This is a genomic window from Mycobacterium timonense (assembly GCF_025821985.1).
Lineage (GTDB): Bacteria > Actinomycetota > Actinomycetes > Mycobacteriales > Mycobacteriaceae > Mycobacterium > Mycobacterium avium.
This window is the reverse complement of the sequence record NZ_JACKSY010000010.1, coordinates 1-48,260: the sequence shown is the minus strand read 5'-3', so window position 1 is coordinate 48,260 and position 48,260 is coordinate 1. Positions and strand designations below refer to the sequence as shown.

The following is a 48,260-nucleotide window of genomic DNA, read 5'->3' as shown; positions in this document are numbered from 1 at the left end:
CCCCCCCCCCGCGGCTTCGCCGCAGCGGAGACCGCCGGCGCAAGCGCCGACGACGCACGCCGGCCTCCGGCCGGCTACCACCGTTGCGGGTCAATTGTGTTGTGCGCGTTGTGTTTTCGATGTGGTGAGTGGTTGCGGTCTCGGCTTCGCCGTGACCGGGTTATGTGGCTGTGTGTTGTTGTGTTGCTTGGGGTTTCGTGTGGCTCATTCGTCGGCTTCGCCTCCTTGTCGAATATTGTTGCGTTATCGGTTGTTTCATGTCAGCTCGCGGCTTCGCCGCTTACTCCATTGTATCCCAATGCTTTTCGTACTATCAGCGCATTTCGACTATGGCGCATGGTCTTTCCTCTTTTCCGGCGCGGCACTACGGGACAGCTGACGCTGCCCCTCATACTTTCCACGCTTGCCGGCCCTCCCCTACCCCGGCCCTTTGCCGCCACCGGCCCCACCACAACCCACGCTCAGCGCGTGTCGCTACACCAACCCCCAACAGCCCAGCTGCCACCCTTTAAAACCAGGGCCACAACCAAGCGCCGGGGCGCGCTCACGCTACACACCCCGTCGCAGGTTCGACTCCTGCGACGGGGTCACTGCGACGGGCACGCCTCCAACAATCCCGTTGGGCCACAAAGTGATTGGAGTGCAACAATGAAACAAATTGATTGACGTCACCATTCGGACAACCGAGATCAACACTTACCGCGTCGAGGTTGACGATGACTTTGACGTCGAGAGCGCATGGGAACTCGAAGGTATCGAAGAATGGCCGCAGGTCGACAGCGATGTTAAGGACTGGTCGGTAATCGGTGCCCAAGAGGTCAAAACATCAGCGCCGAACCCGCGTAACTAGGCACACAGGAGGTCGAAACCTCCGGGCGCACATCAGGATCAGCCGCGAGTTCGCCCGCCGAGATACAGCGGGCCAGCCCACGTTCATGCCTGTGCAGCCGAACCCGCGGACGACGCTGCAGCGCGAATCAGCTCGGCGACCTTCGCTGCGCCGAAGCAGCGGATTTTGGTCACCTGGTCACCGGTGCGGATGGCGATGATCTTGGTGACGAAGCCCGGTAGCAGTTCGACCGAATCGATCGAGCGGAGGTCGACGATGATGTCCAGCTGTCCCGATTGGATCGAGCGGTTGATGGCGTTGGCGTGGAACTGAACATCGGCAGTTGTAACGGTGACCCGGCCACCGACCCACAGTCCACCGTAGCGGCGGCGGTAACGGCCCAGGACTCGTCCAGCGGCCGACGTCATCGGTACGCCGACGTCGACGTTAGCGATCAGCGCGTTGGCAACACGGGAGATGATCACCGTCACCGATTGCCTACCATCATCATTTCGTCTCACTTTCACTTGGACCCGTAGGTGGCGCCCGGTGTGCGCTGGCCTCGCCGCTTACGGGCCTTCTGCCGGTGGTCAAGAAGGAACGCCAGCAGCCTCTTTACCAGTTTTCAGCGCGACAATACTGGGCAGCTGACGCTGCCCCTCATACTTTCAACGCTTGGCCAGGTCTACCCTCCCCCACCCATTTGCCCCAAGCGTGCCCGCTCGCTCGGTCTGAGGGAACACAATCACCGCGATCGGCCGACTGGCCGGCAACCGATATTGATCCGGGCGCGTGTGCTCAACTCGGTGTACCTCTCAGCCAACACCTGAGACCTGCGACGGGGCGCACGCACCGGCATCATGCGCCTCGAGCTCGCCGGACCGACAGGCCGGCCCTGCCTCTTCCACGCCCCACGCGCACCAGCGCTGCCGTAGGCCCCCCGCGTGTGTCGCTCCACTATTCAGCACGTGCCGGGATGCCACCCTTACACCAGGGCCACAGCGCGCTACCGGCCGATGATGCGCCCTGCTGACCCGCCGGCGGCCTTAGCAGTCGAGGGTAACCATACATTTGCGAGGGGGAAACATTGAGAGTCGAACTGTTCCACGACCGCAGCCCCGACTACGAATGCGGCATGCAACTGTTCATCGACGGCGCCCAGGTCACGTTCACCGAATACAGCATCGACCCCGGCGCCGGCCATTACTGGCACGACTGGATCGCCTCCCGCGCCTACGACATCGTCCACGCCAGTCCCGCAGTAGCCGCGCTCATCCGCCAGGAAGCGTTACTCGACAGCCCCTACATCGACGGCATGCCCCACGACATGACTCAGCGCGAGCGAGACCTCGCCGACGCCATCGAACATCAGCGCGCACAGACCTGCCCGTGAGTTCGATGAGCACCCACAATGGCCTGTTACGCGCCGGGCCGGACAACACACGGGCGGAGGTAAAACCAAATGAGAGCTGACGAGGTTGCCTGCGATGACGTGGTCGTGGACTGCGAGGGTGCAGTCTGGGTGCACGGGCACGACCGTCGCGGCTGGCGATACTTCGCCGTCACAGGCGAAGCGCAGCCCGCGCTGAGTTTCGATGAATTCACCACATTGCCCGCCAACTACGAGCCATACACAGTGCTCGACACAGCGGCATCACACGCTATTCGGCGCTCACTGAGCCACTTGGACGACTAGGAAGTGGACCGTAATTGATTGTGGGTCTTGAGATTCCAGAGTCCGGCAATGATTTCCGAGCTGTGGTTGATGGCCGGTCCGCGCCGTCCGCATTGCCGCAGGATCTTGCGCCACCCTCATCGCCGGCAACGGCGACCGCTGCTAAACCGCGCCAGGCACAACAGAAGACGAAACAAGGAACAAAGCAACAATGACGACACAGCAAGCCACTGCCCAACAGGCCGAACAGGTAGCCGACGCGCTCATGGAGGCATTCAACGCGCAGCGGTTCGGATTCGAGCGGCCCACGGTCAAAGTTGACGATTGGGAACAGGGCCGCACCGTGTTGATCTGGACCGACGGACCCTACGGCTGGAGCTATACCTTCCCATTCGGCGGTTATGTCGGCAACTACAACGTCCCGAGCGTCCAACTGCCCACCGGCGTATGGACCGAAGCGTACAACGACTCCGTCATGTCGGTTTGGTACGACGACGACCATTGAACCACAGGCAAATCCACGACGAGGCCATGTAGTGCGTGGAGCTATCCGATGGAGCACAGACGCAACACTCGTCAGCGTCACCGGTCGCCGCCCGCCACCTAGTCGCCCCCAACCGGGGCGGCCGCGGTCACCAAACCAATCGCAAACAGGACAGGACACCAAATCATGGCACAACCCGATCCCAACCGTGTCATCGAATTCCTACACGCCTACGGGCAAGCAAAATTCGGCGACGAATGGTGGCCCGGAACCGCCGACGCACACATGACCGAAGGCCAACTAGCCCAATTCGACGACGTCTGGCCATACCTCAAAGCCTGACGCCGCCTGCCTATCGCGTACCGCACCGATTGCCCGTGTTGTGGTTGGGCAGGCCGGGGGCCGGACGAGGACCGGGGAAAACCACGCAGTACGGCCCCGGGGGAGGCTGGCGGATGAGCGCTACGCCTCCCCCGGGGAGCGGTTGACCACGCGAGATCAAGCCCGCGACACTGGTCGGTGCAGCAACCTCGGGATGATTCAACCCGTTGAGTGCACCGAGGGTATTCGGGCCAAACCTGCCGCTGTCACGACGGTAATCGACCACGTTGAGCCGGTTACCGGATGGCCGAAACGCAACCGACCCCACGCACTCCCCCCGCTCATCGTAAGCGTGAATCGCAGTCTCGGAGCACAGGCCGAAAGGACCGAGCACCCGCAGCCGGTACTGCGGAAAATGCGGACGCAGCAGCGCCGCAACCTGCTCAACCATCACCGTCGGCGCCAGGTGCTTGTAGCAGCGCTCAACGCTGCGCTCAGCCACCTCACGCCGCCGGCGGGCCCGCTGCAATCGCTGCTCCCACTTGTCGTATTCGGCGTAAATCTCCGCCAGGCTGGCCAGCGTTTTCATACCTCTCACCGCCCCTTCCCGGGCTCACGCCCCGGCTACCCGCCGGAGCTCATCGGCGCCGAGCTACGCGCCCGACACATCAGAGGATATCGTCACACACCGACATCGCCAGGCGACGGGTACTGCGTGCACACTCACCGCCAAACCAGCCGGTGCGACCCGAACCTGCTGCGGTACACACGAATTCACCTGTTCACCATCCAAACCAATCAGCCGACCACCACCCGGCCACTGCGGGGCACCTGCTCATCAAGTTGCTGACGCGCCAGCGACAGACATCGACGTCGCGCCCATGACTCTCGCCTCGCCTGCCGGCGCGGCTTGCCCGTGACACAGCCGCGCCGGCAGGCGATCACGCGATGACCTATGTGCCTAAACCTCAAACATGGAACGCGATCTCGTAGCCGACTGGGATCATCGCGAGATACGCCGCCATCCCGATCGGGATGCCGATCAGCGGCGTTCGGCGGAAACGCGCGCAGACCGCGGCGCCCACAATGGCCGCGGCTAGGCCGGCGCCCAGACACATCCACGGAATCATGACGAGCAGGTTCTGACCGGACGCCGAAAGCGTGCACACCCTGTCGGTGCTGCCGTCATCATGGCAGTTGTCAGTGGCCATGGCCAGCGGCAACATCAGCACGACGGCCACCCCGAGACCCACCAGCGCCAAGCCCGCGAGCACACCGACGAACCATGCCCAGTGCGTCCCGTGCCGCCGAGGATTCGGGTCATCGACTCTTCCGCGGTGCGGGTTGAGGTAATCGGGGCGGTCATTGCGCTCAGCGTTAGCATCCAAGGCGCCACCGCGTGGGCGATAACGGTGCAAAGATACGATCGGATTTCCCGCGCCGCACAATCAGCGCGATGGCGCACACACTGCGCGGACCGATGAGCTGTCCTCGACTCGTTGGCGGTTGCGGTGCCGGCGGCGCCTCCAGCTCACTGATCATTGTGCAACCCTAAAACCTGGGCGACGGATGTCATGGCGGCGTTACGTGGTGCGGAAAGCAGACCGCGGCCACCGCGTTGTCTTCGTCGACGAGGGCCTGCATGGTGGTTCCAAAGGCCTTCTGCTGATCTCGGTGGTCGGCTGGTGTCGTGGCATGGGCGTCGCGGGCCTGCACGACTTGTGCGACCGCTTGATCGGATAGGTCGGCGATGCGGTGCAGACGCGGTGCGATACGAGGCTCCGACACGTTAGCGGCGTAATTCCGCAATTGTTGTGACCAGGCCCGATAGGCGGCGATGTCCGGCTCGCTTCGGGTGATGTTTTGCGGATCCGCCAGCTGCCGTTTGTCGTAGATCAGTTTCACCGCAGCATGCACGATGCGGCAATCCGGGCTTGTTCGATCCACGACATGGATCAGCGCCATGAACGCCGCCACCGGGATCGCGACCGCCGCCACGAGCTGCCAGTACCGGCGCGCCGGCACTACTGCGATCCCAGCCTCGTGATCGTAAGGCGAAGCAATCGCCGCCGAGTCGGCCGCGGCGCGCAGCACCTCGAGGTTCTCCCGTGTGCGCCGCCGCCGGCGCGCCCTAGTCATCGACTGAATCACCGATAGGAAGGCGACACCGATGAGCATCCCGCCCAGGAGGGGAACAGATGCGAGGAACTCCACCACCGCGGCCACGATGACCACAACCGGTATCCACCACTGAGCCGCACGCTGCGCGCGGGATGTCCCCCGCTGGTAGGCCTGCGCCAGGGTGCCAGTCCGGATGGCTGCAGCCAGCACGTCCGGATCGGCGGGCACCACACCGGTGCGCAACGCCTCGAGCGCTGCCAGGCTCTCCTGGCGGTCAAGTCCTTGCAGCGCATCGAGATAGCGCTGGCGGATCGGCCGCTGGATATATGTGGTGGCCACGGAGGTGATCGCGCACAACGCGATAACGGCCAGCCCAGCCCACAACCACCCGATCTGGTACACGAACATCGGAAATATCCAGACGACCACGGCACCGACAAGGACCGCCGATGCCGCGGTGCGCACCAGCCAGCGCACCCACAGCGACGACAGAAAAAACCGATCGGAGATCACGCGCGGGCCGTGGCTCTGGCGGCGCGGCGCGTCTTGGTTTTGCTTTTCGTGAAGACGAGAGCTGGTCTGCCAGGACCGGTTTCGCGTTTGCGGCTGTGGTCCGGGTCCACCTCATACATGCCGCAACGGCGAAGCCGCGAGCCGATCGTGCTCTCGCTGGCGCTCGGGTCGCACCCCCGGGCGAGCGCCATGACGTCGGTGAAGGTGGTGGCCTCCCCGAGTAGTGCGTAGGTCAGGGCGGGGTCGGTGAACAGCCCGGTGCTGATCTTGTCCAGCGCCGTGCGGACCATCGCGGAATGCCCGAAGGGCATGTCGTTGGGAAGGTCGTCGATGGGCACGGTGCCCGGGGTGCCGGCGGGGATCCGGACTCCGACGACGATGGAGACGGTGTGTCCCCGTTCGTCGCGGCCGGGGTCACTGACCACATCGAGGACGGCTACACCGCCGACAGCCTCGACGCCGGCCTTTTCTCGGATGATGCGTCGCGCGGCCTGTTCGACCGTCTCCTGGTTCCAGGCGGCCAGCAGCCCTCCGGGCAGTGTGGTCGCACCCCGGTGGGGCTGGGTTTTGCGGGTGATGAGCGCGACGCGGACGGTGTCGACGTCTTCGGTCAGGGCCACCACGTCCACCGATAGCCAGGTCCCGTGGATGGAGTGCTCCCCGTCTTTGTAGGCGAGGTTGGTTTCCCGTAGCGATGTCATCACACCTCCTTGGCAGACATCGAGCGCTTGGTGCGGCGCAGATACAGCCCGGTCTCGTAGCGCAAGCGGTCACGCACGTCGGCAAATGAGCTCTGCCGCAGCAGTTTTCCGTCCTCGTACACCAGCTGCAGTTCTTGGTTGGCTTCCTGGTCGGCGTCCGCGTGCTCAATCAGGTACGGCCGGCTGTCCATCATGCGGCGCACAGCCAGCCGACCGGTCGCGGATTTCTTTGTCCCGTCGTCGGTAACAGGATCCTTTAAGATGTCGTAGCCCTGGCCGTTAACCTCAACCCACGTCGCCTTCATCGCCATCTTGAACGTGTCGCGGGTCTGGTACTGGTAGGTGTAGCTGCCGTAGCCGAACACCACTGCGGTGGAGGCGAACCCCTGCCGCATCAGGTTCGCGGTGATCGCGTCGGCGCGTTCGTAGGTGATCGAGTCACCATAGATAGCGCCCACGTGCGGATCGAGGTCCCGATATCCCTTGTCATTGAGCACCGTTCCGAACTCATCGGCCAGCAGGCCCACCACACCCCGGCGCGCCGGGCTGCCGGGCGGGGCGTCGGGGTCCCCGCACAGGATCAGCTCGGGGTCACCGCTGTCCGGCCGGATGACCAGCTTGCCTTCCCGCGCCAGGATCATGTCCTTGAGACGGGGCAAAAAATCGGTGAACACCCGCCACAGATCCCAGGTATCGGAGACGATCGACAGGATGCCGGCCGGGTAGAGCGCCAGCAGCCGCCGAAACGTCTCCAGCTCGGTGTCGCGGCCGCCGGCGCACATCACGCTGTGCTCGGTGGCCGCGCACGAAGCCGCCACGATCCCGTTGTCGCCCGGGTAGTAGCGATCGATGAACTGCACCGCCGGCAAGGTGTCGGTGCCGCGGAAGCTGAGCAGGTGACCGGCCCCGCTGGCCGCAGCGGCGTGCATTCCCGCCATACCGCGGCAGGAGAAGTCGTGGCCCTGATAGTCGACGGCGGCGGGGTCACCAGACTTCTCGGCGCGCTCGTCGAGCAGCACCCGGTTGCGCCAGGCGATTGTGGCGCTGGTGATCGGCTGCCACAGCTCGGCGCACAGCTCGGTCTCCAGGTAGTTGGTCAGCCAGCATACCTGGGGGTCGATGTTTTCGATCGTGAAGTACGGGACCCGTAGCGGGACCAGGGCGCCTTCGCGGAATGCTTTGACGCGCAACGGAAGGTGCCCGATTTCATGCAGGACGCGGAAGTGGTCGGTGCCGACGTCACCCGTTCCCAGCAGTGCTGTGACTACGCTGTCGTACTTCGCGAGCGCCTGGTCCAGGGTTGCGTCGTCGAGGCCGAAGAACTCATCCCAGCGCTGCGTGAGCCGGGTCAGGAAGGCTTGCAGGCCGAAGAAGACCGTCACATCCACCCCGGGAATGCGGCTGCCCCGGGCGGTCAGGTTGGAGAACACCACCTCAGTGCCCGGCGGGTATTGCCGGCGGTGATCGAGTTTGTAGGCGTCGGTGGCCAGCAGGGTGTCCACCACGCGATCCACAACCGCGTCGGCCACGGCAGCATCCCTTCCGGGTCGGTGCTCGGTGGACGTCGTCGGGGCGCTCATCGCTGCTCCCCCGCCCCCGCTAACTCACCCAGCTGCACCGCGGCGGTGATCCACGGCCGCAGGGCCGTCACCTGGATCTGGCTGTCCGCCAAACCGGCGGCCACCGCGGAGCTCAGCGAATCGGTGGTGTAGATGCGCCGGTAACGCGCGCGGGCCGCGGCGGAGAAGTCCGGCTTGGTGAACCCGCCGTGGGTCACCCACAAGTCGAGCACCACCCCGTCCGGCACGGCGCCAGCGAGCAGTGCGAACGTGCCGCCACCGTCGAAGATGTCGTCAACCACCAGATAGGCGCCCGGCGCCAGGTCGGCGTCCAGCGTGTAGTCGGTCAGCCGCCCGGTCTGCGGGTCACGGTTCTTACTGGCCACATAGACCGGCACGCCCAGCAGCGCGGCCGCCTCGCCGGCCCGCGCCACCGCGCCCTTGTCGGGGCTGATCACCCCCAGGTGCCCCGACGCGCCTGCGTCGGCTGTCAGCGCACGGTGCACGATGTCGCCGAGCGGCAGCAGGTGCTGGCGAATCGCTGGGTTGGTGGCCCGCAGCGCGGCCAGCCAGACACCGCTGTGCGGGTCGATGGTGACGATGTCGGTGATGCCGGACCCGGCGGCCAACGTGGCGTTGACCAGCGCTGGATTGGGAACATCCTTGTCGCCCCGTGCGCTGGGCAGGTAGGCAAGGGCCAACACCCGGGGTTGTCCGGGAAACAGATGCTCTACAAGTGCGGCCCATTGCTGGACGAGTGTCCAGTCAACAGCGGTGCGGTGAACCGCCATCATCTGGATGGTTCCCTGGACAAGATCGGTATCCGGGATGCGACGCACGGTGATGTCCCCCATCGGGTAGGAGAACACCTCCAACGTCTGGGCCTCGAACAACCCGCCGTGGCCGAGTACGTGGAATTGGTATCCGGGATTGGTCATGCCGACACAGTACAGGGTATTTCTCGCAAATCAAAAACAATTCTTCGTACGGCGCGCCGCGGCCGACGTTCACCGCGCCCGCGCCACTGATGCCGTCCGCCCCCTTGAGGCCACTCAGCAGCCGACCACCCGCGTACTAACCGCCGCCGCCGACAAGGCACCATCCGGGGCGTCCAGCAGCTTCATCAGCCAACTGCCCCGGTCGGTGCCGGATTACCGGGACACAAGGTACGCGGCGGCGAAGAGGACCAGGGACGAAACCACCCTTTTACCGATGCTGGGTATTCATCCGGCAGCTCCACTCCCGGTGCGCACAGCAGACCACCCATCCGGCACCGCGAACCACGTGGGCTCTGCATATGTGAACTCCGCCAACGCATCTGCGACACAGCCGGCCTCGACAGCGTCGACCAGATCCCCGTCCTCGTCATAGACCCACCAATACATCCATCCCCCTACTTGGTCACCCGGCACACGAATGATCACTCAGGCTCGAGCTCACTGATCTTTGAGTGCCAGTCGCGTCCGACGATGCGCCCACGCTGTTCATCGTCGTAACGAATGTGGGCGAGTCCCTCATCGGTGTACACCTGCAGAACGGTTCCGGCGAATCCGTAGATATTGCGGATGCGGTCGCCAGGCTTGATATCCATGCTGACTCTCCGTGTGTCGGTTGCAATTTGAGCCGGTAACGTCGTAGAGCCAGCGCTCCGACACCCGGACGCCGGCTCGAGCGCGCGTTTAGTTGTCGTATGCGTGCTGCATTTCATAGCCGTCAATGTCGCTGATCTCGTCGTCATAGTTCGACGGGTTGCCCCGCCAATCATCGCGTAGCCGCTGGCCGAATGCGTTGTAGCGCGCGCCGCAGCCGTCACAGTCGGTGTCATATCCACCATGGGAGACCACAGTGCAACCGCAGTCACCACACGGCCAAGACCGCTTGCGGTGAACCTCGGCGGAAATATCGTTGTCACGCAGTTCATCACACAGCTTGTAGGCTGCGCCCTGATCGGTTGTGGACAGGCGCATTTCGCCCATGCCATCCCAAACCTCGAACGTCGTGGCAATGTCAGTCAATCTCCTGTGTCGGTGATGATTAGACGGTTACGCCGATCGCGGTCATTGCGGCGCGCTTTGTGACCAACCGTCGTTGAATTCGTACACGCCGTTGCGCTCGCAGTACCCAGCTGCGAATTTCTTCGCTCCAAAGCGAGCCCCTTAGTTTTGCGGCGGTCAGCCCGCTGCGCAGCCGGGACGAGCGGCTTGCCGACATCTGGTCACTCCACACAATGCCTGTCGTCGCCGCTGTGCGGCGAGACATGCTCTTGGACAGCGTTATTCACTCCATCGCGCCAGCGCTGCCGCGTTTGGGCGCAGGCCTCGCAGTGCACCCCCTGGACCACAAAATCAAAGTTTGCAAATACAAAGGCCGGCGCTTGCGGTTCATGCCCCTTCTCCCGCAACTGCTCGAATCGAACCCAATGCGGGGCGGTCAGGCTGTCAGCCATCTTGGCTGTTCCCGCACATTTGGTCTGCATTCCCTGCGCCGGGGGTCGCGGGGTCAATGCGGATGCGGATGAACCAACCGTTCAGCAGGGGAAGATCACGGCGTGCTACGAACGCATTGTGCATATATTCGCTGGCGTATGCCCAGGAGTCGCTGACAATTTCGTCGCCGTATACGGCGGCCGCCTCGGCCCGCTCCGCTGTTCCCAACGGGAGCCACTTTGCGCGTTCTCGCCCGTCGAGGCCCTCGCTCTCGCGCGAGGCAATTAGGGTGGCGAGCTGATCGATCAGCCCGCCGGGCGGTGCCTTCGCGTCGGCGTCGGTGAACGCGCCGCCCGCTGCAACGGACCCATCGGGTGCTACAAGCTCATAGCGCATGCCGTTACTTTCTTTGGCGGGCAGCATAATTCGGTTCCTTCCGTCACCGCTGTCGCTAATCAGCGACGACGGCGAGCGTGCGCAACAGTTGCTGGTAAGCGTCCCCGCCGTCTGCAATGGCAAGGTTGACGATCGCCCATATGTCCTCAGTCATGGCGGGCACATGGTCGGTCTCGGTGTAGTCGCCACCGCGGTAGATGACTCGATAGGTACTCAACGCATCCTCTTCAATTCATCTCGCTCGGGCTGGATAGTTCTTCCAAATCTCAGCGCCCATCGAGGTTTTTCCGGCTCTTCAGCGGAGCGCTTCGCTGAGGTCGCGCCTAAGCACCCGTTTGCCATGTGCCCTGCCGCACGAGCAAGCGGCGATGCAGCCGGCCCACACGATTTGTCCACCGACGATCACTGGCCGAAACCACGGAATCGCCGACCGCAGCAATTGCAGAACGGACCATCAACGCTTACCCCCTCCCCTGAACTGAACGTAGCCGAGCACGCGGGCCCGCCGCGGCTGCAACACGACGCAACCCGTCGTTAGTTCGGCGGCCCATCGTGGACGAGCGCTGCCGGCGGCGCCGTCGTCGCCGCCGGCTTTCGCCGCGACCTATGTTTAACGGGGTGGCCAGTCCTCTGGGGCGTCATCGATGTACTGGTCGCCGGGCGGATCGTCGTAGGCTGCGGCAATGCGTGCTGCGGCCGCAGGCGAGGCAGCTGCCACCGCACGGTCGCGGGCATCGATCCAGTCGCTGTACGTGTAGCCGCGCCCAGCGTCGATCTGGTATTCGTCGTACTCTGCCCCGAATACCAGCTCGCGGCCATCCATGAACAATGTGCAGTCGGTGTCGCCGTCTGGGTCGCGGACGATCACCAACTCAAGCTGCGGGCGCGCCCGCTTGTCACCTTCCGTTCCGGGGTGGAAGGATCCGATCATCTCTGTCGCGGTCCGCCATGTATCCAAGGGAACGTCGTAGATGTGCAGCGCGCCGCGGTGACTCGACTGCCAGTACCACACCGAAAAGAACGTCATGTCGATCTCGGACACGACTTCTTCGTTTCCGCTCCACCCACCAGTCGCCAGCCGAACCCGCATCACCGGATGCCCGTCCTCGTTGACCGCTTCTGCCACGTCGATCAACGACGGCGTCCACCACAGTCTGCGGATCATGTCGACGAATCCGGCTGGGCTGCCGGTAAACCCGCGTAGTTGGGCGATCCCCCATTCGGTCGGATACCCGTGCTCGTCGACGAATTCACCGCTGCGCTCATTGCCCATGTCGATCACGCCCCGATCACGTAATCGACGTACAGGTCGTGGGCGTGATCTTCAGCAGCCTCGACGGTGACCTGGGCCGCCCGCTCCGATTCCAGCCACGCGATCTGCCCCTGAAGCTCATAGACGTCAAGCTTCAACGCCTGCCGGTGCGCCCAGTTGTACGCCAACGGAAGCTCAACCTCGGTGCGCGCCAACAGATACCGCGCCTGCTCCAACGTCAGATCCTCGACAAAAACCGGAACGTCGTCCTCGATATAGAAGAACATCAACCTCGCCCCTTCCCGGGCTCACGTCCCGGCTACCGGCCAGGACTCTGTTCAATGGTTGCCGCTCAAACATTCCCGTTCAAACCGACACCCTCATACTATGACCGCCCACCGACAAAAATCGTCGGGATGGATTAGCGGATGGGGTAGACGATCCGCCCGCCGGGTAGCCCGTCGACGGCCGGGCGCCGCGGTGGACAGGCGTTAGTCGTTCGGTGTTTCGGGATAGTCGATCACCTCGGCGCCGGCGCCGGATTCGGTAGACTGCGCTACCGCGCCGCCATGTCTCTGTCCACCGAGGTCTTGATGGTGGTAGTAGCGGGCCTCCGCATCATGGCGGCTAGGGTGGGCCGGCTGCGATGTCCCGAAGGCGTAGGCGGCGACGTAAGCCAGCAACGGCACCTCGTATAACGGGATGCAGACCGCGACCAACAGTACCGCCTGCAGATATTGGCGGCGCACGATCGGAAAGCGGCGCCGGCCGTCGTCAATACCGAACATGGCCATCACGACAACGATGGGGCCGCCGACTGCGAGGGTTTGCCAGCTGTAGCCTGCGACGACGATGCAGAGCGAGGCGAATGCCGGATGGGCCGTGGAAAAGTCGGCGTCGGCGCTGGCCGGCCTTCCCGACGATCCGAAGCGTGCAGGGCGATGACCCGCCCGCCGATTTTGAAATACGGCGTGAAGCGAATCGCAGCTATCGCCCCCAGGAACGCGAAGACAACAAAAGCCGCTACCGCGGTCGACCACCCGCGGTTCAGCAGCGCAAGGGCGGCCAGAGTGCAGCCGCCCAGCCACCCCGACCAGTTAGGCACGCCGCTTCACCGCCAGGTCGTGGATGAAGAAGTCCGCGATGAAAAACGCGGCCCACACCGCGAACGCGCAGAACATTAGCGCCGTCGACCAGGCCGGCGGTGTCACCCGGGTCGCGGCGGCAGCGAACACGATCACCATAGGGATACCCGTATGCCGGTTGCCGCGGAATAGATCCGACCGACGGCGCCGAACCGCCCGAGCGGACCCCGCGCCACCATGTACTAAGGCTAAACGGTGCAGGGGTGCGGGGCGCCGCCCCGCCGGGCGGGGCGGCGCCAACGGTCAGCTCACGGCGGGTGCGCGGGCTACTGCGTTGAACCGGTCGCGGTCGGCGAGCTCGGTGTTGACCAGAGCCGTGGCGGTGTCGATAACCCAAGCCAGCGTCTCCCGCGCGCTGGTGGCCGGTTCGGGAGCGAACACCCGGTGCGGTTTGGACACATATGTCGACACCAGCAGCGACACCGCCGGGCTGCAGCCGGCCGGCTGTAGCCACAGCACGACTTCTACGCCGTCGACGACCCCGTCGCCGCCGTGGGCCGGTTCGATATCGAGACTGATCCAGTCGACACCCACACCTGGCCGCAAACCGGCAACCGTGAGCCACGGCACCGGAGTCGGGTCGGTGTGGAAAACCTGGTTGGCCAGCGCATGCAAGGTGTGCTCGATCTCGAAAGGGTGCGACAGGTCGGCAACCAGCTCCGTGATGGCTTGGATGTCGCCGTCGTCCGCCCACCAGCGCTCGAACGCTGGCCCGTCCCGCCGCACCTGCAACGGCACCCATCCACGCTCGCCGTGACCAGCGGCAGTGGTGTCGTTGTTCGACGCCGCGCTCATGTCCACCGCTCCCTCTGTGGCGCGAGCGGGCGCTCGGGGTCGAGGTGCCACACGTAATCGCCTGATTCCTCACGCAGCCGTCCGTCAACGACGCGGAAGCCGAACAGGGCGCCGTCCTCGCCGTCAAACCGGACATATGACCCGTCAGTGGCGAATCTGCCCAGAATCTCTAGTAATTGATCCGTGCCCGACAAATACTTCTCGCGGTGGTGGCCGAGGCTGAACCCCTGATCCGGGTCTTCTTCGCAGTCCTCGAAACAGGTGATGTCCTCGACTGCATCTGCCAGGCTCGCATAGCCGCCGAAATCGGCCTCGACCGCTGCCAGCGCGGCGGGGACCTGGTCGGCTGGGATCGTGAAGTCGACATCAACCGTGTACGCATCGTATCCCATCACCGCTCCCCTTTCACCGAATCCCTGTGCGCCACTTGCGTGTTGCCGCCCGCCGCCACACGGGAGTAGGAGCCGGGCCGCCCACTTCTTGGCTGGCGCGATCTTGGGTTCACCGGGTCGGCGATACTCGCCGGCGTGAAATGTTGACTCATCGATACTTTGCCCCTTCCTGGGCTCGTGTCCCGGCTACCGGCCGGGACTTTCTTTGTTGTTGTCGGCGATTTCTCGCCGACGCCAACACTTTAACTCTCGCCGCCGACACAACTCGGCGCGCGCTGCGCCGGTTTAGAAGGGGCTGTTCTGCACGGCAATTCCGCCGCCTGCCCACTCTTCCGGCGACATCGACCACGCCCACACGCCCGGCCGATCCGGGCGTACCGGGCCGTGTTCGGGTCCGAGTTGTTCTAGCTCGGCTCGGCATGCTGGGCATCTGTCCGTGGCCGCGTCAGGCCCGTAGAAGCGCAGGTAGGTGCTGTTGTGGCATACCGCTACGCGCACTCGGTTCGCGGTGGTCTGCGCTGCCATGAGCGAAGTAGCGGTGTTAACACTGGTTGTGATGGTCATCGTTTCCAGCCCCTTCCTGGGCTCACGTCCCGGCTACCGGCCGGGGCTCTCCTCAATGGTTGCTGCTCAAGCATTCTCGTTTGAACAGGCCCCCTCATACTATGACCACCCACCGACAACCACTTCCCTGGCCGAACCGGGCCGCTCACACGGCGTTGGTGCGCAAAATCTGGTCGAATACCGCTGCGGCAGCATCCAGGTCATCCTCACCGGCATGACCCTCTAGCACCGCCTCGGTCTGCTCATCGACTAGCACCGTCAGGTGGCAGCGATGCCGGGACAGCATCACGCACAACCGGCTCGCGTCGAGCGAAAACCCTTCGGGGATACGTTTTCCCACCATCGGATGCACCGCCACCGCTGCTGCACGCTCAAGCCCCTGCAGGGCGTTGGCGGTGCCTACAAGCACGCCAGGGAACTCTCCCAGGGTGGCGCGGATCGCGGCAGCTTGCGCCACGTGGGGCACCACGACGGCGATATCGGACTCCCCCAGCGGGCGGCTACCCGCCGCGGTGCTCACGGTCGCGCCGTCGAGCAGTTCACGTACCCGTCCGACTGTGGCGTCGATAACCGATTGCGACGTAGGCCCGTTGGCGGCAGAGACGGCGCGGTGCGACAACTCCGGCAACTGGACCCCGCCAAGGGTTAGGTGCTCGTCGGGACGCCGGGATGTGAACGGCAACTCGGGGTAGAACGCAGATTGCACCAGCGCGGTCGTCGCGGGTCCGAGCCGCCAGGTGTAGCGCAACGCGATGATGCTCACCGCGTTGCGGTGCGCTGCGGCCAACGCTTGCGGGCTGGGCAAGTGTGGCCCGGTCGGGCTGTCGGCCCACCGCGAAGTGTCTCCGGTGACCACCGGAGCGATCTGTCCCGGATCGCCCACCAGGACCAGGCTCGCGTTTTTCGCCATCGAACCCAACGCGCACAAGTCGCCGTAGGTGCATTGGTAGGCCTCGTCCACAATCAACAGATCTGCACCGAGCCGATCCGGTTCGGATACAAGCCATTTCGCGGTTGTCGCAACACGTACCGCGCCGCCGCTGGCGGGCCAAACGTCGTACTTGTTCCCGATGATCGGGCAGTCGCCCACATCGGGGCGCGGCCCGCCGGTTTTCCACAGCACGCCAACCTTGTCGCGGTCGCCAACCGCAGCCAGACGGCGAGCGATATCGGTGGCTTGCGCCCTGGTTTGGGCCGCGATCCCCACGCGCAGCCCGCCCCGATCCGACAGCAGGGCACCCAAATGCACTGTCAGTCTGGTCTTTCCGCTTCCCGGCGGAGAAGGAACGATGACAGCCGGGGCACCACCCCACGCGGCCAGAACGATCTGCGCGGTGACGGGATCGGCCAGCAATTCCTGCCCCGGGTAACCAGTCCCCGGGCGTGTGGCTGGGCGCGCGGCGGTCTCGTCTTGTGTCCCGGCTGCGGCGGCAGGCGTCGATACCCGGTTGTTGAGCGGCTTAAATGCACGCATCCAATGGCCCCTTTCCGGGCTCGCGTCCCGGCTACCGGCCGGGACTTTCGTTCTACGAACCGGGGAAAACCCTTATCCCCGTTCAACACCGAACGTTACCGCAGCCCACCGACAAGCCGCGCCCGCCGAACCGCGCACAGCGGGCTATTCGGTTTCTGCCGCCGCGATCAGCACATCGAGCGGCACTTCGCGGCTAAACCTGCCGGGCGTCTTGCCCGCGGTGATCCATGACTCTTTGCTGGTCAACAACCGCCGGTAGTTGTACAGATCGGAGTTGACCCGCCGACTGTTCGGGGCGGCAGGCATCAGCGACACCCATTCCCCCGCATTGGGTCGAGCTTCGGCCCGCACTCCGCTCACGGTCAGGTGCAGCGCGCCGTCGATGGCCTCGGTGGCGGTGATTTCCCCGACGAACGGCCACGACCGATCGAAGCTGTCGATCCCGTTGGGCCAGCCGCGAACCTGCGCGCCTTCCCGTAGCCGTGAATCCATCCGCTCGCAGGCCACCGTGAACCGTGTCCCGGTGTGATCGACGACCACTCCCCCGGTCACGGTGCCGGTGTGTACGGCGCGGTGTCGCCACAGCCTGTCCTCGAGCAGAACCGATTCCCACAGTTCGGCGGCGTTGCAGCGCCGCCGCAAACCCAGCGCGGCCGTGGCCGGCGAATCGGGCACGGTCCAGTCGCCCCCGTCGCTGAACCGTTTCCCCGCGCTGCGGTAGGTGTAGTGGTCGTCCTCAAGCACCGGGGCCAAGCTGTCGATCGGTTCCCCGGACGCCAGAATCGCCGCCCACTGCCCCAATCCCGCGACACCTTCAGCGACGCCGAAAACGCGCCGCCAGTACGCGGCGGCGCGCTCGTCACCGGGCACCCCGCCGGTGATGTAGCGCTGACGCGAATGGGCCAACAGGTTGATCACGGCCCCGGTTCCCGGGTATCCGGTGCGGTCGAGCCACCATCCGACAACCGCCGACGCCTCGGCTACCGCCCGGTCGCCGTCGAGGCGCAGCGCCCGCGCAGCACCCGCCAACACGGTCATGGTCGCAGCATCGGGAACGACGAGCTGGCGGGCAGTCTCACCATCGAAGCGCGCCCCGGCTGCGTGCAGCGCGGCCATGACGGCCGCTGCCCCGGTGACGGTGACCGCCGGCCCGGTGATGGTCGCGATGGTTGCGCTCACCGTGTCACCATCACGGCTGGCATGCACCAGAAGTGAATCGGCCGAAAGCGTGAACAGTGGTCGCGCGACCCGCAATACAGGCTGCCCCACCTGGGCGGCGTACAACCGCTGGGCCAGGTCATAGAACTCGACGGTCACCGCTGGACCTTCCCGGCGCGGCGGGCCATGTCCCAGCCGTGGCGCAGCGCCTCGGCCGCTGAACCGACAGGCGCAGCATCGTCTCCTGTGGTGTCCTCGACGGTCAGGCCGGTGCCGGCGAGGATGCGCTGCGCATAGGCCATGAGTCGTTGATCGATGCCGACCGTTTCTGCCATTGCGGTCTGCCCCTTCCTCGGGCTCGCGCCCCGGCTACCGGCCGGGACTATCAGGTGGTATGCCGCCTTTCAGCGGAACATGTTCAGACCATAACAGCCCCCACCGACAAGACCGCCCCGCCAGCGTGCGGCGGGGCGGTCCAGTCGCGGGCTCGCTAGGCCGCGCGGGAAAGGCGTTGTCCCGCACCGGATGGAACGGTCACAGTCACCGCGAACTCCGGTGTGCATTGCGCCAAACCAGCATTGCCGATGACCACGCAAATCAACTGTGCCCGCCCGGCCGTTTCCGGCCACGGAGTCAGTCCGTCGGAGCAGACGATCACCACGTCAGGTACGGGACGCAGCGCCTCGGCGGCAGCGATCCCGATCCGCATATCGGTGCCACCACCGCCGATCAGCGCAATGTCCTCAACCCGCGATACCCGTTGCGGGGCAGACGCCGCGGCATCGACGGTCAACACCACCAGCCGTTCGCGAGCCACGCCCGATGTGCGGAGAACACCTTTGATTTCCGACAGCGCCGCAGCCAGATCGGCCGGACTCATCGAACCTGATGTGTCCACCACAACAGCCACCGTGATCTTCGGGCCGCGCAGACCGGGGAACAACACATCCCGCGACCGCCGCGACGGACGTACCAGGCTGTAATCGGTACGGCCAGCCGCTTCGGCGATCACCCGCCTAATCGCAACCCGCAAAACACGATTCCACGGCACCACCGGTGGAGCCAACACGGCATCGGCCCAGCGCCGCACACCGGCCGGAACCGTGCCCCGCCCGGAAGCGACCGCCGACGCAACCGCTTCGGCGACCGCTTGGCGAATCCCGTCCGCCGTTGCCGGGTCGATCCCGCGCCGCCCGCCGATCACGTCAGCGGCCCCCAGCTCACCAGGCACCGGATCACAACCCGACCCCGACCCGCAACCCGGCCCGTCCTCACCGGATTCCGCGCCATCCGCGCCGTGCGACCCACCGCCACCGGACTGCTGCCCGCCAGCACCGCCAGCGGCGTCCTGATCGCGCATCAGCGCGGCGTAGTAGTCCTCGCCTAACCCGCCACGGGGCTGGCCGAGCGCCTCGGGTGTCACCGGATCGATCGGGAACACCAGACCGGCGTCGAGCAGATCGTCATTGATCTCCGCATCACCGGCGTAATTCCACGCAATCTGAGACAACGGTTGCGGCAGCGCATCCGCGCGGCCAGCGTGATCGCGCAACAGGTGACTCGTCTCGTGCAGCAACGCCGTCGCCGTTTTCTGCGGCCCCCACACCTGATCGCCGACAAGCACCGCCGGATCCATGTAGAGCCGCCAGCTACGGTCCACCGCAAAGGTTCCCAGCCCCGGCGCTGCAACCGGTATCACCGAAAACAGCCCATCGGCGAAATACCACATCCGGTCAAAGGCAACCAGATTCGCTGTGTGATACGCGCGGAGTTCATTATCGGTCAGCTCACGCACCGCCGTCACCGCGCTCATGCCGCACTCCCCTGCGAGTCGTCGGCCATCAGACCGGCAGCGATCAAAATGGGAATAAACGCGCGCGCAGCCGCAGGAGGCTTCTGAGCGTCCACCGGCATAACCTTGCCCAGCGCACGCGCCGCAGCCGCCGCCACATCTGGACGGCCAGCCTTCGCGCACGCCGCCAGCGGCTGCCACGCCCGCCGCCACATCTCCTGCGTCCCAGCCTGCGCAGCCAACGTGGCGACCCCGTTCAGCACGGCCCACAACCGGTCAGGGCGTTCCTGCGCCCAATCCACAATGGACGGGTCGGCGATGACCGCAGCAGGGTCGGGAAGGTCGCGGGAGTTGAGCCATTTTAGGAACTCTCGACCCGCCGCAACACCGACCAACCCAAACACAGCGGCCTGGACAGCCGCCACGTCGTCGGCCCGCAGACGCGCCAGCACAGCGGTCAACATGTCCCAGGTACGGTCAGACGGCCATGCACCACCCAACTCGGCATCACTGTCGGGACGCGCGTTGCGCAACAACGCAGGCCGCGCCGTCACAAACGCTGTCACCGCCGCGACCAGCGAGGACACATGCGCCTCAGTGGGTACGACCGCACGTGACGCCGGAACCGCTTTCCAGCCGGTGATCATGCCCTCAACCCACTCCTCGACCGTGGGTTCGTAATCGACATGGCAGAATCGGTTGGCCATCGGTGGGGCCAATTCGTAACCGCCAGCGGACAATTCGGGCGGATTCGCCGCCGCGAAAACCCACACATCCTCGGGAAGCCGCAGGTCCTCGCCGACCATCTTGTCCAGCGCGACTGCCAGCATTGCACCCTGAGTGCTCGCCGGCACGGTCGTCAGTTCCTCGAGCAGCAGGATTCCCTTACCCGCTGCCACCAGCCGCTTAGCCCACGCTTTCGGCTCCGTGCGCACCCCATTACCCGCCGGGTCGATATAGGGAAGCCCCACGAAATCAGTTGGGTCACTGTGCGATCCGGTAACTATCTCGACCGGCAGATCATAGGCCGCACCCAGCGACCGCACCAGTGACGACTTGCCCATGCCCGGACCTGACCGAAGCAGCAGCGGCACACCTGCCCGCCCACACGCTTCCATCAGCGTCACACACGTTGCGGTATCAGTCATCAAATTGCCCCTTCCGGGCTCACGTCCCGGCTACCCGCCGGGACTCTGTTCGGTGATTGTCGGCGATCTCTCACCGACATCCCTGACACTACAACAGGGGTCCGACAAGTCTCTGACCAGCCACAACGCCCGCATATGGGGTTCTCCCCGAATAAACTTTGCTTGCGCGTTCAGCCCCTGTACCAGGCGCGGCAGCGTTCGCTGTTGTCTCGTTTTCGTCGATTCGCCTTCGGCGCGGTCCGCGCTAGCTCTTGCCCGTCCTTATCGCCTAACGCTGGCGATGCTGCTGTTGACCGCAATTTTTCAGGAGTGGAGATTAAGCGGGACGGTTAGAGCGCGACCAGTCGGAGGATGATGATCGTCACGTTCTGCTGCACCACGGCATACGTGATGAATCCCATGCCGTCGCCGAAAGTCGTCGTCCAGTGATCGGTGGCCTTGTCGTAGCTGCCGTAACCCTCGGGATCATCGCGAATCAGGTCGATCTTGGCGTCGATCAGCCGCTGCGTTTCGGGTGGAAACGAGTCGTACTGCCGTTGTGGAAAGTCTGGCCACACAACCCGGTAGCGGGCCATTAATTAGTGGCTCTTCCACTGTCCATCAGACGTTTTCGTATACAGGCCACTGACATCACCGGCGGCAACACGAGCAACCAGGGCGCGCTCTTCCTCTGTGGGCGGATGCATTCGCAAGTACGCGCGTCCCCACCATTTGTCTATGACCGCCTGAACACGGGCAAGGTCGAAATCGTCGTCGGTCTCGGCCAGAGCGATCCGGAATTCCGCCTCGAATTCGACTAGATCGTCCGGCGCCAGTTCGGCCAGGACAGCGCGGATAGCAGGACCGCTGCGTGCGGGGGGCTTGGGCGCCGGCCCACCGCCGCGATCATGAGGGCTGGTACAGCTCGATGTCACTGTCGACGTCCAATCCGCTTCTGTCGGTTCACCCTGATAGGCGTCACCCATCCGCACATTCCAGACCTTACCGTCGCCCACTGGCAACCCAGGCTTACCGACATGCTGGACACAGCGTGTCCTTGCTGCAAACGCCTGCCCACGAGGTACGTACTCTGGGCGGCCAGCAACTCGTCAATCCCCGGATTCATCCGTGAGGGGCATCAATTGGGCCTACCAGTCCCTTGGCCGGCGCCGGTCCCACCAGGGCGCGGATCTCCATACACCCTGTTCGATCGTCGCGGCGCGAAAACGCTCATCGAGCCGGGCAACAGCAGCCCGTAACCGGTGAGCGCGCCTTCCGCCGTTGCACATCAGACTTTCGAGCTGGCTGCGTGCAGAGTCGTCGCGCAGCAGCGGGTCGCAACAAGGACAGTCTCTTACCCAGGGCACGTAGTCGCCTTTGCGTGCAACGCTTTCGGTGAGTTCGACGTATTTACGCCACTGCTGAAGGTATCGCAACGCGGCGCCATCTTTGCGCGGTTTGCGCGGGCGATGCGGATTCATCGGCGAACAGAGGCGGTGACCTCTTCGACGGGATTTTTCATGCTGAGCGTCGTCACGTGACGCGACCGCTGAGTAGACGACCGTAGTGTCGTCGTCGTCCGACGACGGTACGTCCGTTTCGGGGTTTGCGGCAAGTGCTGGGATGCGGGATCTCTCCGGCGACGCGGCGACCTTGGGCGGAAAACCGCGGTTCGCGCACAATGGGCATCGTGACCGTTAGGGTCCGCCCAGGCTGTCGACTCGTCGGTCCAGCCGGTGTGGAAGCGCACTGGCTACAAGTTCTCCCCATACGCGGCCCAGCAAACGGGCCAGTGGTGAGTGCTGCGCCTCAACTACGACTTCCCTGCGCACGTCCTTTACACAATGTTTGTAGACGGCAAGGCCGCGCTCGATATCGCCGCAGATGTCAACCACCGAATCCCGCTCGCGGCCAGTATCGGCGCACTTAAACCGTTCGACTCCAATGCTGGTGAACCTGTGTTCGCGCCGGAGCTCGCCGAAACCGTGGCGCGCGCGGTGGCCCAATACGTCGTTTACGGCAGCGAAGTCGACGATCCTTGCGACTGGTGTGACCATTTGGCAGGCGACGACCCCATGACGCGGCTCTGACCGCTCCATTTCGGGCCGCGAATGGGTGCGCGCAGGCGGTAGCCTAAGCGTGCAGTGTGGTGCTTAGCGCTTAGATGCTGGCCGCTGGCTGGGAACGTAGGAGGGGCCGTTATGGCAGGAGCGCCGGAGATTCGGGTGACGCCTTCGGAGGCGGTGTCGCAAATGTCGGCGCTGCGTGGTCGTTTCGAGGAGTCACAGCCCGACACCAGCCAGACGTTCGGCCCGGGCATCGATACCCGCATCGCCGACGCGGCCCGAAGCCAGCTACAGGCCAGCAAGCAGGTGGTGTCCGATGCGGCGGCCACCGCCGGTCAAGGCAGGGACGCTGCCACGGGCTTGGACGAGCAAGACCGGCAAAACCTGGCGAAGGTCGAGGCCGTGCGTTCGGAGCTTGCCGGTTTCAACGCTGGCCGTGGCGGCGTGGACGCGCCTCGGCTGGCAGAGGGCGAGGGTTGGCGCCCGTGGGGAGATGATGACGATGGTGAGGTCGACGAATGGGGAACGCCGATCCCACACCTGCCCGTAGTTCATCCCGATGGCGCCGGCCCTGGCCCCGGCGTCACCGGCGGCCGGCCCCCCATCTGACCCCATCACCCTCAAGGCCGCTGACGTTCACCCGCACTCAGGTGGCCGCTTCCCGGGTCCTTACTCGGAGACCTCGGTTGGTTTCGTCGCCGCCTGAATCTGCTCGGCAAGGATGTCTGCGTGGCCGGCGTGGCGGGCGACTTCGGCGATCATGCCCAGATAGATGAATCTCAGGCTCACGCTGCCGACGATGTGGTGTTCGACGGTGTCGTCCAGCTTGAAATCAGCGGCCAGTTCGTTGGACCGTCGACATGCCGCAACGTACTCGGTGATGACGTCGGCGAGCGTTTCGTCGTCGGCGACACCGAAGCTACCATCGCCGCCGCTGGCATGGCCGTCGCATTCGTCGACACTCATGCCCGCCAGTGTTCGTTGGAACCAGATGCGTTCGGCCGCGGCGCAATGCTTGACCAATGAGATCGGCGTGGTCAGGGAAGGAACGAGCTTTGCGCGGGCTTGGGTGTCGGAAAGATGTTCAACAGCTCGCACAAGCTCCCTGCGGTTGAGGTCCAGGGTGTTTTCCAGCAGCTCTCGTTCGCTGCCCGTGAACGGACGGCCGGGATCCAGTGCAGCAGTCATGTCGAACTCCTCTGTGTGCGTGGGCGTTTCGATACCTGGTCGTTGCCGGTTGATGGTTTGCAAAGGCAGCGTGGCTGCCCCGGCTGCCGACAGCTTGATCACCGAAGGTGTATCGGTCGGGTCGGCGGCGTACGGTGCCGATTACGGGCGAATCAGAGCCGGACTGTCTGGCGAGATGCGAGGCATCGGTGTCCTGGCCGTCCCCCGCCGTGGTGGCGGCGCATCCGGGTGCGTCTTGCGCGAGGCACTCAGCATACCGGGATCGCAGCTGTAGGGACTGAATAGTCGGTAGGGGGCCGTCGTGTGCGCCGGCATGGCTCCATCGCCGCGCCGCCAGGCGAGATTCCCTGCCCTCGCTTCGAGTCGGTTGATACTGATCTCGTGGCGCCAAGGCTCTATCGGTTTCTGCTTGGCTTGCTATGGACAATCAGCGGCGCGTTAATGGCGTTCAATCCGCCGCCACCCGGGGGACGCCGGGCGCACTCCTTACCGGTGGTCGGCTTGGTCACGATGGTGGGCGGCATCTACTTCGTCGTCAACGCCCTACGCACACGCGACGTCAAAGACACTGGAAAGGCGCCACGGCATGCTGCCCCGGCGAGCGCACGCGACGCGGTCAAGTTCTTCGCGGGCAATGCCGTCATGCTGGCGGCTGGCGCCGGCATGTTGTGGTGGGGAATCGACTCTGGACAGCTCTCGTTAGTGGGGCTCGCAACCGCCGCAATCGGCCTGTCGGTTCTGGCGATACTGCTCTGGTTGTTTTACCCCGGAATGCGGTGACGTCTACGCGCCGGCTGCCGCACTCGAATGCGTTGCCGCTTCGGCAAGTAGCGCAGACAGCACCGCCCGCTGGTATCCGATGCCAGCCGCCCCAAGGTAGAGGTTGACGAGCTCGATGCAGCCGCTGCCGCGCTGCTCGATGATCTCGAGGGCTTGCCGCACGACTGCGAGGTAGCGGCTCGGAAGTAACGCCTCAACGGTGTCCACATGTTGCGCCGACAGCTGCGTTGCCAATAGGGCGACGTCGACGGCGCCCGGCTGGCCGAAGGTCACATCGTAGGGCTGGATAACTCGCTCAAGTCGAACCAGCCCGTACTTGGCAGACAGAATCATCACGCGCGCATCGACCATGTGAGCCCGCGCTTGGGCTGCACGCACAGTGAGGCGGAAGTGTGCGCTGTCGTAGAGCTCGCCCGCCGGCGCTCCCCTGGCGAGTTTGCGGGCTGCACACGGGATCAGAACCAGGGTTGACGGGAGCGGGTCATGGCTTGGTTCCGTAGCAAGCCAACGAACAACGGTGTCGAGCTTGTTGCCACCGCCACCGCCGACACTGTAATGCGGTGTCGGATCGTCGATGTATCCGGTGCCTGGGCCGAGCGGGTAGAAGATCGCGCAATCGACGGCCTTGCCGGTGCGGCTGTAGCCGACAATCAGCCGTTGCACGCCCCGACCGAAAACGCTGTCATGCGGTTTGTGCTCAACACGACGCCACCCGTGGCGCTGGGCGGCCTCATTGACCGCTGTCACTGCATCCATGATCAAGACACCTCGATGACCAGGGACACCGTCGGGCAGTGGCCATCAGCCAGGCTCGACGCCGCCTCCGCTGCAGCGCCCCCGTTGCACAAATGCCCGCGTACGCGGATCGTGGAGAGCGCCTGCTCCTGGGCTGGGGTCAGCTTGCTGCTCATATCGTTTCGGCTCCGATCCCGTGTCGCTTGGTTGCTGTTGTGCGGTCAGCAGACGCACGAGTTCAGGCCGATGCCGCCGCACTCGGGGCACACCAACCCGACATGCATTGGCCGGTCAGGTCCCATTGCGTGCAGCTTGGCGCCGACCTCAGCGATACCCTGGGCGACCCATGACTTGCGCTCGTGATTCCAGGTATTCGCGGCGGGTCGGGGGTTAGCGCGCACGAACTCCAGTACAGCGAGGGCCACCTCGTTCTCGGTGATCCCGTAGCCGAGCACATTGGCGACCTCGCAGGCGCCGTCGAACTTCGCGCGACTTGTCTTGCGGTCGATAGGCCGTTGTGCCTCGTGGAGCTCGGCGGCCAGCCGTAGCAGCTTGGTCGCGAGCGCCTGGACGTCAGGGCTGATTGCGCGCATGCCGTGGCCTCCTATCCCCACCTGTTGATGCGTCAACAGTAGATCATACGCCGTGTTGATACGTCAACACATTTGACTTAGGCATCGTCCGCACCGTGCTTGATCACACGTGCCAATCGCGCGGTCGTGCGGCGTTAGCGTGTCGCACTGCCAATCCCGCCGCGCAGTGAGAACTCGCGCTATCACGAAGGCGCACCAACTAATTCGGCTGCCATACATCATCGCCGGATTGACACTGCACTGCCCCCAACCGGGACGCGGGATACCGCAGAGCAAGGCACATACAACCCCGCCCGCGCTCGCCCCACATAACTGTTGGAGGCAGGCTCGCCGTCCCCGCGCTGCGATGACCAGAAGCTCTTATCGTTTGCGGGCTGTTGACCCACCAACAGCCCGACAGCTAGCCTGTCGGTGCACCGACACCCAGTGAGATGGGAGCCCACTCATGGCGGCGGCACTGGCCGAGCTCACGACACCCAAGGACGGTGAACACATGGCCCGAGGCAAACCGGTGCGTGTCGGCGGCACAGTGCGTACCATCCCGGCCGCCAAGGTCGCGCGCTTTGAGGCGATCAACGCTCAACTCGACGACCTGTTCCCCGATGACCGCGGACGCGACCGCAGCCACGAGCGTGCCGCAGCCCGGCAGGCCGCAGCGCTATACCTGCTCGGCGACCTGGACACCTACGACGCCGGCGATGCGCTCGCCGATGCGCGGCGCGCGCTCGACGCGGCCGCGGCGGCCGCACGCGTCGTCGTCATGCTCGCCAACGAGGACCGCGGGCCCGGCCATGAGGCGCCGCTCTCGCGTGAAATCCGTGTCGACCGACTGACGGTGCGCAAGTGGATCGGCAAGCAAGACCGCCGTTGATCAATGCCGCGATGCTCGCAGATGTGGGGGTTCTCGGTCTTACAGCAGCGCCTGCGCCCACCTATCCGGCTCGACGAGCTGGGCCAACGTCAAACCGGTGACCTCCTGCAACGCACCCGGATAGATACGCTCGTACATCGCATTCCACTGGGTGGCCAGCTGCGGTGGAGTTAACATCCACTCAGCCGTAATCCATCGCAGATACCAGCAATCGCCAACCCGGTCGGCCTCAAGAAGCCCACGCCGGCGCAGTCCTTCCCACAACTGGGCGACGATCCGCGTGTGGGGCCGCACCGGCCTCGGAAGACGGTCCACCTGCACCCTGCAAAGGACATAGGGAAGACCCCAGATCCGGGCAGCATGAGCGCGGTGAGTGCCGCTGACCACTTCGTATACAGGCCCCGCCGGACCCTCGATCTGATTCAGCAGCATGGGATCGTTTTCAAACATCTCCGATAGCCAGTCGTCCAATCCCCCGCTGGCAACCGCATCCCTTAGCCACCCCGCAACCCTGATGACAGTGTCGCGCACCGGTTCCCGATCGATGACATTCCACACCGGGCTGGACGTGGACACCAGCAGCCGCGATCCTATCCAATCAGCCCAAATCGCCCATCCCCGAACAGCGCTACCACGAACACCGAGCGCACCGACATCCGATTCATCGAACGGTGGCATGAACACGCGATTCGCCCCAACCTGCGGAGCATTCCGATTCAAGTCGCTCGCCCGCTCCTGCGCCACCAGGACAAGCTCGTCACTGATGGATGGGATTTCCCGCCCGAGTGATTCAAGCAACGGCACCATCTCGACCGGCCGCCTTGCCCTGAGCTGGAATTTGAGCTCAGCGGCGACGTCGGCGGCCTCACGGCCGGCCTCCGGTGACCAGCCGAAGTCACGCACCTCATGATTAGGCCGCACCCGATACACCGACCCCGACGCGTTGAATCCCTCGGCTCGCCTCAGCAGCTCCGCCACCGTTTCGCCGTCGCCGGCGACACCCTTCACGCGCACTCCATCGCTGCGGGAAGCGCTGAAGAACCCGTCGTTCCTCCACCGCACCGAGTCTGCGGAAACCCCGTCATGCATCGAACCCGCCATAACCGCATAGGCTACGTTCCCGCGCCGACACGGCTTCGCAAGGTCACTACATCAAGCGGTTCGCTACCGGGACACATGGTGCGCTCGAACGCATTTCACGACCGGCGCGATTGCGGTCACGACCTGTCTTCTCCCCGTCTGCGATCGTCTCCGCGAGAATGGGGCCGAGCCGACGGTGCGGCCGAATCGCCGCCGTCTTGGGTTGTCGCCGTAGTCCCAGTCCCAATCCCGGCCGTCACCGTGGTTGTCCCACTATGGAATTGGGTTGCCCCGCAATCGCTTCACCGCTGGGCGCACCGATGTATCGTCACCGTGCCTCAACAGTCCACACGTCACGGGCATCATCGCTGGTGCCCATATCCGCAATCACGTGTTCATTGACGCCGAGATCGTATCCGTCGAGCACATCGTGAAGCGCCTGCGCTAACCCTGCGTCGCTCATGGTTTCGTACTCGCCGCGGCTCAACGCACCATCAGCTTCTCCTAGCAGGTCGATGACGTCTTCGCGGTCGTATGCCCGGACGTACCTCGTTGTTGTTTCCAAGGTCACTTCGATCATGCCCTTTCCTCCTTAAGCCAGTACATGGCGGCCTGGCGGCGACGGCAATTCGGGATTTCGTTGGCACACCACCATTACCGACCGCGGTCAGTAATGGGTGACGATGACGACGAACTGCTCGGCCGAATCGTTTGGTGCAGGGAAGCCCCAGCCCCAGCGGCTGTGGTCCGCTTCATCCCGCCAGCCGAGCCGAAGCCCTACACCCTCGCTGAGAACGCCCTCTACTAAAGCCGCCACAGGTAGGTCACCGTTGAAATCACCGAGCCACTCGCGCAGCGCACGAGTGGTAGTCACCTCAGATCCGGATGGCGCACTTCCCATTTTCTATTGCCCTCCCTCTTTTGGTTCAAATTGACCCAATTAGCTTTGCCCCCAAAGCTATTCCGTCCTGCTTTGTCGCGACTACTGTTCACTGCGGGCCGGGCAGGTGGTGCCGGCGCAGAGCGCGTGAACGAAGCTGCGTGGCATGTGTTTGCTCGGTTCTGCTCAGGCGTAGAAGCGGCGGATCCAGTCGGGATTGAGTTCGTCACCGTACCGGCGCCAGTCCTCGACGAACCGTTCGCCAAACTTGTCCCTCATAACAACAGGGGCGCCGTGGTCGCTGCCTACGAAAGTGGCGTTGTAGGTCTGTGGTTCGGCATCGGGAAAGTGATACGTGACTGTCACGTCGTAGGCGTACTGTCCTGCAACACCGTTGCGGCGACTAATCTTGTCGACCGTCTTGGTGATCTCGCCGGCCACATCCATGGTTCCCCCTTTTTTGCAGCAATCCGTCGCCTGTTCTCCCAAGGTGGGCAACGGATTTCAGATCTCCGAAGCTGCTAGCGGCAGCCCCCTCAGCTACCCGTGTTTGACGGTACCGGTAAGGGCTTCCCGGGATTAGCTGCGAAACGCACGGACCACCGGTTTGCTCACCGTTCCCCGGCGCGGGCAACAATAGGCCACCTTTGCGGGGGGCCCGCGCTACTGCGGGCGGCCAACCGAGTATGTGCCGGCACTGTCGAGAAACGTCATCTTCGCCTGCAGTTGGTGGCCGTCGATGGTGAACTCGCAGGTGAATGTGGCGCCTTTGGCGATGACGGGGTTGACACCGTTGTTGCAGGTGACGTCTTTGACGTCGTGCAGGCCGTATCCGGTGGTGGAGTCTGTGAGCACCCCTTGGACCGCGGCCTGCGTGGCCGCGACGTCGAGGTTGTCGGCCAGCAACGATTTGACTGGACCGGCCCGCACGATAACGACGGCCACCAGAGCGACCGAAACGATCACCGCGCCGACCACCAGCGGTATCAACCAGCGCCAATCAAAGCGGCGTTGAGGTTCTGGTGTGGTCGCAGCCGGGCCTGCGTAGGGGCTTGGTGCCGGTGACGGCAGGTAGGGGCGGATTGGTGCGTAACCCGGCGGCGGATAGGTGGGCATGGGGGATGCAGGCCGCGGCAGCAGCGGCGCCGACGCAGGTGGTAAGGGTGTCGACGCTGGCGGCCTTGGCGTGAAGGTCTGGTCAGCGGGCGGGGCGGGCGGTGCCGGTGCTGGCCAGGTCGCTGGCCGGGTTTGTTCTGCGGGATCTGTTGTTGCTGGCGAGGGTACAGATGGTGGCTTCAACGGCGATGCCGACGTGGCGGAGGCAGGCGCGGGCACCACCACTGTTGTTTCCTCGCTGGCGGTTTCCGAGGCGGGGTTGATGACGACCGTTTTGTCAGGATCAGGGCCCCCTTTAGGTGGCACGACGACGGTGGTTTCTGAATCGGGCGGCGAGATCAGCGTGGTCTCCTCTTCGCCTCCGTATTCCGGCCGCGAAAAATCATCCGTGTTTCCCAAAACAGCACCTCCGCCTTCAGCAGTATCTCGAACAGGGCTCAATGTCTTTGACAGCACACCGCCAGGTGCCGGCGTAGTGCTTGAGGATTCTGATGATCACTGGTGCAATCCTCGTTGGCGCGGGAATCCCACGGTTGATGCTGCCGGAGGGCGCCAAAGCCGTTGAAACCCGAAATGCATTGCGCCGCTTCGGCTCCCTTTACCCCGCTGGCGGGAAAGGCCGGCCGACCAATGTGGCTGTCATCGTCGAGCTCTCGTTGCTCGCCGCCGCCCCACTGCAGCCCGGACGGCGGGGAGGCCGGGCGCTCAAGAGAGGTCCAATCCGGAGCCACGATCGGATTGATTCGGCCGTCTCGGATCCGCCGGAAATACCAGAAGGCGAACACGACAACGAGTGCCATCAACGCCACCATCACCGCGCACCACAAGATATCGGTGATGGAGGGCACCCCTTCATTCTGGCACGGCCGGGACGCCGGAGGGGCCTGGCCCTTTTGAGCCCGGGCGGGGGCTACCGCCTGCTGCGGATTCCACACGGTCTCACGACTCAGATCCCGGCGTGCCCGCCGAACAGCTCAACTCAAAGCCAACGCCGCCAACGGTTACTGGTACGACCAACAAGTCGCCGACATCGTCGGGTACAACCGATCCGGTGCGCACTCCCCGACCTCGGCAGGCGGGGCCGTCAGTGTCGCGACCGGGTGCTCGGCTGCCTGCTTGTGCGTTGTGCAACCTGCATTGGTCAACACGATCGCAGCGAGAGTGACCACAACGGCTGTCGCGCGGGCGATTCCGCGCCGAGCCGACGCCACAGGTTCGCATCTGCGCCGGCGTCTCAATGTATGGATTCGCCTGCCGCGGCTATTTGGGCTCGGCACGGTTGTCTTTCTCGAGCGCATCGGTGACGGGCAGTGGCGTCAGGTCTTCGCGGCTCAGATGCATCCCGATGCGCCGGCCGGTGTACGTGACGCAGGTCAGACCGTCGCGTTCCATGAGGCATTCTGTGGCATCAGGATCGGTCTCTAAGCGGATGGTGCTGCCGTAGGCCAGCACATTGGACTCGGCGTAAACCAGCGGGTCGTCGTCGAATACACCATTGACGACGCGCCCCCACCCGAAGTTCACTACGGTGTCACGCCAATCACCGTGCTGCCCGGCTGGTTTCGGTGTTCGCGGGTAGGTGCCGTCCGGCACGTCGCAATATAGCGAGAAACGTCGCCACGTGCAGGCGATGGACCCCGTTGGTGAGCGGAAGTGCAGATAGTCCGGGCTGCGGACCTCGGCGTCACCCGGCAGGTAACCACCGAAGTGGTACCGCTCGGGGTTGACCAACATGCCTTCGGCCACCCGGGCCAGCTCGTCGCTGGCTGCGGCCGACGGTTGAGGCAACGGCATCGTCCCCGGTGGATCGTCCTCAGGGTTGAAACGATCCTGACGGACTGGACTCGCGGGACCGCTGAAGACCGCATGGCGCAGGTGGTCGATCGTTGTACGCAACAGCGCGCTGGGCTGGGGGGATGACGACTGTGCGGTCACGAGGACACCGCGGACCCGCGCGAGAAGCATCCAGAAATCGAAGTTCCTGGGGTTTGCGCGTTTCAAATGAACGGCATACACGTCCTGGCCGTCGACCGTCTCTGACTTGAGTTCGACAGATCCGTCAGACTCCGCCCCGAGCCCCCGGTAGTTGCCGCACTGGTGCGCCCAGAACTTCGTCTGATCGATCACATCCGTTGAGGAGTTTTCGATGTGCAGCCGGACTCGGTCGGTACGTCCAGACCGCCGACCGCAGAGTCGGTATCGTCGTGTACTGCTGCGGCAGTGGCGATTTCGCGATAGTCACGACCGATATCGTCGCGCGGGGCGCCCTCGTTCATGAACGGAATCGCGTTGCATCCCTTAGGGTCGGTCGATCCCTCTGTCTGGTAGTCGAGGGCGCGGGCGCCAACAATCGGCGAGGTCTGACCAACGCTCCACCCTTTGGGGACGTCGACGATCGAGGGAAGCAGTTCGCTGAGCTCTTGATCGGAGCGCCCTTTGAGACTGGCGCTGCCGATTGTGCCCGAGAGAGGCCGTGGTGCGGGTTGATCATCTTTCAGCCGGCGGATCGTGGCGCCGAACACCTCATCAAGCACAGAGCCGCTGTCGTGGCGAAGCCCGGCAACGACGATGCCGCGCACCCGGGCCACATAGACCACGCTCTCCCGGCTGCCTTCCGGCTGGAAGCGATGTTCACGGTTGTCAGTGAGGTGTACAGCCAACACATCGACGCCCTCGATGTGGCGGTCGGGCAAGATGCTGATCGATGTCGGCGCCGCCGGGCCCGGAACTTCCCCAGGTTCGGCGGGCACGTACTTCTCGACGTAATTGGCGCACCGCTTCGCCCAGGCGCGTGTGTCGGCGACGAGATCGTGTGACGGCGGGTCGCGTAAGAAGGCGACGGAAGCCTCGCCGCCGAATCCTGTTGGGCCCAGACTGGTTGCAAGGGCGCTCGTTCGGGCAGCGATCTGGCTGGCCTCGGAATAGGGGGGGGGGGGTCGCATCCGGCCGGTTCGACAGTCATGGGCTGGCGCGGTGTTTGCGCTTTGGGTGGTGGGCCGATTCGCTGAACGATGTTCCAGCCAGTCCATGGGTAGTCGGCAAGTGTGGGCAGGAACTTGGCCAGCTCGTCATTGGAGCGATCTGTGATGCTCGAGCGCGGTGCGTGCCCGCCACCATGTGTGCAGCCCGCCAACAGAAGCGCGGCGACTAGGACAACACGGACACCCCGTCGGCGCACGGGCCCTCCTTTCACATGCCAGTCGAATCTGCGGAGGGTGATCTTAAGCGTTCCCGGTTTCATGCACCTGGACTTGATGGTGGTAGCTCCGCCGTGTTTCAGTCGTCGCACCCACATGGGCACGGCCCGGATGGGTGTGATTCGTGGGCGCATGTCTCGCAGCCGTAGTCGGCCTCGTCGACGGCGACTACCGAGTCGACAGCCACACATGAGGTGCCATCCTCGCCGTCGAATTTGACGGCGGCGTACCAGATTCCTCGTGAAACGAGGACTCCGTGCTGTCCGCTGATTCGGTGCCTAATCCTCGCTCCCAACGTTCTCCTCGACGGCCCCCGGGGGCCGGGGCCAGTGATTTTGAAGTTGGCCCCCATCGGGCTCATTCCATTTCTGGAAGGATTGTCTTGCAGCTAATGGACTGCCTGTTCACGGTGGAAGTGCGAGAACGACCACCCCGCCCTCAGTGGCTTACGCCCCTTCGAGACACAGTCGCGCGCATATCGCTCGGCGTCGTCGAGCTGTTCAGCACTAACCCCCGCGGCCACGGCGTGCTCACGCAGCGAGGCCGCCAAGCTCTGTGCAGCCGCGAAGTCGACACAAGCGTTCGCCGACCCAGTACTGCGACCGCTCCAGTAGACCGCGGCGCCATAGAGGTCGAGCGCTTGCTGGAGGCCAGCGATATCGGTCACGACGATTCTTTCCCTTCGGGTTTCGTTGTCATGGCCGGCCTCCAGCGAGACCTGCGTCGGCAACGTATGGGAGCCGCTCATGGAGCGGCAGGCTCGGGATCCTCCCACTACGGACTAGCATCACGCCTTACGAATTCCGTCTCTCGTTACTCACATTTCGCACTCACTGGACTCGAATTAGCCAGCTCGATAGACGTCGACATCGTCGACGGTGACCGTTGTGCCGTGGCCGCGCGAGGTGCTGATTGTCACCTGGAGTTCATTCTCGTGGACGTAGGTAACGACTTCCACAACTGCACCGTCAGCGAATTGTGCAACGGTGACCGCTTGCGGCGCTGTCCCGTTGGCAACAACGGTGCTCGACAACTGTTCTGCCATTGGTTCAATCTTCCTGTGTTCGCGATACTTTCACTGGACTACGGACTAGTTCTGGGCAATGCGGAGGAATTGGTCAGGATCGGAGAGCGCGGTGGTGATCGCATTCGCGATCACGTAGACCAGGCTTGGATCTTCGATCCACTCGGCCGATTCCCACATCAGCATCTCGGTCCCGTTTTGGTCCTCGATGTGGATGCTGCCCTCATTTAGGCCGTACTCACCTTCAATGCGGATCGTCAACCTGTTCGCCATCGCGATTTTCACCCTTCTCGCACAGTTGAGCTAGTTACGAGTGCCACGGCTGCGGATTCTGTTGCCACTCCGCGATATCGTCGGAGGATGCCTCGCTGACGTGAAGCTCAGATCCGTAGTCTTCTCGGAACTTCTGGGCGGCAGCTAACTCGTTTTCGGCTTCGACCACGGCGCCCATGCCGCTTGAGCTGTCCTCAACACGCCAATGCTTCAAAGCAAATCCCTCTCTAACAACGCGCATGCCTGATCATCGCGGGCCCGCGCCGACGGCATGCGGCACGGGCTACGGTGTGATGTCGGCGGTGCTGGCGCTGAATCGCAGACCGGCGATGAGTTCGCGCAGACTCGGGTTTCGGTTCCATGAGCGCTGGAATTCCTGCATGATCTGGCCCAGCGTCTCGTCCATCATGTCGGCAACTGAGTCGCCCCACATCAAGTCGCCATCGGCGGCGAATGACGTTCCCGTTTCGTTGGTGATCCACCAGCCCACGTTGGTCCTCCCCCCGGAGAAGGCGTCTCGGCCGGCCACGCGGTTCGGTCTGGCCGATGTGTTTCCCCGCCGTTCAGGGTAAATGGGCGTTCTTGCGGTTAGTTGGCTGCGACACGCGGCATGCCGGCCCGTTGCGGGCTTAGCCCGAGGCCGTAACCCAGGCCGCCCGGCTCACTGCCGCGTAGCCGTGGAACTTGCTGTGTCGAGCGTGTTGCAGTCGGTAACCGCCGGGGCGACACGGAACGCTGAGCAATGTCTGGAAATTAGAGGGGGGAGCATGGAGTCCAGTAACGAGGTGCACGAGGCCGCCGACGAGCTACCGACAGTCACGGTCGATTTCGGCACTGCGGATGGATCGGCTACCTGGTTTGTCGAGAGCGGCATCGACGCAGTTGCCGAGACGCTCACTGCGATGCTCGGCCCCCCGCACAGTCAGCAGTGCTAGCACCCAACCCCGGCTAGGCAACAGCCGCGCATACGGCACTCATTAACAGTCACGAGAGGATCATCCGGGATGAAAACGATTGTCCGACAGGCTAATCAGCTCTCTGTGGGCGATGTTATCGTCGCCCCTGATCGCACCCTCCACACGGTCACGCACATCGACATCCACGGGTTGGGTGCTGCATGGCTGACCATCCACACAGACACCGGGCTAAGTCTCGACAAGACCCAGGAGGACGCGAAGCTCGACACCTATGACGTCCTCGCATCTCAACAAGACCACAGCAGCGAGCAGGACCGATGAGTGACCGTGGCGACCGCATCCAGGGAACCGCGGTCGTATCGCTCAACGAAGTCATCGACGCTGACCTCGATAGCTTCCTCGACCTAATCAGCGAACGGGCGTTCGGCAGCGACACGGCCTACTTCGCGGTCGACGTTCAGTACAGGATCATCGCCAGCACGGCCGATCGCCTCACCCTCGACGTCACCGCGGCGATCGATCCGAACAGCGACGCCTGCGCCCAAGACACGACCCACCGCCTGGCCGACACCACCACGGAGATCCGGTGAGCGACCGCCGCGAGTTCGCGATCCTGTTCTCCCACGCATCGACCGCGGTCTGGCCGGAGCTCGTGAGCGACGAACGGTTCGCCGACCGGATCGATGCGGCCGAGTTCGGTCAGAGCATCGTGCAGGTGCAGGGCGTCGAGTACGAAATCATGGAGAAAATTGAGGGGCAGTGGCGCAGCGGTCGCGGTGAGTCACCCCAGGACGTCATCCGTCGGCGATGGTCTGCGTAAGCGTCACATCACCGTGGATGGCCGGGAACTGCTCGCGCGGATGGCTGATAGTCGTCGCAAACCTGTGGGCAAGCATCCTTGAGTTGGTCGATCAAAACCTGCCTGACTTTCCTCCAGTGTCGGTCAGGTCAAACCTCTCAGTCCGCAGTAACGGAGACGACATGCTCGTACGCGCACAGTTCGTCGGTCATGGCGTCGATCAGGACGCCGAGCCCGGTAACGTCTTCGTCAAACTCGACGGTGAATGTCACCTTCACGCTCAAACCCCCGATTCCTCGATGGCGATGATGGATTGCGCTGGGCCTCCGAACTCTTCGATCAACTCACGGATCCGGGCGTAAAACCCCGGCTGGTCGATCGTCTTGCGGTGGCTGCCGCCGATGTAGACGCTGATCGTGGTGACTGTGTCCATCTCAAACCTCCCGTTTTCCATGTGCCCTGGTTGCCTTTGCCTGTCCGCTTCAGCTCGTGCTTGCGGCTATGTTGTGGCGCTGCGGCATTCGCGCACCGCAGATCCGGCCGAACCCCGACGCTGAGAGGCGTCATGTCAGGACTTCGCTCTGATTCATAGGACGACGTCGTGAATGGCTACGACCTCTGGAGCGTTCAAACCGACTAGCTCGGGGAGCCGGGCTGTGCGGTGTCCGCATGCCACTTGATCGCTCGTGAGCCGGTATTGCCTGCCACTTTCGTCGAGCACGGCGGGGGCCAGATACCAGGTCCACTCGGTTGGCAGACCGAATTCTCCTCGGCGGTATTGCGTTTCTGATGATCCTGTGCCCAGATCGAGTGTTGTGTACGGCGTGGCCCATTCGACGGATACCAGTGCGTACCCTTGCCCCGGTACATCTTGCGCACCGGCCACGGTGTCGGCGCCTGCCAGTGGTGAGACGACGGTGCCTGGTGCGGGGTGCCGCGGGAACGCGTGCACATGGCCGACGATGATAAGTGGGTCGCCTGCTGATGGAATTGCCTGTAAGGGCATCGATGACTTCCTTTCACTCGCCTGTTGCCGGCCGCCTGGCGCAAACAACCATCTCGTGTCCCCTTTGCTCAGCGCCCGATTGATGACAGGTAGTCGCCAGCCGCCTGTGCTAGCGCAAACGCGACGGCGGGGTCGACCACCTGGCGATCGAAGTCCGCAACCTCGTTAAATTCTGTGACAGCTGCCATCAGTGGCTGTAATGCGTTGGCGCTCATAGGACTAGACGCGCTCATATGTGGGGTGGGGTCTGTGTCGCGGCGCTGGCGGCCGCGCTGGTGATGGTGGTCCAGCTGAGGCCCGCCATGGACAGCCGATCACTGACGACTCGGATGTCGGCGGCGGGGCCTTCGATGCGGCGGTGGTAGGCGCGGTTTCCATGACGCAGGCGTGTCTGACCCGGCGATACGGTCAGGCTCAGCTCGGGAAACTCAGCACGCAATTCGGTCAGGTAGACGTCGGTTACTTCCGCTTCAATGATGGTGTGCACGTGAATATTTACCCCCTGTTCTATCCGCGCGCGGATTAGTCGTCGTCCTCAAAGAACTCTCCGTCGTTGCCCAGTGCGAGCAGTTCGTCTCTCACCGTGTCTTCCGGAACATCCACGGTCACACGACTGGTTTCGAGGCCAACCGCGTGGCCGTAATCCGTTTCTTGCAGGATGGCGTCGAGGCTTGGCGGCAGCGGCGTGTCACTGCAATGCAGGACGGTAAACGTAACGACGGTCTTGCTAACTCTGCTCACTTGGACGCTCGCTCCTGGTTGGTGTTCGGTGTCATTTACGGGCTCATCGGATGTGTCCGGTACGGGCGCGCCAACGGCGCACAGCCGCGCGTAGAAACGCCCGATTTGTCGGTTCGCCGGCCGGGATAGTGGCTGCGCCGCTGTGCACCCGGGCGATCGAGTACCCGACGAGTTCGTCTGCGCGAATCGCGCTCATCGTCACTGGGGCCGCCTCGCACATCCCCGGGAAGCAACTCTGCGACCCAGTCGCCGTCCACCTCGTTGCCCTACCTCTCGCCAATCACAAGCTCCCACAACGCATCTACTGCGTCACAGAACACGTTGTATTCCTCCGATTCTTCGGACAGGCTGATATGCCCGGATTCACCGCCGGGCATAACCATGCTGATTTCGGCATCATCCGTTCCATCCGAACGAGCGATGGTGATCTGTACGAGCCGTGTAGCCATTCCATCACACCTCCTAGGTGAGTTCCCTTGACTGATGACGCGCTGAGCCGTTGGCGCGCAACAGGTCTGCTACCGCCGATGGACGTTGTCCCGGCACCGTCGACAAATCGGGACGTCACCGAGGATTGGGTGAGGTTCAGTCGCAACCGCGTTGTTGTCGCACAGCGCGAACCATTGGCAGGGCGCCGGAATCTGTTCGCCGGCCTCGTCGTAGAACACACCATCGTCGGTCTGGATCACGTTTATCTGCACCCGACTCGGCCGTGAGCTGTGGGTGTGCGACCGAGCGCCCGATCCATTCGCCACGAAAATAGTCACTTGCGTCCCACCGGGTTGAGCTGGTGGTCCTGATGACAGCTTTCGCACCGGGGCCGGCCAGGCGAGTGCGGTTCGGAGCCACAGTCGATACAGACGCCGCGGCGATAGCGTTCATTGCGTTCTTCGCGACGGCACGAATCGCTCTCGATGACTTGCATAGAACGTCCCCCCATGACGTCCGAAGACAACCCCCAGGCAAAGGGTATGTCGCGACACCGACGACTTCTGGCGGCAACACTCGCCCAAAGCGCAAACACCGAGCGGCAACCGCTCCCCTGCGGTTAGCTCCCTGCGTCAGCTCGCGCGGCGGGCTCGAAATTTCGCGCGCCGGCCAGCAACGCACCGTCCATGGTCGCCCCGGAGACGTCAACGGACCCTAGTTCGGCCCACCGGAGGTCGGCGCGGGTGAGATCCGCGTTCGTCAGATAGCCGCCAGTCAGGGTGGCTTGCGTCAGCGCGGCACCGGTCAGGTTTGTGTCGGCCAGCACCGCCTGGGTGAGATCGGCGCCGTGGAAGACGACACCTGAAAGATCGGTTCCCAGGAAGTTCATGCCCGACAGCACGGCACCGGTGAGGTCGATATGGCATGCGCGCCAACTCTTTTCCGCGTCGGCGGCGTCGTAGTCGACGTCGGGCAGGTCTGCGCGCAGCCGGTGTTCACGCAAGATCGCCACGACCGAGCGGCGGAACTCCGGATCTTCGGGGTGGGGTCGCGGAGGCGTCCGCAGCTGCGCGCACAGGAGGTTGACGCATACCTGCCGTTCGGCGTCGATCCCGGTCCGGTGCCAGTCGTCGGCCAGCGCAGCCAAGGCGTAGGCGCCGGCCAGCCGCAACGGCGCGTCACGGCCGTTGAGTTGGCCAACGATCATGTCGTAGCGGCGGCGAAGTTCACGTTCGCGCTCGTCTTGGCGGACCTTGATCGCAAGACTGTGGCGGCGGGCCTCGAGGTCATATTTGCGTTCATCGAGGTCGAGTTGATCGGCTGCGGTGGCGGCGGCTTCTTGCGCGGTGCGCTGCGCGGCCACCGCGGTGTCTTGCAGGGCCACCGCGTTGTGGTGGGCCATGACTTTCAATTCGTAGTTGAGCTGTTGTCGGCGGTGTAGCACCAGGGCAACGGCGGCCAGCGCGGGGATGGCCAGCAGCGCCGCAGCGGTCTGAGCCGCATCGAACCATTGACTACTGGTGACGTGCCTCATCCACGAGAACGAGCCGCCTTTCCACGGCGCCAGCTGCCCGCTGGTAAGCCACGCGAGCCACCCGAACAGCAGCGCGGCGGCCAAAATCACCAGTATCACAGCCCAGCTGATCGGGATTCCGCGGCTGCGGGACCCCAGCTCGACCGCATAGCGGCCGCGACGGGCTGGCTCGCCCGGCATCGCGCCCGGGCCCGCCTTGTCGTCAATGTCGGTCGACGACGGTTTTTCGGCCGCAGTGTCATCATCGGACTCGACACTCGGTTCGGCCGACGTCTCAATTGTCGGCGCCGAATCCGCCTCAGACACTGCGGATCCATCGACGCGTTCGCCGCGACGCCGACCATGACGCCCCAGGACCGCCGCCGCTGATGTCACCCGGGTCTTCGTGCCAGAGCCGTTTTGACGTGTCATGCGTTTACTGCCCTCCGAATTCGGTCGGCCGACGTGGCCGAACACAAGGCACCGGGATGCCGGCCTGGCGCCGCACCCGTCTGACTTGACCGAGCCACATGCGCGCAAGACATCGCGATACCCCCTGGCACCGATCATCCCCTCCGGCAGGGGCCACGAAATGGCCCGACACGCCGGCCCCGGCGCGCCGCCGGGAGTTCGGACACCGACTGCGCCTTAAAGGTCGAGGCTCGAATCTGTCATCGATCTGGCGTTGCGAGAATTTTGAAAAGCATGTTATTGACGTCCGTGAGGGCCTGGACGTCTATTCGGCGGTGCTGTGCGCTTAGTCTGGCCTTGCGGAGGCTAGTGACCAGTCCCGGTGCAGCCCAGTCATTCTCGCCCAAATCCACACCAAATCCAGTGTCGGGCTCGGTGTCGAATACCGGCACGACGATGACTGTAGGTTCACTGGGGATCTCGTTGTACACGGTAGAGGAGATGACCAGCACGCTGATGCCGGTGTCGGTTGTCCAGATGTCGCCTCGGCGGGGCGATTGGCTCAACGCTGCGCTAACTCGTCGAGATTGCGGTCCGCCCACGCCTCGCTGAACGCCGTTGCCTCAGGATGTGTGCGCATCCACTGGTCGTGTGCCACGCAGCGACGCCGCATGTCCTCGACGTCGAGGAGGTTCTCGATCCAGGCGTTCATCGACTGCTGGTCCGCGTCCGCGTAGCGTTTGACCGCCTCATAGGCGCTATCCGAGAGTCGCAACGTTATCATCCGTGCCATCGCTCAATGCTAGCAGCAAATGCTAGTAGACCCAGGCAGCATTGTAATGATTCGCCGCCCAACACTCGCGGCGCGCAACCGCATCTTCTGCGCTTCCCTCCAGACGCGCTCGACACTCGCAGTTGCACCCGTTGCGTCGGTCCCCTGTGCAACGCTGGCGCCTGTGCCATACACCGACGAGCAGCTGCATGCCCTGATCGACCGCTGCGAGCCGCTCCGCGACGTCAAGGCCCCCGCGGGCTACCGCGACAGCCTGGCCCTCTGCGTGGTCGATTCCGTGCAGTCAACGGGCGTCACGTACTCCAGCGTGGAGTCAGTGGTCGGCCGCTACCGCGCCTACCGACGCGAGCAAGCAGGCGACCCGAACACCGACGGGGTGCCCGAGCTCCTCACCACACTCGACGAGCTGAGCGGCCCGGACGGATGGGCACAGCGGATCGGCAACCGGAACCGCACCTCGACCCACGCCGGCGCTCCCCTCAAGGGCGCCGCGATCCGGGACGCCGCGCTCGCCCTCACCGCCGAGGGGATCAACACCGCCGCCAGCCTGCGGGAGGCGGCCGAAGACGCCGGACGCTTGGCATGCGTGGAGGCGGCGTGGCGAGCCGTGCCCGGTCAGCGCTCCGGGATCACGTGGCACTACGTCCAGATGCTCGCCGGAATCCCGGGAGTCAAGCCGGACCGAATGATCTGCCGCTTCGTAGCCGATGCGCTGGGGATGCCCCGCCGCGCCGTCACGACCGGATTCGCCCTGCGGACCCTGACCGCCGCGGCCGCGGAGATGGGCATGTCGCCGACCGACCTCGATCACGGCGTCTGGCAGTGGCAGCGGAGACAGCGGTAGCCATCCTTTGGATGGTACGGCGACCCTGTACGCGCTACCGCCGCTCGTTGAGTAGGTCCTCGACCAGGCGTCTGGACCGGGGCGGTATTGGGGTGCCGGGAAAGAATCGGTCAACGACAGCCCACACCTCTGCCGTGGTGGTGATGCCAAGGTGGCCCAGCACGGTTCGTACGTCATCAGCGTCGCGGGTCGCGCGGCCGGCGAGGACTTTCATGGCCAGCAGGTGATCGGGTGGGGTGACGTTGACCTGCAGATAAGGATGGTCGAAAACCCGCTCACCCTCGCCAGGATAGCGGGCAACATAGCTGGCAGCCTGATTGTTGAGCCAGGTTGAAGGCCAACCGTTTTCGTTCGCGATCTCACGGATCGCTGCGATCATCGGCCCATCTGGACTGAACTCAGCATCGATGCCGCGAGTCGCCGTGCGGTCCGGATCGTAGGCCAGAAGCATCGGATCGCCGCCATAGACGTGCACTTGACCGATGACCCGCCGGCGCTCGAGTTTAGCGGCCAAGGCCTCGAAGGCGCGGCGGATGTCGTTTAGGTCGCACACCGGCTCGAGCATCGGGGTGACTCCGTCATGAGTGAGGTCATGCCGGTCAAGGTAGATGCCGCGGCGGCGAAACGATGCGGGGGTCCACAACAATGCCTGCACCCGCGCTGATGGCAGCGCCGAGACCCACCAGGCTCGGTACAGGAAGCGTTCGACCGCGATTGTCCACAGCGGGCCGGGTAGTCCGTGGCGGGCTGCGAGGTGTTCAGCGGCCGCGGCGAGCAGGGCATCGAAACGTACGTCGCCGATCAGAGGTGGTTCCGTGGTGATCAGTGGTAGCGCCGCCGGACCCGCTTCGTCGGCGCCGCGGGTGAAATCGAAAAACACGCGCAGCCGGGTCGCGTCGTCGCGGCTGTTGGCGATCGCAACCGCAGCCTTCGCGACGGTCAGTGCGTTCGGGGTTGAAGCGAGGTCGGTGCGTGCGCCCTGCGGGCGCCGCGCGGCGCGGATCACGCCGACCGCATAACCCAAGATGCGGCGGACGCGCCACCTCGACAGGATCCCCCGCACGCGAGCAGGGGTCACACGCCAGCGTGGGGCTGCCCCCGCAGCCCCACGTCCCGACAGGTTTCCCCGTTTACGCGACTGGTTGGAATCCAAATCGGGCGTTGGCTAGTCCATCGATCCGAACGGGGCTTTCGGAGACTCCCCCCGCTTGGACGCCACCTATGCACGGGCCGCTGGCGCAGGGACCGGTCCGTAATCGCCGTCGCTCGGGGCCTTCAGCACGGCGGCCAGTTCCGGGTCGGCCAGCACTTCTGCGGTATGACGCCAAGCGTCGATTACCTGGGCCACCGGCGCCGGGTTGTCGATCGATTCGGCGGCCTTCATCGTTGACACCAACTCGTCAACGAATTCGCGGACCTCATCGTTGGCCAGGAACGCAACCCATGGAAACACATCCGCCACCACGTCGGTCACTAAGTCGTGCACGCGAGGTTCGCGTTGCACCAGCGCGGCGAAAATCCGCGATGCCGCCGACGCGGCCTCCCGCGCCTGCGCGGCTCGCGACACAGTGGTCAACACCAGATCCTCAGCATCGCGCCGCCGCACGATCAGGAACCGATTCGTCGACTTGCGCAGCCAGCCTTCGACCGTTGCCTTGCCGCGCAACTGCAAGTCCGAAAACGACACAACGTCCACAACATTAAAACTACTTATAAAGTAGCGGGTTATCGAGAAGCGCCTGGTGTCGTCCGGTAACGCGGTCGCGGTATCGCACGGGCGCACGCCAAGCGCTGATCGCCTGGCCACTCGGGCCGACCAGCGTGCTAGCTAACTTTGTCTCGATAGCGGCTATGTGCTGTAGGTGCGGATATGCCAAGGGCGCCACCGATGGTGGCCCATGTAGCGCCCACGGACACCGCGTACTCGACAGCCGCGACGTCTGGTGTGTGGCGTCCGTTGTGGCCGCGCCGATGAAGGATTGCGCTGGCAAGGATGCGTAAAACATCGGCGGCCCAGCGGCCGGCGAACGTTCCCAGCACCTGGTAGCGGGGGTCGTTGGGGTCGCGCGCCAGCAAGACGTCGGTTAGCGCCGTGGGCTGGTCGGCCAGGTCGCGTGGGACGGCACCGCTTTGAGCGAGCCATGCCAGGAGGCGCTGGCTGGCGGCTGTGCGGGCTTCGGCGAGGGCGGCAGCGGCGACCCGCTCTGCCGCTGCATCGACTTCGACAGTCTGTATGGCCACGCGAATACAGTATCGAGGCTTTTCGACGCGGTGTTGCATCACACACAATGTGGTATTAGGTTATTCTAACAGTAACTTCGATTAGCCTTACAGCAAGCGTGCGATGTGAGGGCAGTGGATGTGACGACAGAGACCATCGCCGTCGAAACGCAAATGCGTGTTGAGGTGCTACTGCCCGCTGTTGGGGCAGCATTTCACGCGGTGCTTGTCCGCGAGGACATCCAATGGTTCGACGACGATCCGACACCCGACATCCAGCAGTATGTGGTATGCGAGCGGGACTTATCAGTAGCGCTGCCGTCGGTGTTCGCCGCGATCGATGCATGGCTCGAACATGAGCATCGGCTGCGGGTCCTACCACATTCTTGGCAGCCGGCGGAATCGGGCGCTGACACCGGCGTCGCCCTCTTGCTTGAGGGCCGAGCAGCGCCAGCGTTACCGATCCGCGGTCTACTGGGCAACTGGGGGTAAACGCGAAACCCGTTGATGCGATTTACATACAGACCGGCCACCAGCGCATCACGCGCGAGCCCAACTCAGTGCTGCTGGTAGCCGACTGGCGCGGCGGGCGACGACGGCGTGGTGTCCACGGTGAGGTGCCACTTGTCCAGCCAGGGGCCGACCAGCTCGGCAACGGTCGAGCTCGAGTCGCCGCGGATATGGATTCCGACGGGTGTCGCGGTGCCGTCGGCGTTGCGGTAGTAGACGGGTCCGCCGGAGTCGCCCTCAGCGGCCGGTGCAGCGAACACCACCTTGGTGGGTGTGATGTAGGTGATTGGGCCGCATTGCGGCGGCGGCCCGGTGGCTAGGCCGTAGTGGCACAACTGCTGGCCCTTGGCCAGTCGTGCGGGGTCGGCGGGCGCCGTGACGGGCCGGATGCCGATGATGCGGGTGTCGGTGGCTACGGGCCCGGTCGGTGTTGGCACGTTGTTGATGCCGATGACCGCGATGTCCTCGTCTTCGTCGCTGGTGCCCTCGTAAACGTGCTCGGTGAAGCGGCCGATTCCTTCGGCGCCTTTGATCGTGTTCCAGTAGATGGCGCCGCCGCCGACGTAGCAGTGGCCGGCGGTAAGCACACCGGGATTCCCATTCGCATCGTGGACGAGCCAGCCGGCGGTGCAGGGGACGACCACGCCAGCGTGGTTGGCGTCGTAGGTTGCGATCGCGATGCCGGGTGCGACGGCTGGTGCCGGGTGGTGCCGCAGGTCGAGGTCGGCGTCGGCGGCGGCGGGCGCAGCAGTCAGCGCGCCGCAGCAGCCGATCGCCGCTGCGGCCATCGCCGCACGCCGTACCCACGTCAACATGTGTCCATTGTCCCATGACAGCGTCCAGGTTGGGGAGGAGGACATTTTGCGGACATTTCGCCAGATCGGCGCGCCGAGGCTGGTACTGGACGTCTGTCGAGCGGCAGAATGATGCTCAAAGCTGCAGCGGTGCTGAGGCTCTGCTGCGCTGGGGAGGGGGAAACCGTGACTGACGTTCCGAAAACGACCACTGATGGTGCCGATGAAGTTATAGGCGACAACTGGCCGAGTGATAGCGCGTCGGATGTTGCGGATGCTGCGGAGGAGCAGCGGGGCGTCGCGGCCAAAATGGACGAAGCCGGCCGCGCTGCAGCCCAGGGTAAGGCCTATGCCTCCCAGGAGATGGAGGGTGCGGCGGCCGAGGCGTTGGAGGCCAAGTACGGCTTTCATATGGGTCAGTTCGCCGACCGTATGCAGGCCCATCTGTACACGGCTGGTTGGTTGTCGATGCTTGCGATGGCGATCACGTCGGCCAAGAATGCGATGAACGCCGCGGTGGCGATGCATTCTCCGGATCACGCTGGACCGGTCACCGAGTTCCACACGCAGACGCAGAAGGATCAGTCATTGCACACGGCGCAGCAGGCGGTGCAGGCGGCGAAAGAGAACCTGGAGCACGTCAAAGCCACTGTCGTGGCTGGCATTTCGGGTGGACAGAAGCCTCCTATGGTCCCCGCCCTGCCGACCGGCGGTAAAACACCTACAACGAAGCCCGCCGACCGCCCCCCGGGCCAGCCCGCTACTGGTTTGCCGGCGACGGACCCGACCGCACCGAATCCCTACAGCCCGGCGAACACGAATCCGGGTTTGAACAACCCGGGTGGACCAAGCGCGCCGGCTCCGGCTGCGCCGGTGTCGCCGTTGGGTGGTTCGGCTGGGCGGGCTCCTGCGGCGACGTTGCCGCCGCCGACGTTGAATGACCTGCCGGCCGGTGGTGGTTCGGGGCTGGGCGGCTCTCCGATGGGGAGTGGGTCGCCGTTTGGTGGATCACCGATGGGCGGTATGCCGATGGGCGGCATGCCGCCGATGCAGCCGCCGCAGATGCCGCAACTGCCGACACAAACACCGGGCAATGACATCGCCAAAACCGTTGGGGACACGGTCGGCAAGCTGGCCGGCGCGCATAACGGGCAGCCGATCTCGTCGGACACGCTGGGCAAGCTGCTGGACGCCCAGCGCGGTGATGGCGCCGGCGCCGGCGCTGGGGGTGCTGGTGGTTTGGGTGACGATAAGGGCACCGTGGTGAAAAACGACGACGGCACCCTGGTCGATGACGGCAAGAACGGGCATGGGTTAAAGCCCCACACGCCTGGCCCCGGGCTGGGTGGGCCGGCGGGCGGGCCGAGCGATCCTTATAGCGCTGAGAATCGCAATCCGTCGTTGAACAATCCGGCGGGCCCGCAGGTGACGGGTCCGCCGTCGCCGGCGGCGCCGACGGTGACTCCGCAGCCGCCGGTGGTGTCGGCGCCGATCACCCAGCTGTCGGCTGATGACGCCACCCCACCCCCGGCCGCGCACACTGCGGCCGCTACGGGCGGGGACCCAACCCAGGCTGGGATGCATACCGCAGCCAACGGCAACGGCTCGTCGACTGCGCCGTCGCCGGGTGGCGCTAACGGTGCTCAACCTGCCTCGGCTCAGGGCCAGCAGCAGCCGTCGTCGGGTGTTGGGGGTGCGTTGGGTGCCTACCCGGGCGGGGCCGGGTTTGCTCCGTTGCCGCCGGCGCCGCCGATGTCACCGGCGATGATGAGCGGGTCGGCGATGCCCGCGGCGCTGGGTGCGGCCGCCGTCGGCGGCGCCGCGGCGACCCCGGTGATCATGCCCGCCAAAACCGCCACCACATCGACATCGTCGAACACGGGTGGGGCGCTGGCGGCCGATCCGGCCGCGGCGGCCTCGGTGGAGCGGATCACCGTGTTACCGCCCGAACACGCGGTGGCCCATGAGCATTTGGCCGGTGTGGTCAAAGCGCTTCGCGACCGCCCGGGNGGGCGCTGGCGGCCGATCCGGCCGCGGCGGCCTCGGTGGAGCGGATCACCGTGTTACCGCCCGAACACGCGGTGGCCCATGAGCATTTGGCCGGTGTGGTCAAAGCGCTTCGCGACCGCCCGGGTATCGCGTGGACCAGTGCGCGCGCCGCGATCGGGGTGTTCCTGTTTGAGGAGCCCGGGCTGCCGTCGCGGCGGGTCCGCTACATCCTGGCCACCACCGATGGGCTCTCGGTGATCCCGATGGACGTCAAACTGCCGGCCGGGCTGGAATTGCTGTCCGCGGTGGTCGACCCGTCGGGCAGCTTCGCCGCCGATTGGGGTGGCCACGAGCGCCCCGCCCTCAAACTCGCCGCCGCCGCCGACGCGTACGCGAATGTGTTGGGGCAGTTGGATTATCTGGTGAGCAACGACACCGCCGACGGGAGCTTGGCGCCGGCGAAAACCTCCGGCGTGACCGAGGTCGTCCAAACCATGACCCAAACCGATGCGCTGATCGCAACCCGCAAGGCCTCGCCCGCCACCATGCCGCGGGTCAATGCCGCGGCACCGCACATCCCACCGGGCCGCGCCGCCGACGCCCTGGATGCGTTCGGGCGTGCCTGGCGGTTCGACGACGGCACACCCAACGACCTCAAAGAAGCCACCACCCGGTTGTGGGCGGCCCGCTGGGGGGTGGGCAAACGCCGCCTGGAACGCCCCGCCGACTACGCCGCCATCCTGGCCACCTACTGGTACGTCGAAGGC

Annotated in this window: 69 protein-coding genes and 2 pseudogenes; 15 read left to right on the top strand and 56 right to left on the bottom strand. The window is 64.5% G+C overall.

Translation table 11 applies throughout. The annotated features are described in order from the left end of the window. Positions 1-658 precede the first annotated feature (658 nt). Entirely contained in the window at positions 659-850 is a 192-nt protein-coding gene (locus H7I87_RS03110) for a hypothetical protein (RefSeq protein WP_139800097.1), read from the top strand. A gap of 83 nt (positions 851-933) precedes the next feature. Here H7I87_RS03110 and H7I87_RS03105 read toward each other — a convergent pair whose 3' ends face one another. Then, positions 934-1,320, bottom strand: a complete 387-nt coding sequence (locus H7I87_RS03105) for a hypothetical protein (protein ID WP_139800098.1) — start codon at positions 1,318-1,320, stop codon at positions 934-936. A gap of 596 nt (positions 1,321-1,916) precedes the next feature. On the opposite strand from H7I87_RS03105, the gene H7I87_RS03100 reads away from it, so the two are divergent. The 3 genes from H7I87_RS03100 to H7I87_RS03090 all read left to right on the top strand — a co-directional run bounded on the left by H7I87_RS03100 (position 1,917) and on the right by H7I87_RS03090 (position 3,330). Next, complete coding sequence (locus H7I87_RS03100; protein WP_083071407.1) at positions 1,917-2,222, top strand: hypothetical protein; 306 nt, start codon at positions 1,917-1,919, stop codon at positions 2,220-2,222. Between the two features lie 493 nt (positions 2,223-2,715). Continuing rightward, positions 2,716-3,009 carry a hypothetical protein gene (locus tag H7I87_RS03095; RefSeq protein WP_139800099.1) on the top strand — a complete coding sequence of 98 codons (294 nt, stop codon included), beginning with the start codon at positions 2,716-2,718 and terminating at the stop codon, positions 3,007-3,009. Positions 3,010-3,174: 165 nt separating this feature from the next. Further along, positions 3,175-3,330: a hypothetical protein gene (locus tag H7I87_RS03090; RefSeq protein WP_167380287.1), complete on the top strand. Its 156-nt coding sequence runs from the start codon at positions 3,175-3,177 to the stop codon at positions 3,328-3,330. A 10-nt stretch (positions 3,331-3,340) separates the two neighbouring features. Here H7I87_RS03090 and H7I87_RS03085 read toward each other — a convergent pair whose 3' ends face one another. From H7I87_RS03085 to H7I87_RS02970, 24 genes are all read right to left on the bottom strand, one after another. Further along, the gene (locus H7I87_RS03085) at positions 3,341-3,898 is read right to left on the bottom strand and encodes a hypothetical protein (protein WP_139800100.1); all 558 of its coding nucleotides are present in this window, start codon (positions 3,896-3,898) and stop codon (positions 3,341-3,343) included. Positions 3,899-4,277: 379 nt separating this feature from the next. After that, on the bottom strand, positions 4,278-4,571 hold the full coding sequence (locus H7I87_RS03080) for a hypothetical protein (protein WP_139800101.1): 294 nt from the start codon (positions 4,569-4,571) through the stop codon (positions 4,278-4,280). Positions 4,572-4,881: 310 nt separating this feature from the next. Beyond that, positions 4,882-5,943 (bottom strand): hypothetical protein, encoded by a 1,062-nt coding sequence (locus H7I87_RS03075; protein ID WP_083071410.1) that lies wholly within the window; start codon positions 5,941-5,943, stop codon positions 4,882-4,884. Then, entirely contained in the window at positions 5,940-6,644 is a 705-nt protein-coding gene (locus tag H7I87_RS03070; RefSeq protein WP_083071411.1) for an NUDIX domain-containing protein, read from the bottom strand. Before H7I87_RS03070 ends, H7I87_RS03075 begins: the two co-directional genes overlap by 4 nt. After that, complete coding sequence (locus H7I87_RS03065) at positions 6,644-8,224, bottom strand: nicotinate phosphoribosyltransferase (RefSeq protein WP_083071412.1); 1,581 nt, start codon at positions 8,222-8,224, stop codon at positions 6,644-6,646. Before H7I87_RS03065 ends, H7I87_RS03070 begins: the two co-directional genes overlap by 1 nt. Next, entirely contained in the window at positions 8,221-9,141 is a 921-nt protein-coding gene (locus H7I87_RS03060; RefSeq protein WP_083071413.1) for a phosphoribosyltransferase family protein, read from the bottom strand. The genes H7I87_RS03065 and H7I87_RS03060 overlap by 4 nt, the downstream gene beginning before the upstream one ends. Before the next feature lie 482 nt (positions 9,142-9,623). Continuing rightward, positions 9,624-9,794, bottom strand: coding sequence for a hypothetical protein (locus tag H7I87_RS03055; RefSeq protein WP_158085018.1), 171 nt, complete (start codon positions 9,792-9,794; stop codon positions 9,624-9,626). A gap of 88 nt (positions 9,795-9,882) precedes the next feature. Next, the gene (locus H7I87_RS03050) at positions 9,883-10,218 is read right to left on the bottom strand and encodes a hypothetical protein (RefSeq protein WP_139800102.1); all 336 of its coding nucleotides are present in this window, start codon (positions 10,216-10,218) and stop codon (positions 9,883-9,885) included. Between the two features lie 200 nt (positions 10,219-10,418). Next, positions 10,419-10,649, bottom strand: a complete 231-nt coding sequence (locus H7I87_RS03045) for a hypothetical protein (RefSeq protein WP_139800103.1) — start codon at positions 10,647-10,649, stop codon at positions 10,419-10,421. Beyond that, positions 10,642-11,052 (bottom strand): hypothetical protein, encoded by a 411-nt coding sequence (locus tag H7I87_RS03040; RefSeq protein ID WP_083071415.1) that lies wholly within the window; start codon positions 11,050-11,052, stop codon positions 10,642-10,644. The genes H7I87_RS03045 and H7I87_RS03040 overlap by 8 nt, the downstream gene beginning before the upstream one ends. 28 nt (positions 11,053-11,080) lie before the next feature. Next, complete coding sequence (locus H7I87_RS03035; RefSeq protein ID WP_167380288.1) at positions 11,081-11,242, bottom strand: hypothetical protein; 162 nt, start codon at positions 11,240-11,242, stop codon at positions 11,081-11,083. A 393-nt stretch (positions 11,243-11,635) separates the two neighbouring features. Next, positions 11,636-12,298: a hypothetical protein gene (locus tag H7I87_RS03030; protein WP_244179117.1), complete on the bottom strand. Its 663-nt coding sequence runs from the start codon at positions 12,296-12,298 to the stop codon at positions 11,636-11,638. A gap of 5 nt (positions 12,299-12,303) precedes the next feature. Continuing rightward, positions 12,304-12,564, bottom strand: a complete 261-nt coding sequence (locus H7I87_RS03025; RefSeq protein WP_083071416.1) for a hypothetical protein — start codon at positions 12,562-12,564, stop codon at positions 12,304-12,306. 204 nt (positions 12,565-12,768) lie between these two features. Continuing rightward, the gene (locus tag H7I87_RS03020; RefSeq protein ID WP_083071417.1) at positions 12,769-13,071 is read right to left on the bottom strand and encodes a hypothetical protein; all 303 of its coding nucleotides are present in this window, start codon (positions 13,069-13,071) and stop codon (positions 12,769-12,771) included. Positions 13,072-13,374: 303 nt separating this feature from the next. Beyond that, positions 13,375-13,521: a hypothetical protein gene (locus tag H7I87_RS03015; protein ID WP_158085000.1), complete on the bottom strand. Its 147-nt coding sequence runs from the start codon at positions 13,519-13,521 to the stop codon at positions 13,375-13,377. A gap of 144 nt (positions 13,522-13,665) precedes the next feature. Next, the gene (locus H7I87_RS03010) at positions 13,666-14,217 is read right to left on the bottom strand and encodes a hypothetical protein (protein WP_139800104.1); all 552 of its coding nucleotides are present in this window, start codon (positions 14,215-14,217) and stop codon (positions 13,666-13,668) included. After that, positions 14,214-14,609: a hypothetical protein gene (locus H7I87_RS03005; protein ID WP_083187742.1), complete on the bottom strand. Its 396-nt coding sequence runs from the start codon at positions 14,607-14,609 to the stop codon at positions 14,214-14,216. The genes H7I87_RS03010 and H7I87_RS03005 overlap by 4 nt, the downstream gene beginning before the upstream one ends. 709 nt (positions 14,610-15,318) lie before the next feature. Continuing rightward, complete coding sequence (locus H7I87_RS03000; protein ID WP_083071420.1) at positions 15,319-16,647, bottom strand: AAA family ATPase; 1,329 nt, start codon at positions 16,645-16,647, stop codon at positions 15,319-15,321. A gap of 144 nt (positions 16,648-16,791) precedes the next feature. Beyond that, a complete protein-coding gene (locus tag H7I87_RS02995; RefSeq protein ID WP_083071421.1) occupies positions 16,792-17,964 on the bottom strand; it encodes a hypothetical protein in 1,173 nt (390 codons plus the stop codon). Continuing rightward, positions 17,961-18,140: a hypothetical protein gene (locus H7I87_RS02990; protein WP_085241308.1), complete on the bottom strand. Its 180-nt coding sequence runs from the start codon at positions 18,138-18,140 to the stop codon at positions 17,961-17,963. The genes H7I87_RS02995 and H7I87_RS02990 overlap by 4 nt, the downstream gene beginning before the upstream one ends. A 155-nt stretch (positions 18,141-18,295) precedes the next feature. Then, the gene (locus tag H7I87_RS02985) at positions 18,296-19,609 is read right to left on the bottom strand and encodes a vWA domain-containing protein (protein ID WP_083071457.1); all 1,314 of its coding nucleotides are present in this window, start codon (positions 19,607-19,609) and stop codon (positions 18,296-18,298) included. Between the two features lie 5 nt (positions 19,610-19,614). Further along, complete coding sequence (locus H7I87_RS02980; protein WP_308010082.1) at positions 19,615-20,715, bottom strand: AAA family ATPase; 1,101 nt, start codon at positions 20,713-20,715, stop codon at positions 19,615-19,617. 359 nt (positions 20,716-21,074) lie between these two features. Continuing rightward, on the bottom strand, positions 21,075-21,320 hold the full coding sequence (locus tag H7I87_RS02975; RefSeq protein WP_083071423.1) for a hypothetical protein: 246 nt from the start codon (positions 21,318-21,320) through the stop codon (positions 21,075-21,077). A 3-nt stretch (positions 21,321-21,323) separates the two neighbouring features. After that, positions 21,324-21,710: a DUF6247 family protein gene (locus tag H7I87_RS02970; RefSeq protein ID WP_224164051.1), complete on the bottom strand. Its 387-nt coding sequence runs from the start codon at positions 21,708-21,710 to the stop codon at positions 21,324-21,326. 813 nt (positions 21,711-22,523) lie between these two features. Between H7I87_RS02970 and H7I87_RS02965 the strand changes: the two genes are divergently transcribed. Both H7I87_RS02965 and H7I87_RS02960 read left to right on the top strand, forming a co-directional pair. Then, on the top strand, positions 22,524-22,814 hold the full coding sequence (locus H7I87_RS02965) for a hypothetical protein (RefSeq protein ID WP_139800105.1): 291 nt from the start codon (positions 22,524-22,526) through the stop codon (positions 22,812-22,814). 111 nt (positions 22,815-22,925) lie between these two features. Next, positions 22,926-23,399 (top strand): hypothetical protein, encoded by a 474-nt coding sequence (locus tag H7I87_RS02960; protein WP_139800106.1) that lies wholly within the window; start codon positions 22,926-22,928, stop codon positions 23,397-23,399. A 60-nt stretch (positions 23,400-23,459) separates the two neighbouring features. Here the strand turns inward: H7I87_RS02960 and H7I87_RS02955 are convergent, their stop codons facing one another. Continuing rightward, positions 23,460-24,080 carry a DinB family protein gene (locus H7I87_RS02955; RefSeq protein ID WP_308010081.1) on the bottom strand — a complete coding sequence of 207 codons (621 nt, stop codon included), beginning with the start codon at positions 24,078-24,080 and terminating at the stop codon, positions 23,460-23,462. A gap of 390 nt (positions 24,081-24,470) precedes the next feature. Here H7I87_RS02955 and H7I87_RS02950 point away from each other — a divergent pair, with 390 nt between their 5' ends. After that, complete coding sequence (locus tag H7I87_RS02950; RefSeq protein ID WP_083071425.1) at positions 24,471-24,758, top strand: hypothetical protein; 288 nt, start codon at positions 24,471-24,473, stop codon at positions 24,756-24,758. 3 nt (positions 24,759-24,761) lie between these two features. On the opposite strand, the gene H7I87_RS02945 is transcribed toward H7I87_RS02950, so the two are convergent. Then, positions 24,762-25,514, bottom strand: coding sequence for a DUF6884 domain-containing protein (locus tag H7I87_RS02945; RefSeq protein ID WP_083071426.1), 753 nt, complete (start codon positions 25,512-25,514; stop codon positions 24,762-24,764). Positions 25,515-25,714: 200 nt separating this feature from the next. Next, positions 25,715-26,086 carry a hypothetical protein gene (locus tag H7I87_RS02940; protein ID WP_083071427.1) on the bottom strand — a complete coding sequence of 124 codons (372 nt, stop codon included), beginning with the start codon at positions 26,084-26,086 and terminating at the stop codon, positions 25,715-25,717. Between the two features lie 445 nt (positions 26,087-26,531). Between H7I87_RS02940 and H7I87_RS02935 the strand changes: the two genes are divergently transcribed. Next, the gene (locus tag H7I87_RS02935) at positions 26,532-26,957 is read left to right on the top strand and encodes a hypothetical protein (protein ID WP_083071428.1); all 426 of its coding nucleotides are present in this window, start codon (positions 26,532-26,534) and stop codon (positions 26,955-26,957) included. Positions 26,958-26,996: 39 nt separating this feature from the next. Here the strand turns inward: H7I87_RS02935 and H7I87_RS02930 are convergent, their stop codons facing one another. The 12 genes from H7I87_RS02930 to H7I87_RS02875 all read right to left on the bottom strand — a co-directional run bounded on the left by H7I87_RS02930 (position 26,997) and on the right by H7I87_RS02875 (position 35,017). Further along, a complete protein-coding gene (locus H7I87_RS02930) occupies positions 26,997-27,965 on the bottom strand; it encodes a hypothetical protein (RefSeq protein WP_141251248.1) in 969 nt (322 codons plus the stop codon). A gap of 400 nt (positions 27,966-28,365) precedes the next feature. Continuing rightward, a complete protein-coding gene (locus H7I87_RS02925; protein WP_083071430.1) occupies positions 28,366-28,617 on the bottom strand; it encodes a hypothetical protein in 252 nt (83 codons plus the stop codon). A gap of 87 nt (positions 28,618-28,704) precedes the next feature. Then, entirely contained in the window at positions 28,705-28,911 is a 207-nt protein-coding gene (locus H7I87_RS02920) for a hypothetical protein (protein WP_139800109.1), read from the bottom strand. Between the two features lie 192 nt (positions 28,912-29,103). Beyond that, positions 29,104-29,364 carry a hypothetical protein gene (locus H7I87_RS02915; protein WP_083071431.1) on the bottom strand — a complete coding sequence of 87 codons (261 nt, stop codon included), beginning with the start codon at positions 29,362-29,364 and terminating at the stop codon, positions 29,104-29,106. Positions 29,365-29,580: 216 nt separating this feature from the next. Beyond that, on the bottom strand, positions 29,581-30,432 hold the full coding sequence (locus H7I87_RS02910) for a DUF4333 domain-containing protein (RefSeq protein WP_139800110.1): 852 nt from the start codon (positions 30,430-30,432) through the stop codon (positions 29,581-29,583). A gap of 38 nt (positions 30,433-30,470) precedes the next feature. Next, a complete protein-coding gene (locus tag H7I87_RS02905; RefSeq protein ID WP_085241310.1) occupies positions 30,471-30,881 on the bottom strand; it encodes a hypothetical protein in 411 nt (136 codons plus the stop codon). A 412-nt stretch (positions 30,882-31,293) separates the two neighbouring features. Next, positions 31,294-32,160, bottom strand: coding sequence for a hypothetical protein (locus tag H7I87_RS02900; RefSeq protein ID WP_083071433.1), 867 nt, complete (start codon positions 32,158-32,160; stop codon positions 31,294-31,296). Beyond that, positions 32,157-33,062 carry a hypothetical protein gene (locus tag H7I87_RS02895; protein ID WP_139800111.1) on the bottom strand — a complete coding sequence of 302 codons (906 nt, stop codon included), beginning with the start codon at positions 33,060-33,062 and terminating at the stop codon, positions 32,157-32,159. The genes H7I87_RS02900 and H7I87_RS02895 overlap by 4 nt, the downstream gene beginning before the upstream one ends. A 556-nt stretch (positions 33,063-33,618) precedes the next feature. Next, complete coding sequence (locus H7I87_RS02890; protein WP_083071435.1) at positions 33,619-33,978, bottom strand: hypothetical protein; 360 nt, start codon at positions 33,976-33,978, stop codon at positions 33,619-33,621. A 96-nt stretch (positions 33,979-34,074) separates the two neighbouring features. Further along, entirely contained in the window at positions 34,075-34,275 is a 201-nt protein-coding gene (locus tag H7I87_RS02885) for a hypothetical protein (RefSeq protein ID WP_083071436.1), read from the bottom strand. A gap of 45 nt (positions 34,276-34,320) precedes the next feature. Next, positions 34,321-34,539, bottom strand: a complete 219-nt coding sequence (locus H7I87_RS02880; RefSeq protein ID WP_083071437.1) for a hypothetical protein — start codon at positions 34,537-34,539, stop codon at positions 34,321-34,323. Between the two features lie 271 nt (positions 34,540-34,810). Further along, on the bottom strand, positions 34,811-35,017 hold the full coding sequence (locus tag H7I87_RS02875) for a hypothetical protein (RefSeq protein ID WP_083071438.1): 207 nt from the start codon (positions 35,015-35,017) through the stop codon (positions 34,811-34,813). A 277-nt stretch (positions 35,018-35,294) separates the two neighbouring features. Here H7I87_RS02875 and H7I87_RS02870 point away from each other — a divergent pair, with 277 nt between their 5' ends. The 4 genes from H7I87_RS02870 (at position 35,295) to H7I87_RS02855 (ending at position 36,264) form a co-directional block, all read left to right on the top strand. Then, the gene (locus H7I87_RS02870; protein WP_158085042.1) at positions 35,295-35,462 is read left to right on the top strand and encodes a hypothetical protein; all 168 of its coding nucleotides are present in this window, start codon (positions 35,295-35,297) and stop codon (positions 35,460-35,462) included. Between the two features lie 69 nt (positions 35,463-35,531). Further along, positions 35,532-35,765 carry a hypothetical protein gene (locus tag H7I87_RS02865; RefSeq protein ID WP_083071440.1) on the top strand — a complete coding sequence of 78 codons (234 nt, stop codon included), beginning with the start codon at positions 35,532-35,534 and terminating at the stop codon, positions 35,763-35,765. Continuing rightward, a complete protein-coding gene (locus H7I87_RS02860) occupies positions 35,762-36,034 on the top strand; it encodes a hypothetical protein (protein ID WP_083071441.1) in 273 nt (90 codons plus the stop codon). The genes H7I87_RS02865 and H7I87_RS02860 overlap by 4 nt, the downstream gene beginning before the upstream one ends. After that, positions 36,031-36,264: a hypothetical protein gene (locus H7I87_RS02855; protein ID WP_083071442.1), complete on the top strand. Its 234-nt coding sequence runs from the start codon at positions 36,031-36,033 to the stop codon at positions 36,262-36,264. Before H7I87_RS02860 ends, H7I87_RS02855 begins: the two co-directional genes overlap by 4 nt. Positions 36,265-36,401: 137 nt before the next feature. Here H7I87_RS02855 and H7I87_RS02850 read toward each other — a convergent pair whose 3' ends face one another. The 9 genes and pseudogenes from H7I87_RS02850 to H7I87_RS02815 all read right to left on the bottom strand — a co-directional run bounded on the left by H7I87_RS02850 (position 36,402) and on the right by H7I87_RS02815 (position 41,136). After that, complete coding sequence (locus tag H7I87_RS02850) at positions 36,402-36,527, bottom strand: hypothetical protein (protein ID WP_256356939.1); 126 nt, start codon at positions 36,525-36,527, stop codon at positions 36,402-36,404. Then, the gene (locus tag H7I87_RS02845; protein WP_158089896.1) at positions 36,524-36,676 is read right to left on the bottom strand and encodes a hypothetical protein; all 153 of its coding nucleotides are present in this window, start codon (positions 36,674-36,676) and stop codon (positions 36,524-36,526) included. The genes H7I87_RS02850 and H7I87_RS02845 overlap by 4 nt, the downstream gene beginning before the upstream one ends. 26 nt (positions 36,677-36,702) lie before the next feature. Then, positions 36,703-36,810 (bottom strand): annotated as a pseudogene (locus tag H7I87_RS29355) (hypothetical protein); the annotation flags it as partial. A gap of 668 nt (positions 36,811-37,478) precedes the next feature. Next, positions 37,479-37,736: a hypothetical protein gene (locus H7I87_RS02840; RefSeq protein WP_083071444.1), complete on the bottom strand. Its 258-nt coding sequence runs from the start codon at positions 37,734-37,736 to the stop codon at positions 37,479-37,481. Positions 37,737-37,771: 35 nt separating this feature from the next. Then, positions 37,772-37,990 carry a hypothetical protein gene (locus tag H7I87_RS02835; RefSeq protein ID WP_083071445.1) on the bottom strand — a complete coding sequence of 73 codons (219 nt, stop codon included), beginning with the start codon at positions 37,988-37,990 and terminating at the stop codon, positions 37,772-37,774. Positions 37,991-38,256: 266 nt separating this feature from the next. Continuing rightward, positions 38,257-38,439, bottom strand: a complete 183-nt coding sequence (locus tag H7I87_RS02830; RefSeq protein ID WP_083071446.1) for a hypothetical protein — start codon at positions 38,437-38,439, stop codon at positions 38,257-38,259. A gap of 599 nt (positions 38,440-39,038) precedes the next feature. Then, a complete protein-coding gene (locus H7I87_RS28920; protein WP_158089895.1) occupies positions 39,039-40,259 on the bottom strand; it encodes a pentapeptide repeat-containing protein in 1,221 nt (406 codons plus the stop codon). A 344-nt stretch (positions 40,260-40,603) separates the two neighbouring features. Continuing rightward, a complete protein-coding gene (locus tag H7I87_RS02820) occupies positions 40,604-40,909 on the bottom strand; it encodes a type II toxin-antitoxin system PemK/MazF family toxin (protein ID WP_083071449.1) in 306 nt (101 codons plus the stop codon). After that, the gene (locus H7I87_RS02815; RefSeq protein ID WP_083071450.1) at positions 40,906-41,136 is read right to left on the bottom strand and encodes a hypothetical protein; all 231 of its coding nucleotides are present in this window, start codon (positions 41,134-41,136) and stop codon (positions 40,906-40,908) included. The genes H7I87_RS02820 and H7I87_RS02815 overlap by 4 nt, the downstream gene beginning before the upstream one ends. Before the next feature lie 163 nt (positions 41,137-41,299). Here H7I87_RS02815 and H7I87_RS02810 point away from each other — a divergent pair, with 163 nt between their 5' ends. After that, positions 41,300-41,980 carry a DUF8548 family protein gene (locus H7I87_RS02810; protein WP_083071451.1) on the top strand — a complete coding sequence of 227 codons (681 nt, stop codon included), beginning with the start codon at positions 41,300-41,302 and terminating at the stop codon, positions 41,978-41,980. A gap of 34 nt (positions 41,981-42,014) precedes the next feature. Here the strand turns inward: H7I87_RS02810 and H7I87_RS02805 are convergent, their stop codons facing one another. The 3 genes from H7I87_RS02805 to H7I87_RS02795 form a co-directional block, all read right to left on the bottom strand. Next, positions 42,015-43,100 carry a hypothetical protein gene (locus H7I87_RS02805; protein WP_083071460.1) on the bottom strand — a complete coding sequence of 362 codons (1,086 nt, stop codon included), beginning with the start codon at positions 43,098-43,100 and terminating at the stop codon, positions 42,015-42,017. Positions 43,101-43,199: 99 nt separating this feature from the next. Then, positions 43,200-43,676 carry a hypothetical protein gene (locus H7I87_RS02800; RefSeq protein ID WP_083071452.1) on the bottom strand — a complete coding sequence of 159 codons (477 nt, stop codon included), beginning with the start codon at positions 43,674-43,676 and terminating at the stop codon, positions 43,200-43,202. 128 nt (positions 43,677-43,804) lie between these two features. Beyond that, entirely contained in the window at positions 43,805-44,221 is a 417-nt protein-coding gene (locus H7I87_RS02795; protein ID WP_139800113.1) for a hypothetical protein, read from the bottom strand. A gap of 114 nt (positions 44,222-44,335) precedes the next feature. Here H7I87_RS02795 and H7I87_RS02790 point away from each other — a divergent pair, with 114 nt between their 5' ends. Further along, positions 44,336-44,692, top strand: a complete 357-nt coding sequence (locus H7I87_RS02790) for a hypothetical protein (RefSeq protein ID WP_083071453.1) — start codon at positions 44,336-44,338, stop codon at positions 44,690-44,692. A gap of 65 nt (positions 44,693-44,757) precedes the next feature. Here the strand turns inward: H7I87_RS02790 and H7I87_RS02785 are convergent, their stop codons facing one another. The 4 genes from H7I87_RS02785 to H7I87_RS02770 all read right to left on the bottom strand — a co-directional run bounded on the left by H7I87_RS02785 (position 44,758) and on the right by H7I87_RS02770 (position 47,438). Then, positions 44,758-46,068: a S1 family peptidase gene (locus tag H7I87_RS02785; protein ID WP_264002558.1), complete on the bottom strand. Its 1,311-nt coding sequence runs from the start codon at positions 46,066-46,068 to the stop codon at positions 44,758-44,760. A 444-nt stretch (positions 46,069-46,512) separates the two neighbouring features. Beyond that, entirely contained in the window at positions 46,513-46,815 is a 303-nt protein-coding gene (locus H7I87_RS02780) for a hypothetical protein (RefSeq protein ID WP_083071455.1), read from the bottom strand. A 62-nt stretch (positions 46,816-46,877) separates the two neighbouring features. Then, on the bottom strand, positions 46,878-47,024 hold the full coding sequence (locus H7I87_RS02775) for a hypothetical protein (RefSeq protein ID WP_264002557.1): 147 nt from the start codon (positions 47,022-47,024) through the stop codon (positions 46,878-46,880). Positions 47,025-47,210: 186 nt separating this feature from the next. After that, on the bottom strand, positions 47,211-47,438 hold the full coding sequence (locus H7I87_RS02770) for a hypothetical protein (protein ID WP_264002556.1): 228 nt from the start codon (positions 47,436-47,438) through the stop codon (positions 47,211-47,213). Between the two features lie 111 nt (positions 47,439-47,549). Here H7I87_RS02770 and H7I87_RS02765 point away from each other — a divergent pair. Then, positions 47,550-48,260 (top strand): annotated as a pseudogene (locus H7I87_RS02765) (hypothetical protein); the annotation flags it as partial.

Excerpts from the sequence above, each read along its gene's own strand:
- H7I87_RS03095 (WP_139800099.1), top strand. The coding sequence starts at position 2,716 with ATGACGACACAGCAAGCCACTGCCCAACAGGCCGAACAGGTAGCCGAC.
- H7I87_RS03090 (WP_167380287.1), top strand. The coding sequence starts at position 3,175 with ATGGCACAACCCGATCCCAACCGTGTCATCGAATTCCTACACGCCTAC.
- H7I87_RS03085 (WP_139800100.1), bottom strand. The coding sequence starts at position 3,898 with ATGAAAACGCTGGCCAGCCTGGCGGAGATTTACGCCGAATACGACAAG.
- H7I87_RS03070 (WP_083071411.1), bottom strand. The coding sequence starts at position 6,644 with ATGACATCGCTACGGGAAACCAACCTCGCCTACAAAGACGGGGAGCAC.
- H7I87_RS03065 (WP_083071412.1), bottom strand. The coding sequence starts at position 8,224 with ATGAGCGCCCCGACGACGTCCACCGAGCACCGACCCGGAAGGGATGCT.
- H7I87_RS03060 (WP_083071413.1), bottom strand. The coding sequence starts at position 9,141 with ATGACCAATCCCGGATACCAATTCCACGTACTCGGCCACGGCGGGTTG.
- H7I87_RS03055 (WP_158085018.1), bottom strand. The coding sequence starts at position 9,794 with ATGGATATCAAGCCTGGCGACCGCATCCGCAATATCTACGGATTCGCC.
- H7I87_RS03045 (WP_139800103.1), bottom strand. The coding sequence starts at position 10,649 with ATGGCTGACAGCCTGACCGCCCCGCATTGGGTTCGATTCGAGCAGTTG.
- H7I87_RS03040 (WP_083071415.1), bottom strand. The coding sequence starts at position 11,052 with ATGCTGCCCGCCAAAGAAAGTAACGGCATGCGCTATGAGCTTGTAGCA.
- H7I87_RS03030 (WP_244179117.1), bottom strand. The coding sequence starts at position 12,298 with ATGGGCAATGAGCGCAGCGGTGAATTCGTCGACGAGCACGGGTATCCG.
- H7I87_RS03025 (WP_083071416.1), bottom strand. The coding sequence starts at position 12,564 with ATGTTCTTCTATATCGAGGACGACGTTCCGGTTTTTGTCGAGGATCTG.
- H7I87_RS03020 (WP_083071417.1), bottom strand. The coding sequence starts at position 13,071 with ATGGCCATGTTCGGTATTGACGACGGCCGGCGCCGCTTTCCGATCGTG.
- H7I87_RS03015 (WP_158085000.1), bottom strand. The coding sequence starts at position 13,521 with ATGGTGATCGTGTTCGCTGCCGCCGCGACCCGGGTGACACCGCCGGCC.
- H7I87_RS03010 (WP_139800104.1), bottom strand. The coding sequence starts at position 14,217 with ATGAGCGCGGCGTCGAACAACGACACCACTGCCGCTGGTCACGGCGAG.
- H7I87_RS03005 (WP_083187742.1), bottom strand. The coding sequence starts at position 14,609 with ATGGGATACGATGCGTACACGGTTGATGTCGACTTCACGATCCCAGCC.
- H7I87_RS03000 (WP_083071420.1), bottom strand. The coding sequence starts at position 16,647 with ATGCGTGCATTTAAGCCGCTCAACAACCGGGTATCGACGCCTGCCGCC.
- H7I87_RS02990 (WP_085241308.1), bottom strand. The coding sequence starts at position 18,140 with ATGGCAGAAACGGTCGGCATCGATCAACGACTCATGGCCTATGCGCAG.
- H7I87_RS02980 (WP_308010082.1), bottom strand. The coding sequence starts at position 20,715 with ATGGAAGCGTGTGGGCGGGCAGGTGTGCCGCTGCTGCTTCGGTCAGGT.
- H7I87_RS02975 (WP_083071423.1), bottom strand. The coding sequence starts at position 21,320 with ATGGCCCGCTACCGGGTTGTGTGGCCAGACTTTCCACAACGGCAGTAC.
- H7I87_RS02970 (WP_224164051.1), bottom strand. The coding sequence starts at position 21,710 with ATGGGTGACGCCTATCAGGGTGAACCGACAGAAGCGGATTGGACGTCG.
- H7I87_RS02960 (WP_139800106.1), top strand. The coding sequence starts at position 22,926 with ATGGCAGGAGCGCCGGAGATTCGGGTGACGCCTTCGGAGGCGGTGTCG.
- H7I87_RS02945 (WP_083071426.1), bottom strand. The coding sequence starts at position 25,514 with ATGGATGCAGTGACAGCGGTCAATGAGGCCGCCCAGCGCCACGGGTGG.
- H7I87_RS02940 (WP_083071427.1), bottom strand. The coding sequence starts at position 26,086 with ATGCGCGCAATCAGCCCTGACGTCCAGGCGCTCGCGACCAAGCTGCTA.
- H7I87_RS02935 (WP_083071428.1), top strand. The coding sequence starts at position 26,532 with ATGGCGGCGGCACTGGCCGAGCTCACGACACCCAAGGACGGTGAACAC.
- H7I87_RS02925 (WP_083071430.1), bottom strand. The coding sequence starts at position 28,617 with ATGATCGAAGTGACCTTGGAAACAACAACGAGGTACGTCCGGGCATAC.
- H7I87_RS02915 (WP_083071431.1), bottom strand. The coding sequence starts at position 29,364 with ATGGATGTGGCCGGCGAGATCACCAAGACGGTCGACAAGATTAGTCGC.
- H7I87_RS02895 (WP_139800111.1), bottom strand. The coding sequence starts at position 33,062 with ATGGACTGGCTGGAACATCGTTCAGCGAATCGGCCCACCACCCAAAGC.
- H7I87_RS02890 (WP_083071435.1), bottom strand. The coding sequence starts at position 33,978 with ATGAGCGGCTCCCATACGTTGCCGACGCAGGTCTCGCTGGAGGCCGGC.
- H7I87_RS02885 (WP_083071436.1), bottom strand. The coding sequence starts at position 34,275 with ATGGCAGAACAGTTGTCGAGCACCGTTGTTGCCAACGGGACAGCGCCG.
- H7I87_RS02870 (WP_158085042.1), top strand. The coding sequence starts at position 35,295 with ATGGAGTCCAGTAACGAGGTGCACGAGGCCGCCGACGAGCTACCGACA.
- H7I87_RS02865 (WP_083071440.1), top strand. The coding sequence starts at position 35,532 with ATGAAAACGATTGTCCGACAGGCTAATCAGCTCTCTGTGGGCGATGTT.
- H7I87_RS02860 (WP_083071441.1), top strand. The coding sequence starts at position 35,762 with ATGAGTGACCGTGGCGACCGCATCCAGGGAACCGCGGTCGTATCGCTC.
- H7I87_RS02845 (WP_158089896.1), bottom strand. The coding sequence starts at position 36,676 with ATGGACACAGTCACCACGATCAGCGTCTACATCGGCGGCAGCCACCGC.
- H7I87_RS02830 (WP_083071446.1), bottom strand. The coding sequence starts at position 38,439 with ATGGCTACACGGCTCGTACAGATCACCATCGCTCGTTCGGATGGAACG.
- H7I87_RS02815 (WP_083071450.1), bottom strand. The coding sequence starts at position 41,136 with ATGGCACGGATGATAACGTTGCGACTCTCGGATAGCGCCTATGAGGCG.
- H7I87_RS02780 (WP_083071455.1), bottom strand. The coding sequence starts at position 46,815 with ATGCCCGTTCTTGCCGTCATCGACCAGGGTGCCGTCGTCGTTTTTCAC.